The 57,671-nt window shown below is 41.7% G+C and carries 47 protein-coding genes (1 of these 47 running past the window's edge); 29 read left to right on the plus strand and 18 right to left on the minus strand.

The window, feature by feature from the left end:
• The 10 genes from BY457_RS05880 to BY457_RS05935 form a co-directional block, all read left to right on the plus strand.
• Window positions 1-1,889: the 3' portion of an efflux RND transporter permease subunit gene (locus tag BY457_RS05880; RefSeq protein WP_106152406.1), read on the plus strand. The gene continues 1,279 nt to the left of window position 1, outside the view; 1,889 of the gene's 3,168 nt are visible here — the last part of the coding sequence; the start codon falls outside the window, past its left edge; its stop codon occupies window positions 1,887-1,889.
• Window positions 1,890-2,154: 265 nt separating this feature from the next.
• Window positions 2,155-3,465, plus strand: a complete 1,311-nt coding sequence (locus BY457_RS05885) for a TolC family protein (RefSeq protein ID WP_106152407.1) — start codon at window positions 2,155-2,157, stop codon at window positions 3,463-3,465.
• Window positions 3,466-3,922: 457 nt separating this feature from the next.
• Window positions 3,923-5,905 carry a hypothetical protein gene (locus BY457_RS05890; protein ID WP_106152408.1) on the plus strand — a complete coding sequence of 661 codons (1,983 nt, stop codon included), beginning with the start codon at window positions 3,923-3,925 and terminating at the stop codon, window positions 5,903-5,905.
• Between the two features lie 56 nt (window positions 5,906-5,961).
• Complete coding sequence (locus tag BY457_RS05895) at window positions 5,962-6,558, plus strand: hypothetical protein (RefSeq protein ID WP_146130955.1); 597 nt, start codon at window positions 5,962-5,964, stop codon at window positions 6,556-6,558.
• A gap of 402 nt (window positions 6,559-6,960) precedes the next feature.
• Window positions 6,961-7,527 (plus strand): REP-associated tyrosine transposase, encoded by a 567-nt coding sequence (locus BY457_RS05905; RefSeq protein ID WP_106152411.1) that lies wholly within the window; start codon window positions 6,961-6,963, stop codon window positions 7,525-7,527.
• Between the two features lie 286 nt (window positions 7,528-7,813).
• The gene (locus BY457_RS05910) at window positions 7,814-8,083 is read left to right on the plus strand and encodes an integrase (RefSeq protein WP_258176632.1); all 270 of its coding nucleotides are present in this window, start codon (window positions 7,814-7,816) and stop codon (window positions 8,081-8,083) included.
• Between the two features lie 54 nt (window positions 8,084-8,137).
• The gene (locus BY457_RS05915) at window positions 8,138-8,377 is read left to right on the plus strand and encodes a hypothetical protein (RefSeq protein WP_258176633.1); all 240 of its coding nucleotides are present in this window, start codon (window positions 8,138-8,140) and stop codon (window positions 8,375-8,377) included.
• Window positions 8,377-8,673 carry a type II toxin-antitoxin system RelE/ParE family toxin gene (locus tag BY457_RS05920; RefSeq protein WP_106152413.1) on the plus strand — a complete coding sequence of 99 codons (297 nt, stop codon included), beginning with the start codon at window positions 8,377-8,379 and terminating at the stop codon, window positions 8,671-8,673. The genes BY457_RS05915 and BY457_RS05920 overlap by 1 nt, the downstream gene beginning before the upstream one ends.
• 1,050 nt (window positions 8,674-9,723) lie before the next feature.
• Window positions 9,724-11,187 carry a hypothetical protein gene (locus BY457_RS05930; protein ID WP_146130956.1) on the plus strand — a complete coding sequence of 488 codons (1,464 nt, stop codon included), beginning with the start codon at window positions 9,724-9,726 and terminating at the stop codon, window positions 11,185-11,187.
• 7 nt (window positions 11,188-11,194) lie between these two features.
• Window positions 11,195-11,680: a hypothetical protein gene (locus tag BY457_RS05935; RefSeq protein WP_106152416.1), complete on the plus strand. Its 486-nt coding sequence runs from the start codon at window positions 11,195-11,197 to the stop codon at window positions 11,678-11,680.
• A 15-nt stretch (window positions 11,681-11,695) separates the two neighbouring features.
• Here the strand turns inward: BY457_RS05935 and BY457_RS05940 are convergent, their stop codons facing one another.
• Window positions 11,696-12,001: a helix-turn-helix domain-containing protein gene (locus BY457_RS05940; protein WP_146130957.1), complete on the minus strand. Its 306-nt coding sequence runs from the start codon at window positions 11,999-12,001 to the stop codon at window positions 11,696-11,698.
• Window positions 12,002-12,111: 110 nt separating this feature from the next.
• On the opposite strand from BY457_RS05940, the gene BY457_RS05945 reads away from it, so the two are divergent.
• The 4 genes from BY457_RS05945 (at window position 12,112) to BY457_RS05960 (ending at window position 13,833) form a co-directional block, all read left to right on the plus strand.
• Window positions 12,112-12,678: an REP-associated tyrosine transposase gene (locus BY457_RS05945; RefSeq protein WP_106152418.1), complete on the plus strand. Its 567-nt coding sequence runs from the start codon at window positions 12,112-12,114 to the stop codon at window positions 12,676-12,678.
• Window positions 12,679-13,016: 338 nt separating this feature from the next.
• Window positions 13,017-13,190, plus strand: coding sequence for a hypothetical protein (locus tag BY457_RS05950; RefSeq protein ID WP_258176634.1), 174 nt, complete (start codon window positions 13,017-13,019; stop codon window positions 13,188-13,190).
• A 116-nt stretch (window positions 13,191-13,306) separates the two neighbouring features.
• The gene (locus BY457_RS05955) at window positions 13,307-13,558 is read left to right on the plus strand and encodes a prevent-host-death protein (RefSeq protein WP_106152419.1); all 252 of its coding nucleotides are present in this window, start codon (window positions 13,307-13,309) and stop codon (window positions 13,556-13,558) included.
• On the plus strand, window positions 13,555-13,833 hold the full coding sequence (locus BY457_RS05960) for a Txe/YoeB family addiction module toxin (protein WP_106152420.1): 279 nt from the start codon (window positions 13,555-13,557) through the stop codon (window positions 13,831-13,833). The genes BY457_RS05955 and BY457_RS05960 overlap by 4 nt, the downstream gene beginning before the upstream one ends.
• 81 nt (window positions 13,834-13,914) lie before the next feature.
• On the opposite strand, the gene BY457_RS05965 is transcribed toward BY457_RS05960, so the two are convergent.
• Window positions 13,915-14,967 (minus strand): NAD(P)/FAD-dependent oxidoreductase, encoded by a 1,053-nt coding sequence (locus BY457_RS05965; protein WP_181256399.1) that lies wholly within the window; start codon window positions 14,965-14,967, stop codon window positions 13,915-13,917.
• Between the two features lie 190 nt (window positions 14,968-15,157).
• Here BY457_RS05965 and dcp point away from each other — a divergent pair, with 190 nt between their 5' ends.
• The gene (gene dcp / locus BY457_RS05970) at window positions 15,158-17,278 is read left to right on the plus strand and encodes a peptidyl-dipeptidase Dcp (RefSeq protein ID WP_106152422.1); all 2,121 of its coding nucleotides are present in this window, start codon (window positions 15,158-15,160) and stop codon (window positions 17,276-17,278) included.
• A 210-nt stretch (window positions 17,279-17,488) separates the two neighbouring features.
• On the opposite strand, the gene BY457_RS05975 is transcribed toward dcp, so the two are convergent.
• Window positions 17,489-18,148, minus strand: coding sequence for a hypothetical protein (locus BY457_RS05975; RefSeq protein WP_106152423.1), 660 nt, complete (start codon window positions 18,146-18,148; stop codon window positions 17,489-17,491).
• Between the two features lie 257 nt (window positions 18,149-18,405).
• Here BY457_RS05975 and BY457_RS05980 point away from each other — a divergent pair, with 257 nt between their 5' ends.
• Window positions 18,406-18,891 (plus strand): magnesium-dependent phosphatase-1, encoded by a 486-nt coding sequence (locus BY457_RS05980; RefSeq protein WP_106152424.1) that lies wholly within the window; start codon window positions 18,406-18,408, stop codon window positions 18,889-18,891.
• Between the two features lie 375 nt (window positions 18,892-19,266).
• Window positions 19,267-20,259 carry an alpha/beta hydrolase gene (locus BY457_RS05985; RefSeq protein WP_106152474.1) on the plus strand — a complete coding sequence of 331 codons (993 nt, stop codon included), beginning with the start codon at window positions 19,267-19,269 and terminating at the stop codon, window positions 20,257-20,259.
• Window positions 20,260-20,773: 514 nt separating this feature from the next.
• Here BY457_RS05985 and BY457_RS05995 read toward each other — a convergent pair.
• The gene (locus BY457_RS05995; protein ID WP_106152425.1) at window positions 20,774-21,661 is read right to left on the minus strand and encodes a patatin-like phospholipase family protein; all 888 of its coding nucleotides are present in this window, start codon (window positions 21,659-21,661) and stop codon (window positions 20,774-20,776) included.
• Between the two features lie 671 nt (window positions 21,662-22,332).
• On the opposite strand from BY457_RS05995, the gene BY457_RS06000 reads away from it, so the two are divergent.
• Entirely contained in the window at window positions 22,333-23,949 is a 1,617-nt protein-coding gene (locus tag BY457_RS06000) for an ABC-F family ATP-binding cassette domain-containing protein (protein ID WP_106152426.1), read from the plus strand.
• A gap of 98 nt (window positions 23,950-24,047) precedes the next feature.
• On the opposite strand, the gene BY457_RS06005 is transcribed toward BY457_RS06000, so the two are convergent.
• On the minus strand, window positions 24,048-25,577 hold the full coding sequence (locus BY457_RS06005) for a SulP family inorganic anion transporter (RefSeq protein WP_106152427.1): 1,530 nt from the start codon (window positions 25,575-25,577) through the stop codon (window positions 24,048-24,050).
• Window positions 25,578-26,566: 989 nt separating this feature from the next.
• Between BY457_RS06005 and BY457_RS06010 the strand changes: the two genes are divergently transcribed.
• The gene (locus tag BY457_RS06010; RefSeq protein WP_106152428.1) at window positions 26,567-28,945 is read left to right on the plus strand and encodes a type IA DNA topoisomerase; all 2,379 of its coding nucleotides are present in this window, start codon (window positions 26,567-26,569) and stop codon (window positions 28,943-28,945) included.
• Window positions 28,946-29,051: 106 nt separating this feature from the next.
• Here BY457_RS06010 and BY457_RS06015 read toward each other — a convergent pair whose 3' ends face one another.
• The gene (locus BY457_RS06015; protein WP_106152429.1) at window positions 29,052-30,047 is read right to left on the minus strand and encodes a metallophosphoesterase; all 996 of its coding nucleotides are present in this window, start codon (window positions 30,045-30,047) and stop codon (window positions 29,052-29,054) included.
• Between the two features lie 207 nt (window positions 30,048-30,254).
• Between BY457_RS06015 and BY457_RS06020 the strand changes: the two genes are divergently transcribed.
• Window positions 30,255-31,232, plus strand: coding sequence for a Gfo/Idh/MocA family protein (locus BY457_RS06020; protein WP_106152430.1), 978 nt, complete (start codon window positions 30,255-30,257; stop codon window positions 31,230-31,232).
• A 251-nt stretch (window positions 31,233-31,483) separates the two neighbouring features.
• Here BY457_RS06020 and BY457_RS06025 read toward each other — a convergent pair whose 3' ends face one another.
• Window positions 31,484-32,155: a transposase gene (locus tag BY457_RS06025; protein ID WP_106152431.1), complete on the minus strand. Its 672-nt coding sequence runs from the start codon at window positions 32,153-32,155 to the stop codon at window positions 31,484-31,486.
• A gap of 284 nt (window positions 32,156-32,439) precedes the next feature.
• Here BY457_RS06025 and ffh point away from each other — a divergent pair, with 284 nt between their 5' ends.
• Complete coding sequence (ffh, locus tag BY457_RS06030) at window positions 32,440-33,771, plus strand: signal recognition particle protein (RefSeq protein ID WP_106152432.1); 1,332 nt, start codon at window positions 32,440-32,442, stop codon at window positions 33,769-33,771.
• 66 nt (window positions 33,772-33,837) lie between these two features.
• Window positions 33,838-34,713: a bifunctional 5,10-methylenetetrahydrofolate dehydrogenase/5,10-methenyltetrahydrofolate cyclohydrolase gene (locus tag BY457_RS06035; protein WP_106152475.1), complete on the plus strand. Its 876-nt coding sequence runs from the start codon at window positions 33,838-33,840 to the stop codon at window positions 34,711-34,713.
• 91 nt (window positions 34,714-34,804) lie between these two features.
• Here the strand turns inward: BY457_RS06035 and BY457_RS06040 are convergent, their stop codons facing one another.
• Entirely contained in the window at window positions 34,805-35,515 is a 711-nt protein-coding gene (locus BY457_RS06040) for a head GIN domain-containing protein (RefSeq protein ID WP_106152433.1), read from the minus strand.
• Between the two features lie 316 nt (window positions 35,516-35,831).
• Window positions 35,832-38,771: a DEAD/DEAH box helicase gene (locus tag BY457_RS06045; RefSeq protein WP_106152434.1), complete on the minus strand. Its 2,940-nt coding sequence runs from the start codon at window positions 38,769-38,771 to the stop codon at window positions 35,832-35,834.
• Between the two features lie 318 nt (window positions 38,772-39,089).
• Between BY457_RS06045 and BY457_RS06050 the strand changes: the two genes are divergently transcribed.
• The 3 genes from BY457_RS06050 (at window position 39,090) to BY457_RS06060 (ending at window position 41,639) form a co-directional block, all read left to right on the plus strand.
• The gene (locus BY457_RS06050; RefSeq protein ID WP_106152476.1) at window positions 39,090-39,704 is read left to right on the plus strand and encodes an NAD(P)H-dependent oxidoreductase; all 615 of its coding nucleotides are present in this window, start codon (window positions 39,090-39,092) and stop codon (window positions 39,702-39,704) included.
• A 364-nt stretch (window positions 39,705-40,068) separates the two neighbouring features.
• Complete coding sequence (locus BY457_RS06055; protein ID WP_106152435.1) at window positions 40,069-40,677, plus strand: IMPACT family protein; 609 nt, start codon at window positions 40,069-40,071, stop codon at window positions 40,675-40,677.
• A gap of 53 nt (window positions 40,678-40,730) precedes the next feature.
• Complete coding sequence (locus BY457_RS06060; RefSeq protein ID WP_106152436.1) at window positions 40,731-41,639, plus strand: SMP-30/gluconolactonase/LRE family protein; 909 nt, start codon at window positions 40,731-40,733, stop codon at window positions 41,637-41,639.
• Between the two features lie 233 nt (window positions 41,640-41,872).
• Here BY457_RS06060 and rplS read toward each other — a convergent pair whose 3' ends face one another.
• Window positions 41,873-42,220: a 50S ribosomal protein L19 gene (gene rplS, locus BY457_RS06065; protein WP_106152437.1), complete on the minus strand. Its 348-nt coding sequence runs from the start codon at window positions 42,218-42,220 to the stop codon at window positions 41,873-41,875.
• A gap of 404 nt (window positions 42,221-42,624) precedes the next feature.
• Here rplS and BY457_RS06070 point away from each other — a divergent pair, with 404 nt between their 5' ends.
• From BY457_RS06070 to BY457_RS06080, 3 genes are all read left to right on the plus strand, one after another.
• Window positions 42,625-43,377: a lysophospholipid acyltransferase family protein gene (locus BY457_RS06070; RefSeq protein ID WP_106152438.1), complete on the plus strand. Its 753-nt coding sequence runs from the start codon at window positions 42,625-42,627 to the stop codon at window positions 43,375-43,377.
• A 310-nt stretch (window positions 43,378-43,687) separates the two neighbouring features.
• Window positions 43,688-45,664: an OmpA family protein gene (locus BY457_RS06075; RefSeq protein ID WP_106152439.1), complete on the plus strand. Its 1,977-nt coding sequence runs from the start codon at window positions 43,688-43,690 to the stop codon at window positions 45,662-45,664.
• A gap of 16 nt (window positions 45,665-45,680) precedes the next feature.
• Window positions 45,681-48,590 carry a triple tyrosine motif-containing protein gene (locus BY457_RS06080; protein WP_106152440.1) on the plus strand — a complete coding sequence of 970 codons (2,910 nt, stop codon included), beginning with the start codon at window positions 45,681-45,683 and terminating at the stop codon, window positions 48,588-48,590.
• A 140-nt stretch (window positions 48,591-48,730) separates the two neighbouring features.
• Here BY457_RS06080 and BY457_RS06085 read toward each other — a convergent pair whose 3' ends face one another.
• Window positions 48,731-48,997, minus strand: a complete 267-nt coding sequence (locus BY457_RS06085; protein ID WP_106152441.1) for a YkgJ family cysteine cluster protein — start codon at window positions 48,995-48,997, stop codon at window positions 48,731-48,733.
• 83 nt (window positions 48,998-49,080) lie between these two features.
• Here BY457_RS06085 and sfsA point away from each other — a divergent pair, with 83 nt between their 5' ends.
• Window positions 49,081-49,773 carry a DNA/RNA nuclease SfsA gene (sfsA, locus tag BY457_RS06090; RefSeq protein WP_106152442.1) on the plus strand — a complete coding sequence of 231 codons (693 nt, stop codon included), beginning with the start codon at window positions 49,081-49,083 and terminating at the stop codon, window positions 49,771-49,773.
• Between the two features lie 195 nt (window positions 49,774-49,968).
• On the opposite strand, the gene BY457_RS06095 is transcribed toward sfsA, so the two are convergent.
• The 7 genes from BY457_RS06095 to BY457_RS06125 form a co-directional block, all read right to left on the minus strand.
• Complete coding sequence (locus tag BY457_RS06095) at window positions 49,969-51,237, minus strand: SGNH/GDSL hydrolase family protein (RefSeq protein WP_106152443.1); 1,269 nt, start codon at window positions 51,235-51,237, stop codon at window positions 49,969-49,971.
• Between the two features lie 197 nt (window positions 51,238-51,434).
• Window positions 51,435-52,316 (minus strand): carbon-nitrogen hydrolase, encoded by an 882-nt coding sequence (locus BY457_RS06100; RefSeq protein ID WP_106152444.1) that lies wholly within the window; start codon window positions 52,314-52,316, stop codon window positions 51,435-51,437.
• Between the two features lie 14 nt (window positions 52,317-52,330).
• Window positions 52,331-52,636, minus strand: coding sequence for a hypothetical protein (locus BY457_RS06105; RefSeq protein WP_106152445.1), 306 nt, complete (start codon window positions 52,634-52,636; stop codon window positions 52,331-52,333).
• 55 nt (window positions 52,637-52,691) lie between these two features.
• Complete coding sequence (locus BY457_RS06110; protein ID WP_219885140.1) at window positions 52,692-53,729, minus strand: agmatine deiminase family protein; 1,038 nt, start codon at window positions 53,727-53,729, stop codon at window positions 52,692-52,694.
• Window positions 53,730-54,082: 353 nt separating this feature from the next.
• Entirely contained in the window at window positions 54,083-54,967 is an 885-nt protein-coding gene (locus tag BY457_RS06115) for a DUF3078 domain-containing protein (protein ID WP_106152446.1), read from the minus strand.
• A gap of 200 nt (window positions 54,968-55,167) precedes the next feature.
• A complete protein-coding gene (locus tag BY457_RS06120) occupies window positions 55,168-55,995 on the minus strand; it encodes a mechanosensitive ion channel family protein (RefSeq protein WP_106152447.1) in 828 nt (275 codons plus the stop codon).
• Between the two features lie 116 nt (window positions 55,996-56,111).
• Entirely contained in the window at window positions 56,112-57,137 is a 1,026-nt protein-coding gene (locus BY457_RS06125) for a TIGR00341 family protein (protein ID WP_258176635.1), read from the minus strand.
• Window positions 57,138-57,671: the final 534 nt, after the last annotated feature.

Consider the following 57,671-nt stretch of genomic DNA (forward strand, 5'->3'; position numbering starts at 1 on the left):
TGCCAGCGGTTATCACCTCTGTATCAACGACCATTATCGCTTTTGTTCCGCTGATGCTAATTGAGGGAAATATGGAAATGATGGGCGAAATGGCTTTTGTCGTTGTTGCCAGTCTGGCCTTTTCTTTGGTTGAAGCCACGCTGGTATTGCCCGCTCATATCGGCTCACCACATATTTTGCAGCGTAAGAAAGAGGCTGTGAACTTCGGCAATCGTTTTCGTGACCGTCTGGAGCGTTACATACTGTGGATGCGGAATCGTTTATATGGACGGTCGCTTGCATTTATTCTTCGTCACCGACATGTAGCTCTTGCGGTACCCCTTGCATTACTATTGATTACTATTGGATTGTTTGGAGGTGGCATTATCTCTTCCACCTTTTTTCCCAATATTCCGCCTGATAGTTTTAATGTGAACGTCGCATTTACACCCGGTGAAGGAGAGAAGCAGACCTACGAATATCTGATGGATTTTGAAAAGGCTGTGTGGGAAGTAAATGATTCACTGATGGAGGAATACAACGATACTGCCAACTTTGTGAATTATACTTACCTGGTAATGGGTAGTTCATTTGATGGAGATGAATCGGGATCACACGCCGGTCATATTGCAGTGAACCTTAGAAATCTTGAGGGGAGTGAAATATCCGCCTTTGACATTGCCACCAGAGTAAGAGAATATATCGGAGCAGTTCCTGCCGCGGATAAATTTTCAGTTGCCGGCCGAAACCGTTGGGGAGAACCTGTTTCCATCAGCCTTATGGGGGATAATCTGGAAGAGCTGGACCAGGCCCGCGACTTTTTATTGGAAGAACTGCAGGATATTCCGGAGTTAACCGATGTTGTGGACAATGAGGCACCCGGAGCTCAGGAAGTCAGGATAAAATTGAAACCCAAAGCCTATTATCTGGGATTGGATATGTTTACCATTATGAACCAGGTAAGAAATGCCTTCTTTGGTGCACAGGCTCAGCGATTGCAACAGGGGAAAGATGAAATCAGAGTCTGGGTGCGTTATCCTCCAGGAGAAAGAGAGGAAATTGGTCAGTTGGAAGATATGAAGATAAAGACACCGCAAGGGGAATATCCGCTGACTGAGCTGGTAACCTATAATCTGGAACGTGGTCCGGTAGCAATTCAACGCTTTAATGGTAAACGTGAGATGCGCATTGACGCCGATCTGATAGATCCTTATGAACCTGTCCCGCCAATTTTGGAGCGTGTGAGCAATGAAATCATGCCCCAGATTCAGGCTAAGTATCCGGGGGTTAGTTATTTTTACCAGGGACAACAGAAGTATGCTTCCGAATCGCAAAATGAAATTGCCAAGTATTTTCTTCCGGCATTCGGAATTATTATGGTTCTGATTATGTTTCATTTTAGGTCATTCGGACAAGGGGCTATTGTGTTAGTGATGATTCCTCTGGGGTGGTTAGGCGCTGCCTGGGGACATGCAATACATGGTATTCCTTTGTCTATGCTCAGCGTGTGGGGAATGGTGGCACTTTCCGGTGTAATTGTCAACGATGCAGTGGTGTTCCTTCAAAAATACAATCAGTTGCTGGAGGAGGGGTTATCGGTGAGGAATGCTGCTTTTGAGGCAGGATTGGCCAGATTCAGACCCATTGTTCTTACAACGCTTACTACCACACTCGGGTTATATCCCATAATACTGGAAACCAGCCGGCAGGCCCAGTTCCTGATTCCCATGGCAATGGCCCTGGCTTATGGTATTTTGTTTGGAACAGCGTTTATCCTGATTTTTTTCCCCGTCGTTATTATGGCACTGAATGATCTGAGGGTTTTAATGAAGTGGCTGTTTACCGGTCGTCGTCCTTCACCCGAAGAGGTGGAGAAAGTAAACGTTTTGAAAAACCGTTCTCTTGATTAGCAGGTACAGTAGGTGCGGATTCTTTGCAAGCAAAGCAGCGAAGCTGAGGGCCTTTCCGCACCATTTAAAGAAGGCGCGGATTTTCAGGAGGTGCGAATTACTGGAAGGCAAACCAGCTAAACTGAGCTCCGATCTGCATCATTAAAAACAGGTGCAGATTAATCGTGACAAAAATAGCGAAGCTGAATTAACACAGGCTGAAATTAACGACAAACAGACAGATTCAAAAATCTGTCAAAAAGCGAACATATAAAACAGAAAAGCTGTGAAACAAACCATCACATATTTGATAATAACAGTGCTTTTTGCTTTGCCTGCAATGGCACAGGAAGATAGTAGCACCTATACACTGGATCAACTGATTTCTGAATCTCTCGAAAATAATTACGATATCAGGGTTGGTCGCACTGATCTTGAAATCTCAGAATTGAACAACACCATCGGAAACGCAGGTATGTTGCCTTCTTTGATGTGGGAGAGCAGTCTGAATAATAGTTTTAACGATCGTTATGACGCTGATAACCAGAGTGGAAGTTTGCAAAATGGAGTGCGTCTCAATTGGGTGTTGTTTAAAGGTTTTTCAGCCCACATCAGGAAAGACCGGTTGGAAACTTTGGAGCAGTTGTCGGGGGGGAACCTGGCTTTAGTGGTGGAAAATACCATTCAGGCTGTTGTGATGGCCTGGTATCGTGCCCTGATGGCCAAAGAGCAATTGGAGCTGTTGAAAGAGGTGATGCAGTTGTCTGAAGACCGACTTGGCTATATGGAAGATCGTCGGGATCTGGGAGCAGCTACCAGTTATGAGATATTACAAGCACGTACAGCCTATTTGACTGATAAATCTGCTTATCTCGAGCAGGAGGTGGCTGTTATCAGTACCATCCGTGAGCTGAAATATCTTGCAGGAATGGATGAAGGCGTATCGCTAAAGCTGGACGGAGAAATGGATTTTGATGGAGGTGAATATGCACTTGATGAGTTGCTTGCACAGTTGGACAACAGTAACCGAAGTATTCAGAATCAATTTCTGAATCTTGCACTTTTGGAAAAACAGCGGGTACTGGAGCAACGAGCCCGGTATCCATCGTTAAACGCAAATGCAGGTGCCGGACATAATGTTCATCCTGAGTCACTTAACAGTAATAGCGCAACCCCGGGGTTTTCTGATGGTTATTTCTCTTATTTTGCTAATTTCTCCCTGAGCTTTACCCTCTTTGATGGCGACCGTATCAACCGGAATATACAAATTGCCCGAATGGAAGAGGCCATTGGTCAGACCAACCTTGAAGAGATGAAGCACCGTTTGAAAAACAGGTTGCTTAATCTTTATGATACCTACCAGGTGCGAAGAGAACTGGTTGAGGTAGGAAAAGAAAATATGGAAACAGCCCGCGTTAATATGCAGTTATCCGAAGAGAAATTCCGTGCCGGAGCAATTAATTCATTTAATTACCGCGACGTTCAGCTGGGTTATCTGCAGACTTCAATAAATTACTACCGCTCTGTTCTCAATTTGGTGGATACGCATACCGATTTGGTGCGAATCACCGGAGGCATCGTAGAGGAGTATGAGTGAGCACAGGGCATGGAGCATGGAGCAAAGCGAAGCAATCTCAACCTTTTAACCAGACACTAATTCCAAACTCGAATCACAAAACCAAGAACCGAAACAAAAAACTTCCAAAAGTCCCCTTTGGGGGGATTTAGGGGGCCACATAATAGCAAAAGCCCCGCCAGGACTTTTCCTGCCGGGGCTTCTCTTCAGGCAACTTCACTTCCTTCAAAAACCCAAAGATAGAAAGCGTTTACTTGCAGTCACATTCTCCGCCGCAACTGCATTCGTGAGCACCATCCGTTTTGCAGCCGCAATTGCCACCACATTTACATTGATGCCCTTGTGCATTTCCGGCATAAGAGTAACCTTGTGAGTTGCTTGGTTCGTGTACTTGTCCCATATTTCCTATTCCTTTGATTTGATATATTGCAAAGTAAAGCACAATTTTTTGTAAAATCAAGACAAAATTGTCCGAAATGTGATAATTTTTCTTTTTCCATTGATATATAAGGTACTTACCGAAGTGGGCGCTCTAGGACTGGCAACTTATGGAAGGGAAGATTGCTATGTGAAACTGATAAAAGTTCATGATGCCACTTGTCCCAGCAATGCGCAGACAGTGGAGGAGGAGCTAAACCGGTTCTACTCATCTGCAGTGGTAAATTGGCATGTTTCGATTGGCGAAACAATTACAGAAGATGAGTTACCCAATCTCAATTATGATGATTTCCTGACCGGAAATGTGGATATGGTAAGCAGCTATACCTCCGTAATGAGGCGAATTTGCAAGTATTACAAACGTACTTATGGGAATGATAAAAACACGCTGTATCTTTTCTTTATCAATCATCCCAACCCCGACAAAGCTGGTTTTATGCCTGTGGCAGGAGATCACGGATTTATTTTTAACTTTGGAGAAGATTACCGGACAAATTATGAAATTCTGGCTCACGAGCTTGCCCACGGTGCCTTTAACCTACGCCATCCCTTTAGCCCTAAAAGTACCTATCAGCTACCCCGGGGCTCCACCGATAACCTGATGGATTACGGAGTTCCCGAACAAGGTACTGGGCTGTGGAAGTACCAATGGGACCTTATCCATAATCCGGAAAATGTGTTGTTAGCGCATGCGGAGAGTGAGGAAGAGGGGGCGTTTGAAATAATGACACATCAAAATCTTATTGCTGAGGCTATAACTAAAATTGATGGCAGTTTAGTTTTAAACGAAAGAAACTTTAAACTGCTCGTGTCGACCGGGCTTTTGGCTGATGGAGGAAGTATCCTTTGCGATATAAATAGAGAAATGAGTAATGCCGAATTAACAGAAGGCTTTTCTACCTATCTCAACTCAAAACTGGATGATTTATACAGGATATACAACAGCCCGATGAATGTTGTGAAAGAGCAATGGATGGAGTTTTGGTCTACATCTATAGAATTTCCCAATATGCGAAATGCCTTCAGGCGCAGTTGGCAATATGGTAAAGAAATGAAACAAAGCGCTGAATTAATTGCAGAATATGGAAAAGCGATTTATTCAAGTAACGTCAAGTTTGATAAGCTGGTAATTACTCCTAACAATAAATTTAAGATGGAGCTAAAGAATTTGACATTGTTGGAAGACCCTGATTTATGCTTTAACCTTTTATTTCAGATGCAAGATTATGTGACAGTTTATGACTCAATAAAATCATTGTCTTTAAATGGTCAGGGAATAGATTTAATCCCGGAATGGATGAGTACAGATGTAAATGTTTCTACGCAAAATTCATTGGGAATAAAGTATGTAAATAAGGAAACCCAAAAAGAACTCTTTGAGATTACATTTGATGTAAATGCATCACTGGTAAACTCAGTTGAATTGGTAATGTCCTTAAATGATGTTCCGGTTAATTTTCCTTTAACCTGTGAATCGGAACGTATAGAAATACATTTTGATAATAAGATTGATGGTGGAGCAGTAATTAATGAATGGGCTAAGCTTGATCAGAAGCTTGATGATATAAAAAGTCTTGAGGAAAATGGGGCTATTGATTTAGGTTTAGTATTACATAATGTAGCAGATTTTTATGCTCATTCAAATTTTATAACTGAATATATTGATTGGTGGATGGAGCAACCTGGTACTGATATTAGAACATTAAAACCAGAAGATATCCCCACTTATGTTGATGTAGTTACAGGTGCTTCCAATGAATGGAATTTAGATTGGAATGCATTTTGGAATTATTATAAAAATAAAATGTTTACCGGAACATGGGATTTAGGCTTAATGCTTAAAGATGAGTCTGAAAGAGAAAAATTGCCAACCCCATACCATGATGATATGGCTCTTGATTCTTCTGAAAGTACAGAAGGAGGAAATAAACCTGATAAATCAGCACTGTATAACTATTTCCAATACGCTAGAGGTGCTGCATATAAGCATATTTACGAAATATTAAAAGAAAAATTGAAGTGATAAAAAGGATTGTACTAATTATCGGTTGTTCAATAGTTTTATTTTCATGCACAAAAGTGAGTGTAGAACTTCCTCGTGATTCTGAATGGGTATATTATAATAATGAGGCACTTAAAAACCGCTATCCTACCCATAAACACGAATACCAAATTCAAGTAAAAGATAGTCTTATTTTTGCAAAATCACTTTATTCAAAAAAATGTGAAATTATAAATAGAAATGGAATTGTCATTGACACTATACCTTATGATTCCATTCCTTTTAACATTTACATAAAGCGAGAAGATAGCACAAAAGCATATGTCTGGGAAACATGGAAATATAAAGTTATTTATTCTGATAAGTCAAGAGTTACAGAATTAAACTATATTACAAGGCCAATTGAATCATTGAAACTTCTATCAAGACAACGTCCCAAAAGAGAGCATAGACTAGAATATACTTTAGATGGTAAGAAATATTCTATGGCTTTGCCTACCACAAGAGGGTCTTCTTCAATTTACAATGTATGTCAGTATGATGAAACCTTATTTCTGTTTTCTGCCTACTTGAAAATTGAAGACATTGAATATAGTGGAGCTCGCTATTATGTTTTTATGTTGGATTTAGAGGATTTTACCCATAAATATTTTTTAGGCATTAAACTTTGGTAGTTCAAAGAATCGACTGAATCTTGCTTTTAGCAATAAATGCATCGATAACCGAGAAAATACGTTCCTGATCTTCTTTCGAAATAACGGACTGTATTAATCAAATAGTTTTATACGACTGCTGAGTTTTATAATCACGAATAACAGAATCAATAATAGCAAATAGATGGCTCTTGATATCAGGAGCCATGTTTTGTATCTCTTGTAAGCGATTTACTGTTTTCTTGTCGAACTGTGCGTTCATGCCTTCGCCTACCAGAAAATCAAGAGAAACCCCGCTCGGCGAAGTTTGCAACTTCGTCGCTCAATCCGCTGTAGTTTTTAACTACAACAGATGATGTTGCGATTGATCTTTAACTTTAGACAGCCAATAATCTCTATCTTTAAAGGTAAAATGTTTCCAAAATGAGCACAGGTTATCAAATCAAAGATCAGGAAGGATTATACTTTCTAACATTTCAAGTCGTAGAATGGGTCGATATATTTACTCGTCCTGTATACAGGGATATTGTTATAGATAGTTTGAAGTATGCTATTGAAAACAAGGGGTTACAGGTTTTTGCATACGTGATAATGAGTAATCATGTTCATTTGATTATGCAAAGCAGTACAGGACAATTAAGTAACACTATTCGAGCCATTAAAAAATATACCTCCAAGCAGATAATTGATGCTATTCTGTCAAATGCAGAAAGTAGACGAGAATGGTTGCTCAACTGTTTTCAGTATGCAGCTCAAAAACATAAACGTAATACACAATATCAAGTGTGGACACATGAGAACCATGCTGTTTATCTTTATAGCCCTGATTTTATAGCCGAGAAAATTCAATATATTCATAATAATCCAGTAAGGGCTATGGTTGTTCAGGACCCAGAAGATTATTTGTATTCCAGTTCCAGAAATTATGCATCTTTGTCAGCAATTTTGGATATCGAGCCATTGGTGTTACCAGTTATAGTTGTTCGGTAGTTAAAAACTACCAATTAGGTTAAGCGAAGTCACAGACTTCGCTTAGCTGGGGTAGATCTCTTGAGTTTGCCTGCAAAGACTGTTTAAAACGTAGTCTGAAGACTACAGTAGGGAAACGACGAAGTCACCGCTCGACTCTTCCGCTTTGTTTGTAAAGAAAATTCGCCGAGCGGGGGGAAAATTTATGTCCCATCTACCAAACGAACCAACAAAAGGATATTAGACCTGAGATCCTTTCAAATACTGCCCCTGCACGAATATCTTTTAACAGAAAGAAAGTCTTTAAATGAAGAAATTGAAGGAAATTACCTGTTCCATCAAAAGGTTGATACGTGGAATGTCGAGAATTAAAAAGATGATAAACCGCTACGAACCAGGATTAAGAAATAAGTCACAAATACGGACTTCGGTAATCACCGGTTGGCTACAACATTACAACCTTCGGGGAGTGCAATACATGGCGGGGCACAAATACGTAAGCAGCACTGAGCGCTATAGAATGGACACTCTGGAGGATTTACAAAAAGAACTGGAGAAATATCATCCTTTAAAATAGAACTAAAACCAGGTGAAAATCGTTATATTTGTAGGAGGTAAAAATATGGAAATTATGGATTTACAAACGACTAAGATTAACTTGATGCAAAAGATAATGAATGTGTCAAAAACATCATTACTGGATAAAATAAGCAATATCCTTGATGAAGAAATGATAGTTGGCTATACAACCGATGGCAATCCACTTACAAGACAACAATATAACGAACGCTTACTTGTTGCAGAAAAGCAAATAGAATCAGGGAGTTATATTACGCAAGAAGACCTTGAAAAAGAAATAGAGAACTGGTAATGGGCAACTATAAAATTATCTGGTCATTCCAGGCAAAACAGGATTTAAAGGATATTTATGAATACTGGAAAAAGAAATCAGTACAAGGGGCAAAAAATGTAAGGTCAGATATTTTGAAAAGCCCTAAAACTATTTTTTATGCAAAGCAATACCAAGTCGATGACATAAACCCCAAGTATCGTAGAATCATTGTCCGGACATTTTATAAAGTATTATACCGTGAGCAAAAACATACTATATCCATAATGGGTGTAGTATGTACAAGCCAATCACCAGATGTATTAAAAAATAAGTAAATTAAACAGGATAAAACCCACCACACAAGCCGGTAAAGCGGTGTTCGTCATCGTCAGTCAGCAAAAAAACACGCCAAACCGTCCGGCACTTGTTTTTAAAAAGAAAGTTCTATAAGGTAAAAACAAGCGCCGGCCGCCCTCCGGGTACTCGTTCCTCGTAGTCTGTCATGTTTTTTGCCTTCCTTCCTCTTCCTCACTGCAGCTCCTTTGTCTGCTTAGGCCACTTGTTCCAAAGCTTCGTTCGTTCCTCTCTACGCCTTGGCCCAAGCCGCCACGCATCCAACCGCTGCTGTGTTTGGCTCGCCTGCTAACTCCCTCGGTTCGCCTTTGTCATGGTTATTGACCGCCCCACAAAGCCACCCCGAAAATCAACAACCACGCCAAAGCCTCAGCGTAAACGCCACTGCCGGCTTCGCTTCCTCATTCTTCGTCAGCTCTCACCGTCAGGCCTCGGTCATACTCGCAGTCGGCTCGCGCACCCAGCGTCTGCAAACCGCTCCGCTCGTATCTCTCTCCGCTTTTTGCAGCCACTATCCCAACGCTAGCTCAAGGCTGTTTTACCCCGCACAGTTCCATATTATCAGCAGGTTGTAACCAGAAAAGGAAAAAAACAGAAAACCCATATTAACAATAACACCCCATCTCATAAAAAAAACCGCCATTTAAACCACTTCGGCCAAGTTAAAGCCCCCCGGCCATACCCACGCAAGGCCAAGCCCTTCTGGTTTTGAAAAAAAATCTCCACCCGTCGTTCCTCAGGTAGTATTTTTTCCAAAAGCCTTGACCTGCCAGCGCCAGGCTTAAGAAGTTGCCTACGAGTTGTAAATGCCTGGTTCCGCTCAAATCCGGATACCACTTCACCCTTGAACTTTTTTTTCAATTGAAAAACTCTTCAAATGAAAAACTTCAATTGAAGAAAAAGTAAGTACCGGAAATTTTCTATCTTGCAGAGCATTAGATGTAACGTTCTTTGAAATAAGGCTTAAAAGGCCATGTAGTGGAGCTGATGGTTACCGGTTTTTAACGTGCTGATGATAACCTCAATGGGACTTGATTCATAATCCGGAAAATGTGTTGTTAGCGCATGCGGAGAGTGAGGAAGAGGGGGCGTATGGTTCTGCAGATTGGACATCGTTGGTAGAAGGAATAAGATGTGCTAGGTATAATGGCAAAAATTCACTCAATATAAATAACCTTGATGCCCAAATACGTCAATCAACATTAACATGGAATAATCCCCGATTGCTTGATAACGAACCTTACGGCAATACGATGCTAAAAATGGACTATGATGATATTAGTACAATAGACATCAGTAATATTACTGTACAAGGCCATAAGGTTTATATCGGGAAACCTGGAGATCAAATACATTTTGAAGTAAGGAATGGCAATAAGTATGATTCTCCGGAACTGGCAGAAAAGTTTCAACAGTATCTAGCTGTTGATGCCACCGGGTTTGAATCTAAAATAGAAGCTCTATGTTTGAAGATGGATGGCATGAGCAGTGTTGGTACCCAATTTAAGAAACTACCTTCTTGCTATTACAGCAGGTTGTCTTTAGAGCGAAGAGCAGATTATATAGAAAAGCTGGCCAGTGATTGCGAAGCGAACCTTGGACATATACTTGAATTAATCAACTCATTGCCTAAAGTTGGTAATTCTGTTCTGAAACTGTTTTCTTCTTTGAATTCAAAACCAAACATTTCTAAGGCCTTATATCAGAAAAGCGAATGGGCAAACAAAGATAGGTACACAAGCCTGGTTCGGGCGTTTACTTTGCTTTTTTATAAAAACATATTAAAGGAGAACATTAAGGGCCAGGTAACGCAGAACCATTTATTTAAATGGTATAAAGCGACAGATTTCAACGTCTACTACAATACCTCTTTAAACCCTGCCCACCAAATCGAATTCAGTGCCGATATCGAATATTTAAAAAATAATGGCAATGAAAGGGAAAAGGTGGAGTATGAAATACCCATTGGCATCCCTGCTTTTTCTGTCGTAGGTGTTGATTTTAAAACCAAAGTAGATTTTATCGGAGTAGAAGGGCAGATTTTTCCTATGCCTGCCTTTTATTTTAATTGGATGGTACATGAATATAATCGTATTGAGATGGCAAAGGCGGTCAATGTTTCCATTTATGCGTTATCGTTTTGTTTTGGTGTAGGTGAAATAGCTGCAGCACAAAAAACTTGGAAAGCTGCCGTTGCCCTTGCCGGGATAGTCCATGCGAGTGGGAAATTATATTTTCAGTTTAATGATGAAGCAGTTGCATTTTTGCAGGAAAATACAAGAGGCCAAGAATTTTTAGCAGTCTGGAATTCAATCGGTAATGTTTTAACAGCTGTTGATGTAACCGATAATGTTCTACACCTTAAATTTTCTTTGTTTGTTACCTTGACTATGGCTTGGGATAATTTGAGTGAAGAAGAAAAAATGAAATTGCAAGAATTGATGGGCGAAGAATATGATGATTTAATAACTATTATAAACACCTCTATTCGATAGATAATATATGAGCATTTTTGATAAAACCCGATATATACGAACTTTATTTATTCTATTGCCTTTGGGCTTAGCGTTTTTTTATTGGGGCATAAAAGGACTTAATAGAAGTATTGAACACCTACCTTACACAGAAGGGATAGTGGAAAAACATAAAAAGAGGTTAATGTATTTTGAATCTTGTGAATGTGATGTAGAGACCTTCTTAATCTATGTTAAAGGGATTAAGTCCCCTTTTGTTACGAGTATTAAGAAATATAGAGAGATTCTTGATTCTGTTGTGATTGTAGGAGACAGCATTGAAATATGGACAGAAGATTTTAAAAATGAAAATCAAATTGAGCAAGTTAAATTAAACGGGCAATTAATAATCCCTTACGACAAAACTACGGATTTATATATAGGGTTAAGTGTAATAGGTGTTGGGTTAATAATACTCTGCATATTTTACATTATCAAATCCCCTGAGGATTTGTTTGGTAAAAAGAAAGCTTAAAGTGGTCGCATTATTTTACTTTACATCATGCAGGACGTTCGAGAGAGCGTCCTTTAATTTTTTCTTGCCGATGAAGGCATCCAAGATATTAAAAATGGTTTTCTTTTCTTCCTCGTTCAGCGCTTCAATGAGTTTAATTTTTTCCATAAGTGAAGCATCGTAAGAATTTACATCCGTTAAATTATCGTCCGTTTCAAATAGCTCGGAAAGTTTAACCCCAAGTGCTTTGGAAATTTTTTCCAACGTGCTCAATGAAGGCTCGGTCTTACCAGTTTCAATGCGGCTATACATGGCAGCACTCCCGCTCGGCGAAGTTTGCAACTTCGTCGCTCAATCCGCTGTAGTTTTTAACTACAACAGATGATGTTGCGATTGATCTTTAACTTTAGACAGCCAATAATCTCTATCTTTAAAGGTAAAATGTTTCCAAAATGAGCACAGGTTATCAAATCAAAGATCAGGAAGGATTATGCTTTCTAACATTTCAAGTCGTAGAATGGGCCGATATATTTACTCGTCCTGTATACAGGGATATTGTTATAGATAGTTTGAAGTATGCTATTGAAAACAAGGGGTTACAGGTTTTTGCATACGTGATAATGATTAATCATGTTCATTTGATTATGCAAAGCAGTACAGGACAATTAAGTAACACTATTCGAGACATTAAAAAATATACCTCCAAGCGGATAATTGATGCTATTCTGTCAAATGCAGAAAGTAGACGAGAATGGTTGCTCAACTGTTTTCAGTATGCAGCTCAAAAACATAAACGTAATACACAATATCAAGTGTGGACACATGAGAACCATGCTGTTTATCTTTATAGCCCTGATTTTATAGCCGAGAAAATTCAATATATTCATAATAATCCAGTAAGGGCTATGGTTGTTCAGGACCCAGAAGATTATTTGTATTCCAGTTCCAGAAATTATGCATCTTTGTCAGCAATTTTGGATATCGAGCCATTGGTGTTACCAGTTATAGTTGTTCGGTAGTTAAAAACTACCAATTAGGTTAAGCGAAGTCACAGACTTCGCTTAGCTGGGGTAGATCTCTTGAGTTTGCCTGCAAAGACTGTTTAAAACGTAGTCTGAAGACTACAGTAGGGAAACGACGAAGTCACCGCTCGACTCTTCCGCTTTGTTTGTAAAGAAAATTCGCCGAGCGGGGGGAAAATTTATGTCCCATCTACCAAACGAACCAACAAAAGGATATTAGACCTGAGATCCTTTCAAATACTGCCCCTGCACGAATATCTTTTAACAGAAAGAAAGTCTTTAAATGAAGAAATTGAAGGAAATTACCTGTTCCATCAAAAGGGTTGATACGTGGAATGTCGAGAATTAAAAAGATGATAAACCGCTACGAACCAGGATTAAGAAATAAGTCACAAATACGGACTTCGGTAATCACCGGTTGGCTACAACATTACAACCTTCGGGAAGTGCAATACATGGTGGGGCACAATTGCGTTAGCAGTATCGAAGGCACAGAACTGATAATTTAGAAGATTTGCCGAAGGAATTGGAGAAATATCATCCACTTAAATAAAACAAAATGAAGTAAGTGAACGTAAACTTTAGTAACTTTGTACCATGTTGGTACACGCTAAAATTTAAAGATATGTTAGTAATCAGTAGTAGAGAATTTAGGCAAAATCAGAGGTTTTACTTTGAGAAGGCTGATAAAGGAGAACAAATCATTGTTCAACGAGGAAAAGATAAATCGTATGCTTTAACTCCTATAAATGAGGACGATGTTTACTTTAATGCTGAAATGGTCAAAAAAATAAAACTCAGTGCAGAGCAAGCAAGAAATGGCGAAGTGAAAACAATTACAAGTTCTGAAGAAATAAACGACTTGCTTGGCTTATGAGTTATGTTCTAAAATTTACTAAAATAGCTTTAGCAGACATCGAAAAACACAAGAAAGCTGGTGATAAAGCAGTATTGAAAAAGATAGCTAAACTACTTGAAGAACTTAAAGAAAATCCTACTGATGGAACCGGACGGGTTGAACTAATGAAATACGGTCTCTCCGGGAAGTTCTCTCGTAGAATAAATCATAAGCACCGACTTGTTTACTCTATAAACGAAGACATCGTAACTGTTCATGTTCTAGGCCTTTGGGGACATTACGGTGATAAGTAACAATTATCCCCACCGCAGAAGCCGGTAAAGCGGTGTTCGTCCTCGTCAGTCAGCAAAAAAAACTCACCAAAACTGTAACTCCTAATCCCCCTTGTAATATCTTTCCACATCAACTTCCGGGTGAATCTGAAAGTTGTTGTGCTCCATTTTTTGTATCAGTTGATTGGCTGACCAGGGAGCAAGGAGCAAGCCTTTAGAGCCAAGACCGTTCAATATTCCAATGGTTGGCTGGTTTTTAAGAAATCCAATAACCTGGCGCCTGTCATGTGTGGTGGGACGAATTCCGGCTTCCTGATGAATGATTGAATAGGGGAAATGACTAATTTTCTCAAGTTTCTGTATGATTTCATTTCTAGCCTGGGGTGTGATTTTCGTATCGGTGTATTCCCATGCATAAGTTGAACCTACTTTATATTTCTGGTTATGTATGGGCAAAATAAAGAGATTCTTGGTGATGATTTTTTTGTGGTTGTAAACCTGGCTGTTAAGGGTTAGTATTTCACCTTTTGTGTGTCTGTATTTTACCCGGTTAAATGGTTGCTGGTTGTTGTTAAAACTCCCCTGGCACAGTATTACTTTTTGGTATGTTTGGTTATTGAAGCGAACCTTGTTATCATCTGTCTTTAAATCTTTGCTGATATCAATGTTTTCCTGAATGAGCAATCCATTTGTTTCCAGATATTGCCTGAAACACGTAATTAAAGTCTGTATATCATACCAGCCGCCTTTATGAACCGTTCCATATCCACTGGGAGTTTCAATATATGGCGAAATGGGGTTGTGAGATATCCGGGGGGTAATATACTTCTCTAATCCGTTTTCGGTGTATTTTCTGGTCCAAAAGAGTTCTTCGCCGGCGCCTAAAATTCTTTGTATCGGTGTTGGATAGAAGAGTTTTTGACCTAGTAATTTTTCTAATTCATGAGTTGTTTGTAAAAACTCGGGATACAAATCATCAATCAACCAGGATTTTGTCATTCGTCTGAAAACAATCGGATTAACCATTCCTCCGGCTTTAAGTGAAGCCTTTTGCGGATTGTTGTCATCGATAACCGTAATGGAGTACCCTTTTTGAAGAAGTTTAAAAGCCAATATTGTTCCGGCCAGTCCTTGCCCTATAATTAGTGTTTTCAATTTTTTTAAAGAGTAAACATTTAAAGGGGTAAATGGTTTTGATATTGAAAGGAAGTTCCATTGTCATCTTCATGCAACTCAAAAAAAAATCCTACTTTCGCTGTGATGTTCTTGTGCGGCATTTCATTCTTTGGGATGGTATTGTTTCGCATGAAATGAAGAGATATCCTAAAATCTAATCAAAAAACAAATGAACCGAAATTTTATCACAGCAATTGCCCTGGCAACGATTATGTCGGCCTGTGGCAATGGCAAAAGTGCTCATCAGGAAGATGAGGCTTTGAAAAATAATCCGTTAATGAAAGAGAGTACACTGCCCTATGGGGCGCCCGATTTTGGAGCAATTAAAGACAGTGATTTTAAACCGGCTCTGGAAGCCGGAATTAATGAAAAACTGGCAGAAATTGAAGCCATTGCCAATAGCGATGAGGAGCCAACGTTTGAAAATACTTTGGTGGCACTGGAGAAGAGCGGGCAGATGCTGAACCGTGTTTACGGGGTATTTGGTATGCTGACAGGGGCCAACACCAACCCCGAACTACAGGCAGTGGAAGAGGAGATGGCTCCTAAAATGGCCGGTCTGAATAATGCCATTTATCTGAATGACAAACTTTTTGAACGCGTTAAGGCGGTTTACAATCAGCTGGGTGAGCTGAATCTTGATGCTGAATCGCGCCGGCTGGTGGAGGTTTATTACGAGAAATTCGAACTGGCAGGGGCCAATTTGTCTTCTGATGCCAAGGAGAAGATGCGTAAGCTCAATGAGGAGGAAGCTTTGCTCAGCGCTCAGTATGCCAACCGATTGTTGGCGGCCGCTAAGAAAGGTGCGCTAAAAGTGGAAGACAGGGCTATGCTGGATGGCTTGTCAGATAGTGAGATTGATGCTCTGAAACAGGAGGAGGATGGCAAAACGGTTTATGTTCTGCCGTTGCACAATACCACTCAACATCCGATGCTGGCTTCGCTTCACAACCGTGAGACCCGCCGACAGCTTTTTGAGCATTCTCTTTTGCGCGCACAGCGTGGCGATGAGAACGACACTCGTGACATTATTAAGCGGATTGCCCTGATTCGTGCCGAACAGCCCCAGCTGATGGGATTCGAAAACTATGCTGAGTGGAATCTCAAAGACCAGATGGCGAAAACACCCGAGGCGGCCAATAATTTTATGGCTGAACTGGTTCCTGCCACTGTGGCAAAGGCCGAAAAAGAGGCCGAAGAAATTCAGAAGGTAATTGAGCAAAAGGGGGGCGATTTTGAGCTGAAGCCATGGGATTGGAATTACTATTCTGAAATGGTGCGGAAAGCGAAATACGACCTCGATGAGAGTGAAATTAAGCCCTATTTCGAAATGAACAGCGTGTTGGAAAACGGGGTGTTTTATACTGCTTCGAAGTTGTATGGTATTCGCTTTGAGGAGCGTCACGACATTCCTGTTTACAGCGACGATATGCGGGTGTTCGAGTTGTTCAACGAAGATGGCAGCGCCATCGGACTTTTTTATACCGATTTCTATAAACGCGACAATAAGTCGGGTGGTGCCTGGATGAGTGAAATTGTGGGGCAGTCAAAATTGCTTGGCCATAAGCCGGTGATATACAATGTCTGCAACTTTAAAAAGCCTGCTGAAGGTGAACCTGCACTTATCAGTTATGATGATGTGACCACCATGTTTCATGAGTTTGGACATGCCCTGCACGGTTTGCTGGCCGATCAGACTTATCCCAGTCTTGCGGGAACTAACGTGGCTCGTGACTTTGTTGAGTTACCATCTCAAATCAATGAACACTGGGCTTTGTATCCCGAAGTATTCAACAATTACGCGGTGCATTACGAAACCGGTGAGCCTATGCCAAAGGAGTTGGTTGATAAGGTGGTGAAAGCCTCTAAATTTAATCAGGGATATGCCCTTGCCGAGGTGTTGGCAGCTGCCGGACTGGATATGCAATGGCACATCATCTCTCCCGACCACAAAATTGAAGATGTGGATGCTTTTGAGAAGCAGGCACTGGATAACATCAACCTCAATTTGGAGCAGATTCCGCCTCGTTATCGTTCTAGCTATTTTCTGCACCTTTGGGGACATGGTTACGCTGCCAGTTACTATGCTTATTTGTGGGCCGAAATGCTCGACAACGATGCTTATGCATGGTTTGAGGAAAATGGTGGTTTGACCCGCGAAAACGGTCAGCGTTTCAGAGAGTTGATTCTCTCGCGCGGAAATACGGAAGACTTTAATAAGATGTTTCTGGAGTTCCGGGGAAGCGAACCTGATATTAAGCCCATGTTGAAGCACCGGGGACTGTTGTAAGGAACTTAGTTTGTTCGTTGAGAGGCAGAAGGCAGAAGCAGAGATCCCAAATTGGTTCTGATTCTTTTACAACAATCCTAAAGTATCTGAGAAAAGTGAATCTTATCGGATATTATTGATATAAAAAACCGGAGTGAATTGAGAATCACTTCGGTTTTTTTTTGACTTATTTTCTTCTCTTATGGTTTTTGTAAATTATGTTTGTGAATATTAATTATCAATTCCCAGCATAAATTTTACTCCAATAATAATTCCACCGGGAGCCATGAAATTGATAAAACGCTTCGAGTTATTTGTGAGCAAATGGCCTGATTTAACCCGGTAAACATTATCTTCCAGTGGGATAGAGAACCCTCCGCTAAATACAAACTTTGATCTGGTACCAACTTTTAGATTATATGAATATAGTAAATTGATGGTGCTGTAAGCAAAAAGGTCCAGCGTAACCTCTTTATCATTTTCTTCAATAGGCTGGTATCCGTATCCTCCGTATTCACCATATCCACTAATATACCCTGAAGTTTCCAATGTTGTTTCCAATTCTTCCATACCTGAAGAATAAGAAATACCCATACTAATTGAAGAACCAAAGCCACCTTCTTTAAGGTACCAGGAAAGGCCGCCGGTAGCTCGCAGTCCCCAGGTGCTCAGACCTCCTGTTCCGTAAACTGAAAAGTTATTACTGACTGCCTGTTCCAGTCCAACACCAATGCCGTAATCGTTTATTCCAAAACCAGCTCCCAAAAAGGTTTCCGGAAGTTTTGATTTTGTGGTTGAGTTTTCCTGAGCCGATACGTTCTGAAAAGAAAAAAGAGTAAGATAAAGGATGGTTAGGACTGTGGTGCAGGGAAATAAAAATTTTGAGTTCATGGGTAAAGGGTTCAAATTAGGAATAGAATATTTTTATGTAAAAATACTAAGTGCCCTTTAATTGACCAAAAAGCAGGATTGTTCGTCTTTCCAAATTTAGTTTAAGGATTTTTAAAAAGCCCAAAATTCTCGGTGCTTCTCTGTGATGAGTTTTGTGTAAAAAAAAAATCTTGCGTAGCAAGGCTTGATTCTGTTTTACTAAATTTTATGTCTTTTAGAAACCATTTTATTTTTACCTTTTTTTCTAATTTTGGAGAATGCAAAAACTATTTGTCTTTGATTTAGACTTCACCCTCTGGAATGCAGGGGGAACCTGGTGCGACCATACCAATCCACCATTCCGAAGGGTTAATAATCATGTGGAAGACTCGTATGGAAGTCGCATAGTTTTGTATCCCGATGTTCCAGAAATTTTGAACCGGCTATATGCAGATAAATATACTATGGCACTCGCCTCTAGAACTGGTGAGCCATCGTGGGCTGTGCAACTTTTAAAATTATTCAAAATTGACCATTTCTTTGCATACAAGGAGATTTATCCCGGCAGCAAAATCACTCATTTTCGTAATCTTCAGAAACATACAGGCATTCCGTTTTCTGAGATGGTGTTTTTCGATGACGAGATGAGAAACATTCATGATGTTGGTTCGCTTGGAGTGAGGGCCGTTTTTGTTCAGAAGGGGGTGTCCGTTCAAATAATTGAGTCTTACTTAGGGCCTGCTGAAAAACAATTAAAACCCTAATTATATATTAATTATAGTTGATAACATCATTCAAAGTGCAAGGTTTTTCAAGTAAATTTTTCAAAAGTCTACACTTGCGGTGATTAATAGTCAAAATGTTATTGTTCAAATGAATGTATTTAGGCTGAACAACTTGTACTATATGAAAGGCGCGCTGGCCTGTCCGTTTTCCGGGCCGGCGGATTGCGGGAAGCCAAAATGGGCGACTTTCAAGGCCTTGCGCAATGGCCGGAAATTTTGGTTTTCGAGGGCAGATAGGTTTAAACGGACTAGACTTTTTTCGTTTTTTGGGGCAATGCCAAAAAGAACAATAAAAATAAATTTAAAATAGGGCTGCTGACTTTTTCAGAAGCCCCTATTAAAGTAAATGGTCTTATGAAGATTTCATTAAAAAAAACGTACTGGTGGTTTTTGATTCCTATTCTTTTTGTGATATGGTATATGGGACCGCAACCCGAAACTCCCAATTACCATACGGATGTGCCCGAAACACCTTCGTCTTCAATGGTGGCTGATACTCTTTTAAAAACCCATGAGGCGAACTACCTTGTTAAACCGGAAAATGAAGCAAGGATTATCTGGGCAGATGATAGCCTTAAAAGTGCCACGAAATATGTTGTTGTCTATTTGCACGGATTTGGTGCAAGTCAGAGAGAGGGTGCACCGGTGCATCGGCGTATTGCCCGGAAGTATGGATGCAATCTTCTGTTAACCCGACTTGCTGATCACGGCCTTTCAAATGATGTAAATTTGGATCAATTTTCTGTGCAGAGATTATGGGACAGCACTCTGGAAAGCCTTTCTATTGCCAGAGCACTGGGAGATAAAATTATCCTGATGGGAACCTCCACAGGAGGTACACTTGCTTTAAAGATGGCTTCGCTTTTCGATGATGTGGAAGCAATAATTCTACTGTCGCCCAATGTGCGGGTGCGCGATAACAATGCCTGGATTGTCAATAACCGGTGGGGACTGCCGCTGGCTAAGGTAATTACCGGAAGCGACAAAATGGTTTCTGATGAAAAGGAGGACTGGTATCCGAAATACTGGTATCCCGAATATGGTCTGGAGGCGGTGGCCGAATTGCAGGAACTGATTGAGACGACCATGGTTCCAGACGTTTTCAGGCAGGTGACACAGCCGGTTTTGCTTCTCTATTACTACCAGGATGAGGTTCATCAGGATTCCGTTGTGAGTGTTCAAGCCATGTTGGATATGTACCGGCAGCTTGGCACAACCGATAGCCTGAAGCAAAAAATAGCTTTTCCTGATGCAGGAAACCATGTAATAGGGTGTGATTTGCGGTCAGGAGATGTGGAAGGGGTTTACCGGGCGGTGGTTGCTTTCCTTGAAGAAAACATTAATTAGAAGTGTTTGTCCATAAAGTACCATTTACTGCGTTACGCTTGCCCGAAAAGTACTCATCCCGATTGTGCTTTTTGTTGGTTTTTTGTTCAAAAAACCTTACAAAAGCTACTTCGGGACTCCGTATTTTCGAACTTCGCAAGCCCCGAAGAAAAATCGGGGCAGGCATTGTAACTGGCACTTTCTTGACAAACACATGACCAGAACCAAATTTTGCTTTGTTTATAGACAGAAACTAATTAGTTTCTGTTCATTGCACTAACCAAAAAAAAGTTTGGGGAATAATGTATTAATGACAGGGGGAATGCTCCAAATTAATGTCTCTTGAAGAGGTAATTATCGAATCAGGTCCGGCGGATTCCAATCCGCCGTTTTGTCTCCTATGGCGGATTGGCGCTCAGCTTTGCTGCTTTGCTTGCCAAAGAATCCGCCATACCTGGTTTCATTGCGAGGGCTATGGCCGAATAAATCTCAAATCAAATAAACGCTACTTCAAACCAGAGCCTTAAACTTTTCGTCATGCCTTTTTTCGCGGCATAGTGTTTTCACTTCCCGCATTAATCCATTGTTTCAGACGGGGCAGGTTTTGTTTAGCTGCATTTACGCCATCTTCAAATATCTTTCTGGTTTTTACCGGATTGTTTTCAATTCGTTTGATTTCAATAGGTTTTTCAGGACGGATTACAAACACAGTTCCATCTTCTTCTAATTGTTTAAGTTGCCGAAGGGAGTCGTTATATTTCTCAGCCCTTTGGCAAAGCATCTCAGCTACTTTTGGGTACTTTCGATAATACCACTTAAACAACCATCGATTTTTTAGTGGTTGTTTCTGATAGTTCTCAGGTTGAGTGAGTATAACCACAGCTCTGTTTTGTCCGTTTTTTAATGCGTGCCGGAATGGAATAGAATCGGCCAGCCCTCCATCTAAAAGATGTTTGTCCTTATATTTTACCACAGGAGCAATGAGAGGAAGGGAGCAACTTGCTGAGAGGATGGTTTTAAACTCTTGTTTGTCTGCTTCGTTTAATAGGAAAAACTCTGCTTCGCCTGTCTGGCAATTACTGGCTCCTACGTAAAAATGGCTTTTAGAATTCTGAAGAGTTTTATAATCAAAGGGGATGATTTTTTGAGGAATTTCTTCCAAAATAAAATCCCATGAAAAAAGTGATTTCTCCCGCAAAAGATTGTGGTAACTCAAATACCTTTTGTCGCTTATTAGCTCATTAACTTCCAGATTTCTTCCCGGTTGTTGTGATAGGTAAGAGGCTGCGTAGGTGGCTCCTGCCGAAACTCCGTAAACTGCATCGAAGTATAGGTCATTTTCCATAAAAACCTCCAGAATACCTGCAGTAAATATCCCGCGAAATCCTCCGCCTTCTAATACCAATGCTGTGTTTTTTATCATTTTAGGGTTATATTTCTGTCAATAGTTCGTTAAAAAAAATCTAAACGCAAAGACGCAATGGCGCAAAGTTTTTATTATCAGGGAGTTGTGATAATTATTGTGCATTGTTCAAGTTGCTCACTAACAGGTATTTAATCCCGAAGCTTCGGGATAACGAAGTGTTGTCTGTTAGACCGGTAAATAAAGACTCCGGTTGTCCAAAATTAATCCATTTTACTAAAATTAAAGAATAATGAAGTGCTTGTTTTTCTTGTCTGGTTCAGGCTATGCCAGGTTAGGGGAATTGCTTTTTTTAATATATACTTTGTTAGATGATTGCCAGATAGGTTGGTAATGAATTGCTTAGAGGTGGGATGGTTTTAATGCCAGTCTCTTACTTCTATAGTTCTAAAGATCTATTGTTTATTTAACAAAGGTTAAACTCCCTAACGGCTTTTTATGCTTACCTTTGCACCCCGAAATCAGGGGGACCGATTACTTTTTTCTTTTTTAAATATGCTGCAATCAACCAGCCGGAAAAAATATCGAAACCTTTGTTTGAGGAGATAAAGTGTGTAATTACCATTTTGGGGCATTGGTATCTATGTTCCGATTTTTTTCAGAATGTATAAATAAGCGATAAAACCTTTTAAGCCTTATTTGGCTTAGTTTTTATCTAATAATTTTTTTCAATGATTACAGTTTCCAATCTCGCCATTCAGTTTGGCAAAAAGTTTCTTTTTCAGGACGTTAATGTGAAGTTTACGCCGGGCAACTGCTATGGTGTAATCGGTGCCAACGGAGCCGGAAAATCTACCCTGATGCGTCTTATCAGTGGTGAAATAGATTCAACTCGCGGTCATGTTGAACTTGGACCGGGAGAACGTTTGTCCGTATTGCGTCAGGATCACCATGCATTTGATGAAAATCAGGTGTTGGAAACGGTGCTGATGGGGCATGAAAAGTTGTGGGAGATCAGCAAAGAGAAAGATGCCATTTATGCCAAACCTGATTTTTCTGAGGAAGATGGGATGCGGGCTTCGGAGTTGGAGGCTCAATTTGCCGAAATGGATGGCTGGAATGCTGAAAGTGATGCAGCAATGCTGCTGAGCGGACTGGGGGTTCAAGAGGATCTCCACTATAAGAAAATGAACGAACTGAGTGGTAAGGAGAAAGTGAAAGTGTTGCTGGCACAGGCATTGTTTGGCAAGCCCGACAACCTGTTGCTCGATGAGCCCACCAACGATCTTGACCTGGAAACGGTGCGCTGGCTCGAGAATTACCTGGCCAATTTTGATAATACCCTGTTGGTTGTATCGCACGACCGTCACTTTTTGGACTCGGTATGTACCCATATTGTGGATATTGATTACGGAAAAGTGCAGCTCTTTGCCGGTAACTACACTTTCTGGTATCAAAGCAGTCAGTTGGCCTTGCGTCAACAAGCCACTCAAAATAAAAAGGCTGAAGAGAAGAAAAAAGAGCTTCAGGAGTTTATTCAGCGATTCAGTGCCAATGTGGCAAAGTCGAAACAGGCAACCAGCCGGCGCAAAATGCTCGAGAAACTCAATGTGGATGAGATCCAGCCTTCCACACGCCGCTATCCTGGGATTATCTTTACTCCCGAGCGGGAAACCGGTAACAGTATTCTTACAGTATCAGGACTTAGCAAAAAAGCGGAAGACGGGACTCCTTTGCTCAACGATTTGAATTTTACGGTGGAGAAAGATGATAAGATTGTTTTTCTGTCGCGTAGTTCACAGGTTACTACTGCTCTGTTTGAGATTTTGAATGAGCGAATGAAGCCTGATGCAGGCTCTTTTAAATGGGGCGTGACCATTACAACGGCCTACCTGCCCATGGAGAACAGCGAGTTTTTTCAGGGGGATTATTCTCTGGTGGATTGGTTGGCGTTGTATTCGGATGATACCAAAGAAGATTTTCTGAGAGGTTACCTGGGGAAGATGCTTTTCTCCGGTGAAGACATTCATAAAAAGGTAAATGTATTGTCGGGAGGGGAGAAGATGCGTTGTATGATCTCCCGGATGATGTTGCGCAACGCCAATGTGATGATGCTCGACAATCCCACCAACCATCTGGATTTGGAAACCATTCAGGCATTTAACAATACCCTCATCAATTTTAAAGGAAATATTCTGATGAGTTCGCATGACCACGAATTCATTCATTCAGTATGTAACCGGATTATTGAAATTACGCCAAACGGAACCATCGACAAAATGATGGATTACGATGATTATGTCACCGACGAAAATATTGCTGCCCTGCGTGAAGAGATGTATCGCTAGGAGGTGCGATTTTCAAATCGCACCATGCTGACAAAAGGGGCTGTCCAATACTATTTGGACAGCCCCTTTTGTTTCGTAGAGAATTTAATCCATTCTTTCTATACTTTATTCACCATCACCTTATAGGTTGGGTCTTCCATGACATTTACATCAATAATGGCCTCGGCATTTTGCAGCAGTTTGCGGCAGTCGGGGCTTAGGTGTTTCAGGTGGACTTTCTTACCTACCTTGAGGTATCGTTCTGTAATTTTGTTGAGTGCTTCAATGGCTGACATATCAACAACGCGGCTCTCTGCGAAGTCGATGATTACTTCGTCCGGGTCATTTTGAACATCAAATTTGTCATTAAATGCAGTCACGGAGCCAAAGAACAGTGGTCCATATATCTCGTAATGTTTGATGCCTTTTTCATCGAAACGTTTACGGGCCCTGATTCGCTTGGCGTTGTCCCATGCAAATACAAGGGCAGAGATGATGACTCCGATGATTACAGCCAGCGCCAGATTGTGCAAAAATACGGTGACAAGGGTTACCGTCACCATAACAAAGAGGTCTGATTTGGGCATTTTTCCGAACGTTCGAAGACTTGCCCATTCAAAGGTTCCGATGGATACCATAATCATCAGTCCGGTTAGTGCTGCCATGGGAACTTTCTCAATCAAACCCGATCCGAACATCACAAATACCAGCAACATTACCGCAGCTACAATGCCTGACAGGCGGGCTCTTGCTCCGTTGGAGGTGTTGATCAGACTCTGGCCAATCATGGCACATCCACCCATACCGGAAAAAACTCCTGAAAGCATGTTTGCCGCTCCCTGAGCTACGGCTTCTTTGTTGCCACTTCCACGTGTTTCGGTGATTTCATCTACAATATCGAGGGTCAGCAGACTCTCAATCAGGCCAACACCGGCCACAATGGTGGCATAAGGAAATATGATCTCCAGGGTTTCGAGACTAAACGGGATGTCAGGAATATGAAAAGGAGGAAATCCGCCTTTTATGGACGCCAGATCTCCCACCGTTTTTGTATCGATGTCGAGGAATGCAACTACTCCAAAAACTGCGAGAATCGCCACCAAAGAGGCGGGTACCGCTTTCGTTATTTTTGGAAGTCCCCAGATGATCAGCATGGTAAGCAGAACCAGCCCAAGTAGTATGTATAAAGGCTCGCCGGTTAACCAGTCTCCTGCAGGATCTTTAAATTGCACCAGCTGAGACATGAAAATAATGATGGCCAGCCCGTTGACAAACCCAAATATAACAGGGTGGGGAACCAGACGGATGAGCTTTCCCAGTTTTAGAAAGCCTGCTGCCATTTGCAAAAGACCGGCGAGAACCACCGTTGCGAAAACATATTCTACTCCGTGACTCTGGGCCAGGGCAACAATTACAACGGCTACGGCTCCGGTGGCTCCGGATATCATTCCGGGACGACCACCAAAAATGGAGGTTACCAATCCCATCACAAAGGCAGCATAAAGGCCTGTCAATGGTGATAATCCTGCAATAAGCGCAAAGGCAACGGCTTCGGGTACCAATGCCAGGGCTACCGTTATTCCGGATAGAATCTCAGTTTTGTAATTAATTTTCTGCTGGAAATTGAAAAAATCGAAAAGTTGCTTCATTCGAAAGGTGTCGATGATTAGCCTGGTTTATTCATGAGTTTTCGTTATGAGATGTTCCAATACCAATAAATTCAGGCAACCGCAGATAAAATTGATAAAGGAAATAGTGAACTATTTTCAAATCAATTTTATCGAGGACGCCAGAATTTTGAAGGTGGTTGTCCATCGCAATAGTTAATTTATGAGTAATCCAGGTTAGATAAAAATGTTCTTTTTTTGAGCCTGCAAAAATAGTTCTAATTTAACCAGACACCAAGATTGACAGGGTGTTGAACCTCTTGTCTTTTATTAAAGTTGGTTAATAATTATTTCCTGGAAGCTTATTTCTTACCAATTTTTTGCTTCTAAATCGGAGTAAATCCTCTTAATTGTGTCGAAACCTGCCAATTTACTCAATTATCAGGAGTGTTAGATGTGTTAAGAAATGTCTTTTAGTGTGATTAAAGGAGTTCTCTCGGAAACGAGACTTTTTACTTTTAAGGGCCGAAGGTCTTTAAGCAATAGAGGGGGGCAACCCTTCAGGGAAATTGTTATAAGTCCCTCTTTAGGATTTCACCCTGTTTACATCTTATAGGTCTTAGTATAGGGTACGTAAAGTGTAATTCCTTGATTAAATAAAAAATCGCGATGCAATTAATTTAGCCTGGTTTATTCGTAAGTTTTCGTTGTGAGATGTTGAAATGCCAATAAATTAGGGCAACCGCAGATAAAATTGATGAAGGAAATAGTAAATTATTTTCAAGTCACTTTTATCGAGGACGCCTGAATTTAGCAGGCAGTTGAACATCGTAACAGATAATTTATGAATAAACTAGGTTAGAGAGCAAATTAAGATTTGAGCTTTTCCTTTGTTATTTGATTCCGGTTGACAAGGTGAGAAGGTTACATGTTTTTGTTGGCACTTCCATGCAATAGGCAGAGGCTGTCCCTGCTTCTGCTTCCCTCAATTTTTATTATCTTCGCGCTACATCACCACAATCATCCGCTTTATGAAGGTCTGTATTGCCGAGAAACCCAGTGTTGCCAGAGAAATTGCACGTGTGTTGGGAGCCAAAAACCAACGCGACGGCTATTATGAAGGAAATAATTTTCAGGTAACCTGGACTTTCGGGCATCTGTGTACACTTAAAGAACCGCATGATTACACGCCCGATTGGAAACGCTGGCGGATGCATTCCCTGCCCATGGTTCCTTCCAAATTTGGGATTAAGCTACTGAGCAATCAGGGAGTGGTGAAGCAGTTTCGCACCATCAGTCAGTTGGTGGAGAAAGCCGATGAGGTAATAAACTGCGGTGATGCCGGCCAGGAGGGAGAGGTGATTCAACGATGGGTATTGCAGAAAGCAGCTTGTAAATGTCCGGTAAAACGCTTGTGGGTATCTTCTCTGACTGAGGATGCCCTGAAGGATGGTTTTGCCAAACTACGTGATGCGAAAGAGTTTGACAGACTTTATGCCGCCGGTAGCATGCGGGCCATTGGCGACTGGCTGCTTGGAATTAATGCAACTCGGCTCTATACCCTTAAATATGGTCAGCAGGGACAGGTGCTCTCTATCGGACGTGTTCAAACCCCTACGCTGGCGTTGATTGTTGATCGTCACAAGGAGATTGAGAATTTTGTACCACAAACATATTGGGAACTTAAAACGACCTATAAAGAGGTGGTTTTCTCAGCTACCAGCGGAAAATTCTTTAAAAAAGAGGAAGCGTTGGAAGCCATGGAGATTATTAAGGATAAAGAGTTTGAAATAACCGATTTTAATCGGAAAAAGGGAAAAGAAGCGCCTCCGCGTTTGTTTGACCTGACTGCTTTGCAGGTTGAATGTAACAAGCGGTTTGGTTTTTCGGCTGATGAAACCCTTAAATTGATTCAGGCTCTTTACGAAAAGAAAGCCACCACCTATCCGCGTGTGGATACCACTTACCTGAGTGATGATATTTATCCTAAAGTTGCATCAACACTCAAGGGGTTGAAACCATACGAATCATTGACCGCCCCGCTTCTTGATAAAAAAATCAGGAAGTCCAAAAAGGTGTTCGACAACAGTAAGGTCACTGATCACCATGCCATCATTCCCACCGGTCAGATTCCCCAGAACCTCAGTCGCAACGAAAAAATGGTTTTTGATACCGTCGCTCGTCGCTTTATTGCTGCTTTCTGGCCCGATGCCACCATCTCTACCACTACGGTGGAGGGTAAAGTGGAGAAGGTGAAGTTTAAAACATCCGGTAAGCAGATTGTGGATCCCGGATGGCGCGAGGTGTATAAAAAGGATTCGGCAGGTAAGAAACCGGGCGACGACAATGTGCTTCCGGATTTTGAGAAAGGGGAGATGGGGCCGCACACACCGGATCTTCAGGAAAAGGAAACGCAGCCTCCTAAGCCTTATACGGAGGCCACTTTGCTTAGGGCTATGGAAACAGCCGGTAAGCAGGTGGATGATGAAGAGTTACGTGACCTGATGAAGGAAAACGGCATTGGACGGCCATCTACCCGGGCAGCCATCATTGAAACTCTTTTTAAAAGACGATATATTACCAAAAATCGTAAGAGTCTGTCCCCTACAGTTACCGGTATTCAACTTATCGACAGTGTGAAAAATGATATGCTTAAGTCTGTGGAATTAACCGGTTTATGGGAGAAAAAACTCCGTGACATAGAGCGTGGTAACTATGATGTAAAAGCTTTTATGGAGGAGATGAAAGAGATGGTTGCCGGCGTGGTGCAGGTGGTGAAGAACGATCGTTCGGCACGAAAAATTGAAGTGACTGAGGAGCAGAAAAAGGCAGCTGCTGCCAAAGAACAGGCTCAAAAACAGGAATCCAAAAGTGAAGCTGCTGATGATAGTAAGTTGTCTTGTCCCCGGTGCGGTGAAGGAAAAATGGTAAAGGGGAAGAATGCATGGGGATGTACCAGATACCGGGAGGGGTGTAAAACAATTATTCCATTTGAGTATCTTAACAAGGTGCTGACAGATAAACAGGTGGAGGCTTTGCTGATCAAGGGAAAAACTCCCTTGATAAAAGGGTTCGAAGTGGAGGGGGAAAAGGTGGATGGGAAATTATTACTGGATGATAACTACCAACTCCGTCTGGAGAAAGATGAAACACCGGTATGGAAATGCCCCAAATGTGGTCACGGGATAATAATAAAAGGAAAAAATGCCTGGGGCTGTAACCGTTACCATGAGGGATGCCGGGTGCTTATTCCGTTTGTTTTTATGGATAAGAAATTGACCGATAAGCAGGCTGGTGACCTTGTATTGAATGGCAAAACAAATGTGCTGAAAGGATTTAAAACTCCCGATGGGACAGAGAAAAAAGGGCGTATTACCTGGAATGATAGTTATCAACTGGTTTTGGAATGACCAGGTTTGGCGGATTTCAATCCGCCGTTTTTTCTTTAACTGCGGATCGGCGCTCAGTTTTGCTGCTTTGTTTGCCAAAGATTCCGCCGAACCTGATTAATAAAATTTATCCTTTCTTTTCCTGAAAAACAAAATTTGTAATTTTCAGCTGCTCCCCGTTTTTCCATCTGTATGCTGCCAATAGTCCGCCATTGGCTACACAATTGTCCACGCAACAGACATTGGGTGATGGAAGCATTCGATCGGAGGGCATACAATAATGTCCCACAAAAACAGGTACCTCTTTTTCGGTATAAACCTTAAACGGAAAAAGTATTTCCGGAGGTACGGTATAGGTGGGCAGCGTAAACTTGTTGCCGTAGCTGATTTCCTTAAATGTTTTGCCCGTCGGATCCTGCCACCAGCGAATACGGAAATTGGTGCGCCTTATATTTCGATCGTCTTTTATTATGAGGTCGTGTGGCAGGTTGATCTCAATACCCCGGGTGGTTTGCCTCACTGCTTCGGCAAACGGGGAGTCATGGTCAAATATCTTTTGTAAAAGTTTTTTGGTGAGTTTCTTGTTTTGGAGTTTTTCGTTAATTATGCTCTTGTTATGGTCGGACCAGTAGGCATGAGTTACTTTAAATGTTCCGAAATCAAGAAAAAAAGGCAGGCGTCGTATCCATTTCAGATCATCTTTTAATAATTCTTTCTCATAGAGATATTCCTGCTTAATGCGGTCCATTATTTTTTTGTTGGAACCGGTAGCCGGTTTAAAAGTTTTACCCTCATCATTCTTTGTAAAGTGACCTATGACATTGAGTTCATGGTTCCCGATTACTGCATATCCGGTTTGGTTTTCTACCATTTTTCTGATGATGGAGATGGTGCGTCGGGTTTCTGGTCCGCGGCAGGTGAAATCACCCACAAAAACAGCTTTGCGTTTGTCGTGGATATAAACTCCGTTTATTTCTTTGTAGTCCAGTTGCTTCAGCAGAGCTGTTAATTCCTCTGCATACCCGTGGACATCACCTATTATGTCAAAACCTTCCGGTTTAGGTAATTCTTCACCGGAGACTTTGGTGCCATCGATTGTCTTTGAGATCAACTTTGTTATCATAGAGCAAATATAAAATGTTCTGTTGTTTTGGAAAATATTAGATGAATAAGTTTATTCTGCTTTATTGATTTAGTCGATCTTTGATTCATGAGTTGTCGCCTTTCCCGGATATTTCTTCTTCTTTGTTTTGAACAAAGCCCGGTCTTCATCTCTTTAAAACAATAGAAAAATAAAATGTGTTACAGTTGTGTTAGTCTGGTCTGAAATATGAAGAAAAAAATAAACTGGGGAATCATCGGGTGTGGTAATGTAACCGAATATAAAAGTGGTCCTGCATTTAATAAAGTGGAGGGATCAAATCTGGTAGCAGTGATGCGCCGTGATGCAGAGTTAGCTAAAGACTATGCACATCGCCATAATGTGCCTAAGTGGTATAGCAATGCGGATGATTTGATTAATGATAAAGATGTTAATGCCATCTATATAGCTACTCCGCCTTCCAGTCATGCCATGTATGCCATTAAGGCGATGAAAGCCGGCAAACCGGTGTATGTGGAAAAACCCATGGCAGCCACTTATGAGCAATGCCGGGAGATGAATGCCGTAAGTAAAGAGACGGGAGTTCCTTTGTTTGTGGCTTATTATCGTCGTACGCTTCCGGGGTTTCGAAAAGTGAAGACATTAGTTGAAGATGGTACCATTGGCCGCCCCTTGCTGGTAAATATTATGTTGGTACGGCCGGCTTCTCCTGCCGAAAGCGATAAGGATAGCCCCATCTGGAGGGTGCAACCCGATGTTGCCGGAGGAGGTATTTTCTACGATCTGGCTTCTCATCAACTTGATTTTCTTGATTTTTTGTTTGGTCCGGTGAAAAATGTCTCCGGATTAGCACGGAATTTCGGTCATCTGTATAAAGCTGAAGATACTGTGGTGGCTCAAATGGAGTTCGAAAACGGAGTGCTTGGTTCAGGAACCTGGAGTTTTGTGAGTGATCATTCATCTAAGCGCGATGTCATCGAAATTATCGGAACCAAAGGGCGCATTGAGTTCTCAACTTTTGGGCATGAACCGGTTTTGCTCTTTAAAGAACGGGATTTTCTTGAATTTCCATACATTAATCCCGAGAATATCCAATACAATTTGATTCAGAATGTGGTAGATGCTATTCGTGGAGATACAGAATGCGTTAGTACCGGTATCACGGCCGCACGCACCAATCTTGTGATGGAGAAAATTGTGTATTAGGAGTGGTGGATTCTTTGGAAAGCAAAGAAGCAAGGCTGAGCGCCGATCCGCCGTTTCAGGTTCAGCGGAATCTTTAGGTTTGGCGGATTCCAATCCGCCATTTAAGGTTTGGCGTACTCCAATCTCCCGTTTCAGGTTTGGCGGATTCCAATCCGCCATTTCTGCATGGCGAACAGCACACCGCCAACAGGAGCGTGACTTTAACGAGAAGGCGGACAGGAGTCCGCCAAACCTGTTACTGTATCGGGAACTTATTCCGTCCAATCAATATAATCTTTATGACACCAGTCGCCAGGCCAATTTGCCCAATGTTTACAAAGGCCAGCTTTTACGGGGTTATTCAGCGTGTAAACAATTGCATTTTTTAGATGATTTTGATCTCGGATAGTGGTATCAAAACTTTCTTTTTGCCACAATCGTCCATTCCTGTTTTCGCGGAGGTTGATTCTGGATGCGGTGTATTTCTTTACAGAACTTAATACGTCCTGAAGATATACCGTTTGATTAGTCATGTCAGTTGTGTTAACCCCAATAACCCAATGTATGTGATTTGGCATAATTGAAAAGGCAAAATTTGAGATTTTATTTTTCTCCCAATAGAATAGAGATTCTTTGATTAGGTCTGTATAAACTTTCTTGGATAAATCCACTTCAGATTTTCTTTGTGCATCCAAAAATTCATGAAAGGTTTTCAGTTTTTTTCTGCGTATTTGGTTGTATTGTTTCTTCAGGTAATCTATTTTAGATACTTCGCCCTCTTTTTTACGAGCCTGTTCAATCTTTGTTTTTGCTGATTCAAGTTGTAAAGAATATTTTTCGAATGCATGAGCAGGAATGGCATTTTTTAAACTCCACGTTATGAAAAAATCTTGTCCGGGAGTATGAAAATGAGGAAGTCGATGGCGGTATTGTTCTTTTTTCATGATGGGAAAGGATTTTTCGTATATGAAAATAGTGATTTTAACAAAAGAAGTCAACTCTTGCGTGTAGGATTCAGGTGCGGCGAATTCCAATCCGCGGTTTCAGGTTCAGCGGACTCTTTAGGTTTGGCGGATTCCAATCCGCCATTTAAGGTTTGGCGTACTCCAATCTCCCGTTTAAGGGTTGGCGGATTCCAATCCGCCATTTCTGCCTTTCTTTAGATTTTATTATTCCATAATCCCATATATTTTTCTATTTTTGCAGCAAAATTAAAACCTGAAGAAGGATGTTTGAGAATCTATCGGATAGACTGGAACGGTCGTTTAAGATATTGAAAGGTCAGGGTACGATCACGGAAATTAATGTGGCCGAGACCCTTAAAGATATTCGTCGTGCGTTGCTGGATGCCGACGTCAACTTCAAAACTGCTAAGTCTTTTACCGAAACGGTTAAGGACAAAGCCATGGGACAAAATGTGCTGAATGCTGTGAAGCCACAGCAGATGATGGTAAAGATTGTTCATGATGAGCTGGCAGATTTGATGGGCGGAAGCTCCACCGATATCGAACTTAAAGGAAATCCTGCCGTTATTCTGATTTCCGGTTTGCAGGGATCGGGAAAGACAACTTTTACCGGAAAACTGGCCAATCTCATCAAAACCAAGCGAGGCAAGCAGCCTTTGTTGGTGGCCGGTGACGTTTACCGTCCTGCTGCGATCAACCAGCTTCAGGTGCTGGGAGAACAGATTGGAGTTCCGGTTTATACCGAAGAGGGAAATACCGATCCGGTGAAACTGGCCAAAGATGGTATCAAAGAGGCCAAGTCTAAAGGCCACGATGTAGTCATCATCGATACCGCCGGTCGTCTGGCTATTGATGAGGAGATGATGAACGAAATCTCTGCCATCAAAAAAGCTGTGAATCCACACGAGACGTTATTCGTTGTGGACTCCATGACCGGTCAGGATGCCGTAAATACCGCTAAAGAATTTAACGATCGTCTGGACTTTGACGGGGTGGTGCTGACCAAGCTCGATGGTGATACCCGTGGTGGTGCTGCCATTTCTATCCGGAGTGTAGTCGATAAGCCCATTAAGTTTGTTGGTATGGGTGAGAAGATGGATGCACTGGATGTGTTCCACCCCTCACGTATGGCCGACCGGATTCTGGGTATGGGTGATATTGTTTCGTTGGTTGAAAAAGCTCAGGAACAGTATGATGCCGAAGAGGCTCAGAAACTGCAGAAAAAAATTGCTAAAAATCAATTCAATTTCGACGATTTTCTGAGTCAGATTAAGCAGATCAAGAAGATGGGTAATCTGAAGGATCTGGCTGCCATGATTCCCGGAATGGGAAAGATGCTGAAGAATGTGGATATTGACGATGATGCCTTCAAAGGTGTGGAAGCCATCATTTCATCGATGACGCCTGAAGAGCGTCAGCAGCCCACACTGATTAACGGAAGTCGTCGTAAAAGGATTGCTACCGGTAGCGGAACATCCATTCAGGAAGTCAACCGGCTGATGAAGCAGTTTGAAGATACACGCAAAGCGATGCGCATGATGACACAGGGGAAAAACCTTTCCCGGATGATGAGTAACCTCCCCATGGGAAAATAAAATATTGAAAAAGAGAAGCCGTGCTTGTTGCGACTTCTCTTTTTTGTTTTAAATCAATCCAAAGCTATGCAATTACTCGACGGAAAAGCAACAGCCCGCAGCATCAAAGATGAGATTGCTGATGAGGTACAACTGATGAAAAAAGGAGGCCTTCGGGAGCCTCACCTGGTAGCCGTTTTGGTTGGACACGATGGAGGCAGCGAAAGCTATGTGGCCTATAAAATTAAGGACTGCGAAGAGGTCGGTTTTAAATCGTCACTGATTCGTTATGAAGATGATGTGACCGAAGAGGAATTGTTGAAGTGTGTGGATAAGCTGAATAATGATCCTGATGTGGATGGCTTTATTGTCCAGTTGCCATTGCCAAAACATATTTCTGAAGAAAAGGTAACGCTGGCTATTGATCCTGCTAAAGATGTGGATGGCTTTCATCCACAGAATGTAGGACAAATGACTATGGGGCTGCCGGCTTTTGTATCCGCTACTCCCCAGGGAATTATGGAACTTATTAAGCGATACAATATCGAAACTTCAGGAAAGCATGTGGTTGTTTTGGGGCGTAGCAATATTGTAGGTCGTCCTATGAGTATATTGCTTTCACTGAAGAGTAATCCCGGCAATGCTACGGTTACTGTATGTCACAGTCGCACCAGGAATCTGAAAGAGATTTGTCTGCAGGCAGATATTCTGATTGCCGCTTTGGGAAGTCCTCATTTTGTGACCGCTGAAATGGTGAAAGAGGGCGCAGTAGTGATTGATGTTGGTACCACTCGTCTGCCTTCCGATAAAACCAAATCCGGCTTTAAACTTACGGGAGATGTGGTGTTTGATGAAGTTGCTCCCAAGGCCGCTTATATCACTCCTGTTCCCGGAGGCGTAGGCCCGATGACACGGGCTTCTTTACTGATTAATACCCTGAAGGCTGCAAAAAGCAGAATGTAACTTTGAATTAAGAATCCTCCTTTATATTTGACAAAAACCGGATGTTCTGTAGAAGGACATCCGGTTTTTTACATTTCGTTAATTATAGCAATTATATCTTTACGACCTTTCCGCCAAAGGTCTCTTTCGTGTTCATTTTCTCTGGTTCTCCAAGGTATTCAATTGTGCCTCCTGTTCCTGCCTTGGCATCAAGAAGTTTTGTGGCTTTAACGGTAACAATACCTCCGGTGTTGGCGGTGACATAGGCTTTATCTACTTCAAAATTTTGTCCCTGAAGTTTTCCTCCTGTGGTGGCTTTTGCTTCCAGGCTTTTGGCATATCCTTCCAGGGTTATTCGTGCTGCCGAAACATCAGCCTCTACTGAGGTGACGTCCAGATTCAGGTCAATCACGCTATCCAGTCCTGCATTAAGAATAAGAACTTTCCCCTGCAGTACTTCCTGATTGTCAACCGAAGAACCTGATCCCAGGGTGATTTCACGGATATCCTGATAGGTCAGATAAACTTGTACCGATACATCCTGGTAGATGCGGGTTCTCATTTTAATGGTAAGTTCATTTTGGTCGTTTTCGATGATAACATCTGACAAGGGAGCGTTTACAATATTAATTTCGGCCGATGGTTCATCGCCTTTTATCAGTGTCACATTAATGCCTTTACTCACTTTAAGTTTGCTAAAATTCCTGATGGCACGGGTCTCTTTCTCGATTTGTGCTTCATCCACAGTTCTGGTTTCTTCTTCCTGTGCAAAAGCGCCAAAAGAAGTAACGATAATCATTAGAATAATTAATAATGGCTTCATGTTCAAAAATATTTATGTTTGAGTGTTGATATTAAAATTAAAATATTCCCATGGTATATTTCTCAGTAAATCCATAAAAACAAAAACAGTGCCGAATTAATATTAATTGGTGCTTTATAGACAGATTCTAACTATAGTCTGTCCATAAACTAGCAAAATTTGTTTTTTGTCCTGTTTCTGGTCAGCAAGTGCCAATTTCCAGGCTTGCGAAGCCGTCAAAAGCGGAGTTTACTAATCGTAAATGAGTATTTTGGCGGCAAGCGTAGCAGCCTGCCCCGATCCTTCGGGGACGCAAGTGGTACTTTATGGACAGAATCTAATTAAACAACTCTTTTATTTCATCAGCACTCATCTGACTCAGCGGGTTCGTTGTATTAACGAATGCTGCTGCCAGTTTGTTTTTCTTTTCCTGCAAAAGAGCGATTTTTTCTTCTATGGTTTCGGTCGAAATGAAGCGATACACAAAAACGTTTCGTGTTTGTCCTATTCGGTGAGCACGATTGATGGCTTGTGCCTCCGCAGCAGGATTCCACCATGGATTCAGCATGAATACATAGTCGGCTTTGGTGAGATTGAGGCCTACTCCTCCTGCTTTCAGTGAAATCAGGAATACTTTTACATTATCGTCCTTATTGAACCGGTCGATGACCTTGTCTCTTTTCTGGGTGGAGCCTGTTAATTTGGCGTATTCAATTTTTCGATTTTTTAATTCGGCTTCCAGTAGCTCCAGATCTTTTACAAAAGAGCTGAAAATCAACACGTGGTGGTGTTCTGAGATGATGTTTTCCAGCGATTCTATGATCTGATCAAATTTACCCGAACTGCCTTGATAATCAGGATCTGTCATTGCCGGATGGTTGGCCAGCTGGCGGAGACGCGTAAGGGCCTGAAGGGCCATGATCGCCTGTTCGTTTTGTCGCATGCTGTCGAATGATTGCAACAGATTGTTGCGAATTCCACTTTTTTCACGGTCGTATATCTTCTTTTGTTCCGATGACATGTCGCAATAAACTACCTGTTCCATGATAGGCGGCAGGTCCTTGGCGACCATTTCTTTGGTTCGTCTGAGCAGGTATGGATTGATGATTTTTTGAAGATGGGCCTCTTTTTCTTCATCTCCGTTTTTAGTAATAGGGGTTTCGTAATATTTCTTGAAAAAACCAAGCGATTTAAGAATCCCGTGATTTACAATATTCATCTGAGCCCATAGATCGGTCAGACTATTTTCGATAGGGGTACCGGTCAGAGCCAGGTAATGGCTTGCCTTTATTTGACTAACAGCCTCATAGCCTTTAGATGAGGGGTTTTTTATATTTTGGCTTTCGTCAAGTATCAGGTATTTCCAGGGCATCTGTGTAAAATATTCCACATCGTTGCGCAGAATTCCATAGGTGGTGATGACCACATGGTAATGACGCAGGATTTTCCACAGCTCTTTCGATCTGGCACGATTGCTACCTGTGTAAATGTATGTCTTCAGCGATGGGGCAAATTTTTTAATTTCATTGTCCCAGTTGTGCACCAGAGAAGTGGGCATAACAATGAGCGATGGTGGAAGTCCTGATTGGTTAAAACCATCGATGTGTGAGTCGAATAGGGACATTTGTCCAGCCGGATCTGGAATGGATTGGTTTTTATTGGATTGATAAGTGTTGAGTAGGAGTGTGATGGTTTGTAAGGTTTTACCTAGTCCCATATCATCAGCCAAAATGCCCCCGAAGTTGTTCTTTTTCAGAAACTCCATCCACTGAAAACCTTCAATCTGGTAGGGTCGGAGTTGAGCTTTTAGTCCGTCCGGCAGCGGCATGGTTTCATATTCCGAAATCTGTGGCAGTTCGGGGGTCGCAATTCCTGCAATTTTTTCATTCTTCAGCTCTTCAAGAAGGTGATAGTACGTTTTTGGAAGCTTGAGGTTCTCCTTGTCGGTCTGCCCAAAATTGAATAAATCGGTATATCTTGTGAACCATTCCCGTGGGATTATGAAAATGGTTCCATCCGGAAGTTTGAAGTGTTGATCATTGTTAAGAATATTTTTGCGGAACTTTACAAAAGGAATCCTAAAGGGAGGAATTTCCACAACACTTTTAAGATCAAACCAATCCGGATCTTCAGTTCCTGATTCAAAAGTCAGTTTTGCAGGTGCAATGTTAAACGCCTTTTCGTCAAATTGGAGAACTGGTTTAATATTATTCTGATCTAATAACTCTTTGTGGTCCCTGACCCACTCAATCAGGTTTTCAGGTCCTGCGGGCGTATTGTTTTGCTTATCCGCCGGGTGCATAAACGAAAAATCTTCGGAAACAATGAGTCCGTTTTTCTCCAGGAGGGCAAATACATTTTGTTCTGTTTCAAAGTCGCGGGGAAAACGTCTGAAGATGTATCGCCCGTTTTCTTTCAGCAAATCCACGAAAACACTGGTTTTACGATTTGGGCTGACTGTTCGGTGTCCATAGGTGAATCTGAACCTTAGTACAGATTGCAGAGCCAGGTTTTTTTCCAGGTGGAGCTCGGTTGAGGGGCGATCTTCTATGTTTTGGATATCAAACCCTGAACCTTGTACATCGAAAAGCTCTACCACGTTACTTATGAATTTCTCCATGTACGTGTCAATAACGCGCGCTCCTTTTAGGTGAATGTACTCTTTTTCCCTGAATGGTTTAAGTTTACCACTGTCAAAGTTTGAGAAAAAGAAGATGCGTTGGCCGCTTTTCAGGACTGCCGGGTCGTTGCAGATGATTTCCACCTCTTTGTTGTGAAAAGTAAAGTTTTCTCCCCCCTGTTTAAACCGTAAGCCATAATGCATTTCATCCCCTTCAATATCTACCCGGAAAACTGGTTTACAAGGGGTGGAGGGAATTTTAAGCTTGTCGGTGGAGTAGAGGTTGCTGTACCCCGATTGCTTAAAGTAGGCCTCGGTTTTTGATTGGGAGAGCATGAGCACCAACTGGTACATTTTCTCTTCAATATGAGGACGGATGCGTTCGCTTAAAAGCTTCGGTGGAATGTTGTTTTTAAAATTCCGAAGACTGTCCTCACGGCTGAACTTTTTGAAAAGCTCCTTGTCGGAGATGGTATTCAGCAGTGCTACAATTTCTTTTTCATCATCATTGTATGCGGAACCGTTTTTCTGAATATGTTCAGGAGTCACATGTTCAAGCAATTCAATGGGACTGTTTTCATGAAATTTTGCATGATAGGCTGTGGCAGCCAATCCTATATTTAGTCGGTTTGTAAAGACTACAATGAATGAATCCATTATCTAAAAAGTGCTTCTCAGGTTTTCAAAACCAACAAAAATAGCAAAAGATATGGGATGTTTGAGGCATAATCTGAATTTATCACAGATTATTGGGTGCCAATACTTCCGTTTCTGTTAAGTTGCGTACGTAATAAAGCAATCTCTTTTCTCACAAAAAGTTTTCCGTACACTAATGTTTTTGAGATTTGAAGCAGGTAAAGCGGAAATGATGAAAAAAACAAAATAAACTAAAATATTATTTAGAATTATTCTAATTAAAAAGAAACAATTACTTTTGTACCGTGTTAAGTTAGATAGAAAAAGAAAGATATGCGTATGCAACATTTAATAATCAGTGCACATCCCAATGAGGGCAGTTTCAGTAATGCCCTGGTGGATGCATTAAAAAGAGATAGTGAACACAACGATGTTAAAGTTGTGGTAAGAAATTTATATGATCTGGACTTTAATCCCGTTTTGAGCTCTGAAGATCTGGCTAAAATAAAAAATGGAGAGACTCCTTCAGATATTGCAGAAGAACAGAGGATTATGGCCGAGTCTGATATCATATCACTGGTTTACCCATTGTGGTGGGGAAGTTTTCCGGCAATTCTTAAGGGTTACTTCGACCGCGTGCTTACCCATGGGTTTGCTTTTAAAGTAGATCAGGATGGTGCCCGGGGGCTTTTAACAGGGAAGAAGGCATTTTTGCATACTTCCATGGGGAACTCTGTAGAGGAGTACGAAAATAAAGGAATTCTGAAGGCCTTTCGTCAAATACACGGACAGGAAGTCTTTGGTTTTGTGGGTGTAGAAGTCGCTGGCCACATGTTTTACCCCAGGATTTCTGACTCATCGCCCGAAATGAAAAATAAATACATTGAAGAAGCTCTTGGTTTTTACAAAACCGTAATGCTTGATGAAGAGGTGGCGGATATTGTAACAAAATAACTCGGGATTTTTTGAATAATCAGTTTGCCCCGGTTGAGAGTGAAAACTCCGGCCGGGGTTTTTTATTGAGCTTATTTTGCCAATGATGCTGTCTTTTGTTTATTTTTGAAATGCCAAATTAGATAAAAGGAACCAAAAAGTTACAAGTTTAAGGGGCAGAAGAATAGCAATCAGCATTTACAAATGTGTTACTACTTTTCAAGGAATTTTTGCCTGATAAATGAAAATCTAATTTATACAATTAGTGCTTTGTAAGAGAGGCTGTTAAACTTTGATTTAGATTAGAGCAAATTGCAAGAGATACTTTGAGTATGGGATTCGACTCCGTGTGGCTTTAATAACCCGAATTTTTATCAACACAAAGATGCAAAAAGACAGTTACCAAACCATAAAACACCCGATCGAAGGGCTTTACAAAGAGAAGGGAAGCAAATTTCTGGCTTATGCCTGGCCTGTGCAGAATGAAGAAGAAATAACCAGACATATAGAGGATCTGAAAAAGAGGTATCACGATGCGCGGCATCATTGTTATGCATGGGAGTTAGGGGTGGATGGGATGAATTTCAGAATGAACGATGACGGGGAGCCCTCGGGAACTGCCGGCAAACCTATACTGGGACAGATACATTCTCATGAACTCACCAATATTCTGGTGGTGGTAGTTCGCTATTTTGGTGGCGTTAAGCTGGGGACGGGGGGACTCATTCAGGCATATAAATCGGCCACTGCTGATGCACTTGAGAAAGCCGGGAAAGTTGAGTTTACCATCGATAAATCATTTACCATTCGGTTTGCTTATGATCTGATGAATCCGGTTATGCGAGTGGTGGATGAGGAAAGGCTGAAGGTGGAAGAGCAAATTTTTGAGGCAGATTGCAGATTGACGCTTTCAGTAAGAGAATCTAAATATGAAGCCTTGGTTGATCGGTTTCAACAAACTTATGGAATTGACTTGTTGAAGACTGAAGATTAATTGTCTGGTAACTTTTGTAACTCTTTTCAATCTAATTGTTTAAAAATAAAATTATGAAGCCAACCTCCTTTTTATTGATTGTATGTTTATTTATTGGAGTGCTGAGTGCAGCAACCGGTCAGGAGAATCTCTATGAAAGCTATGATGTGACAGGTGATTCCGTCTTCTTGTCCTGGGCAGAAGGACCTGCTGTGGGACCGGATGGGGTTCTTTATGCAGTCAACTATAAAGAAAATGGAACCATAGGGTATGTCGAACCGGATGGAACGCACGGTTTGTTGGTGCGATTGCCACAGGGAAGTATAGGAAATGGCATTCGGCTTTCGGACCATGACCGGCTATTGGTGGCAGATTATACCGGGCATAACATTCTTGAGGTTTCTGTTTCGCGTAGGGAGGTAAAAGTGTTTGCACAGAATGATGGAATGAATCAACCCAACGATCTGGCTGTTACTGCCGATGGGATAATTTATGCCAGTGACCCTGACTGGGAAAAGGATTCAGGACAATTGTGGATGGTAAACCGGGAAGGGAAATTCTTTTTGCTTGAACCGGAGATGGGGACAACCAATGGAATCGAGGTTTCCCCTGATGACAAGCACTTGTATGTGAATGAATCCGCTCAAAGAAATATCTGGAGATATGAAATCCTTGACGATGGTACCTTGACCAATAAACGTTTGTTTGCTTCATTTGAGGATTATGGAATGGACGGCATGCGGTGCGATCAGCAGGGTAATTTGTATGTAACGAGATTTGGAAAAGGAACGGTGGCCATTTTATCCCCGGATGGTACTTTGCTTAAAGAGGTTGTTTTGAAAGGGGACAAGCCAACCAATGTGGCATTTGGTGGAGAAGACGGATGTACTGTTTACGTTACCGTGGCAGACCGGGGTGCTATTGAAGCTTTTCGGACGGAGATCCCGGGACGGGCATTTAATATCCTTAGTAGAAATTTATGACAGACTCTGGTGTTCGTCTATAAACCAAACAAAATTTGTTTCTTGTTATGTGTCTGTTCAGAAAGTGTTAATTGCAAGGCTTGCGAAGCTGTCAAAAGCGCAGTTTACTCATGTAAATGAGTATTTTGGCAGCAAGCGTAATGCAGCAAGTGGTACTTTATGGACAGATACTAAAAAAAACGCTGTCTGAAAACCAGACAGCGTTTTTAATTTTTGAATTCCTGTAACCGGAATTAAACTCTTTTCTCTTTGATACGGGCTTTCTTACCGGTAAGCTCACGCAAGTAGTAAATTCTCTTACGACGAACTTTACCTTTTCTATTCACGTCAATTTTGTCGATAAACGGTGAGTTCATCGGGAAAATACGCTCAATACCCACGTTGTTGGAGATTTTACGAACGGTAAAACGCTTGTTTACGCCGTGTCCTTTAATCTGGATCACTGTTCCGCGGAAAACCTGAACACGTTCTTTGTTTCCTTCTTTGATCTTGTAGTGAACCGAGACGGTGTCTCCTGCACTGAATTCGGGCAATTCAGTTTCTGTTTTGAATGCCTCTTCAGCAACTTTCATCAAATCCATTGTATTGTCTTTTGAAGATTTAACTTACCGTGCAATATTACCTGACTCCTCTATGTTCAGTAAGAGATTACACGAATGGCTGCAAAAGTAGTGTTTTTGTTTTAATTATGGAATTTTTTGTTGTTCTTATTTTTAAAGAGTTTGGTATTGATCATTGCTGTCCTCTTAATAATGATTATCAAGCTATTCTGTTTTAACTCACCAGTGTCCGGAAAAACTATTGTTTTGAAAGAAGATTGCTTCGTTTTGGTCTCAATAAACTGCGAAGGCCTTTCATTACGAACGTAGTGAAACAAACTCAATAATAAAACCGGGCACCAATGGTTTTAAATATTGAATTTGCCCAAAATGCGGCCAATTATGTTATTTTTGTGAAACATTGATTGTTCTGATTCTATAGTGAAATGTCAAATAAAAAACCGTTTACATTCTGGCTTTGGGCTTACCAGTTATACAAGTGGCCTGTCTATTTGCCACTGATGATTGTTAACTCTGTAATAAATGCAACTTTTGCAGCGTTATTTTCAATAGTTGTGTCTCCGCGTGCCGGTAGTTTTTGGGGGATGATGTGGGCTAAAATCACTTGTTGGCTTACGCCTGTAATCACCAAAGTCCACGGGCGCAGTAATGTAGTTCCCAATCAATCTTATGTGATTGTGGCAAATCATCAGACAGGCTTTGATATCTTTTTGCTTTATGCTCATCTGGGAATTGATTTTAAATGGATGATGAAAAAGGAACTACGCAGAATCCCGTTTATCGGATATGCCAGCGAGAAAGTCGGTCATATATTTATTGACCGCTCCTCCCCAAGAGCTGCGATTTTATCTCTGGAGGAGGCGAAAAGAAAACTTACCGGTGGTTCTTCCGTATTGATATTTCCCGAAGGAACCAGAAGTAAAAGTGGACAGATGCGCCCTTTTAAACGTGGGGCCTTCAAGCTGGCTCTGGAACTGGAGCTTCCAGTGCTTCCGGTTACCATTGTGAATTCCTGGCAAATTAAGCGACGAGGTTTTCTTAATATTGTTCCGGGTAGGGCAGCCCTTGTTTTTCACCCACCTGTCAAAACATGCGATTATGTGGGCAGGCCTTTGGATCTGATGAATATCACAAGAGATATTATTGAAAGTGGTAATAAAGTTGGTTATACAAGATAAAATTGGATGGATGAAAAAAGTCCCGAATTCAGGGGCCGAGTTCCATCAGACCAATAATTTAGATAATAATTAAACGAATGAAACGAGCATGGCAATGATTGCCTCAAAAGAACATGTATAAATTCTTGCATGCAAGTTCCATCCGACCTTAATTAATAAATTTTATACTGATGAAACAAGGATGATATTTTTTAAGCATAAATATCACAATAGAATATGTTTAAAAAATATTATGCGAGAGCGAAGCGGTTCCATTCGTTCTCAAATTTTTAATTAGTTTTTTATCAGACAATTACAAAATTTTAAACGAATGAAAAAATCTCTGTTTTTATATGGCCTTATACTGATAATGATGGCAAATATTACTTCGGCACAGAGTCTTTACAGTATTGACAATAAGCGAACGATTAAATTCTATGAGGAGGGGCGCAACGCTTATGCTTCCGGAAATATTGAAGAAGCTGAGGAGATGTTGTTTAAGGCCTTGGATCGGGAACCCGGATTTATAGAGGCGATGCTTTTGTTGGGGGATTTGTATCATTCTCAGGAAGACTGGAATAAAGAGTTGAAAATATTGACCCGTGCCTTGAATACCGATTCAACATTTTTTATTCCTACTTATTACAATGCGGGAATGGCGGCATATAATGCAGGCAATTATGATATTGCTTTACAAAATTTTGGGAAGTACCTGAAGTTGAGTGATAATGAAAATGCCTTAAAAAGGGCCCGGAAGATGATTGAAAGGGTCACTTTTGTAAAAGAAACGGTTGAAAATCCTTATGATATTGAACTTGTAAGTGCCGGTGAGGGTGTGAACAGTGAACTACATGAGTACTGGCCCAGCATTACCGCGGATGAACAGACCATGGTCATCACCGTTCTCCGTCCACGTGATCCTCTACTTTTTAAGGAGAAGGGGGATGAATTGCCTCGTAACTCTGTATTCTTTCAGGAGGATTTTTATATGTCGCATGCCGATTCCGCAGGCCAATGGCAAGATAGACACTTGCTGATGGGGCAACTGAATACTGACAGCAATGAGGGAGCTCAGACTCTTTCTGCGGATGGAAACTGGATGTTCTTCACCGGATGTGGGCGAAGTGACTCCAAGGGAAGCTGTGACATCTATTTTTCTGCCAAAACAAACTACGGATGGACGGCCCCGGTTAATGTTGGTGCTCCTGTAAATACTCCTTTATGGGAAAGTCAACCGCAATTTTCGGCCGATGGGCGTACCCTTTTCTTTATTAGCAGCAGGGGGGGTGGAGAAGGTGGTAAAGACATCTGGAAAGCAACACTTGCAGGAATCACTGATGACGGGGTACCTTTTTTCGGAGATTTGGAGAATCTCGGCGAGCAGGTTAATACGTCTGGCGATGAGAACTCACCTTTTCTGCACCATGACGGAAAAACCTTGTATTTTTCATCCAATGGACATATGGGAATGGGGGGTATGGACTTGTTTATGAGCAGGAAGGATAGTTTCGGTAACTGGACAGAACCGATCAACCTTGGATACCCGATTAATACGGAAAAGGATGAAATAGGTCTTGTTGTTACAGCTAAAGGCAACAAGGCTTATTTTTCGACTGATGGTCAGCAGGACACAAGGGGCGCAAAAGATATCTACAGTTTTACTTTGCCTGATGATTTCCGTCCCGAACCGGCACTTTACGTGAAAGGAAAAGTGTTTGATGCGGAAACGGGAGAAGTTCTTGCAGCCGATTTTGATTTAAAGAGCCTTGAGAACGGAGAGACCATTATTACCTCCAAAGGAAGTAGTTTTACCGGAGAATTTCTGGTATCCCTGCCATCAGGAGGTGAATATGCGTTTAAAGCTGATCATCCGGGTTATTTGTTTTATTCGGGAAATTTCAACCTTTCCGGAAATCATCCGGTGGACAGACCCTATTATCTGGATATTGGCCTGAAGCCCATTGAGGCAGGAGCAACTGTTCGGTTGGAGAATGTCTTTTTTGAGACGGATTCTTATCAATTGGATCCCAGATCTAAGGTTGAGCTTCAGGAGGTGGTCGAATTTATGAAAGAAAACCCCAATATCCGCATTATGCTTGAAGGACATACCGATAATGTGGGAAGCGAAGAGTACAATCTTGATCTGTCTGAAAACAGGGCCCGGTCGGTCTTTAATTATCTGGCTGCAAATGGAGTTGATGAGGCTCGTATGGAGTATAAGGGATACGGATTTTCCAGACCAATAGATACCAACGAAACCGAAGAAGGAAGAGCCCAAAACAGAAGAACTGAAATGCGGATTCTTTAATTTTAGCCATTGCTTTATGAAAAATCGAATTTCTCTTTTTTTTCTGCTGATTTCCATTTCTTCACTGCTGGCTGCCAATCCTGTTGAGTACGGGATTTCTGAAATAGAATATTTTAATCGGCGACAATATGGAGGAGCCACCCAGAGCTGGAAAATTTCTCAGGCGGATAATGGCTTACTCTATTTTGCCAACAATGACGGGATTATAGAGTATGACGGATCGCAATGGAGGTTGCTCGAGAGACATGAAAATCTAAACAACAATCCTGTTCGCTCTGTCTTTGTGTTGGAGGATAAAATATTTTTGGGGGCTACCGATGAATTTGGGTATTACAGTAATGACTCGGTGGGTGGGTTCCAATATTCTTCTCTTACCGATGCGTATAATGTAGATAAACTCGGAGATTTTTGGAATATTTTTCACCTGAATAATCAGATTATATTTCAGTCTCACAATGCACTCTGTTTATATACCCCGGGCGAATCGGTGGAGGTGGTAATGGCGGAGTCCCGCATATCCGAAGCCTTTTTGGTTAATGATGCCATTTTGTTGCATGATGATAAAGAGGGATTGATGGAATTGAGAAACGGGGCATTGTACAAGGTTCCCGGAGGTGAGATTTTTGCAGGGAAGATTATTGGGGGAATCATGGCCCTTTCCAGAGATGAGGCGGTCATTGGAACCATGGATGACGGACTTTATCTGTGGGATGTAAATGGTATCGGAAAATGGAACGTTCCTGCTGATGATATTTTGAAACAAAGCAATATATTTTGTGCCGGTAAAGTTGGTGATGATCTCGCTTTTGGAACCATTCAGGCCGGTGTTGTTATTACTGATAATCAGGGCGATGTTAAGATGATTGCCGGTAAGGATAAGGGGTTGAATAATAATACTGTCCTGGACCTTTTTGTGGATCGTCAGAAAAATATTTGGGCAGCATTGGACAATGGAATTGCCCGTATTAATTACAACTCAGCAGTCAGTTTTATTGAAGGATATTTTGATCTTGGTACCGGATATTGTATGGATAAAAAAGGGAATCGTTTTTTTCTGGGTACCAATCAGGCATTATATACCATTAAGGAGAATCAGTTTTCAAGCCCGGTAAAGTCTCGTGATGATTTTCACAGGGTAAAAGGAACAAACGGTCAGGTTTGGTCCGTTTATACGGATGAGGAAACCGGAGAAGTTCTGGTGGGACATAATCTTGGAATCTTCAGAGTGGAGGGGGAGAGTGCCGGACTTATCACCCCGGGCTCTGTAAACGGAGCATGGATCTTCAGGAAAATACCCGGACGGAAGGACCTTTTGATGGTTGGCTATTATGGTGGTATCCTTCTATTGAAACGGGAAGATGGCGGAAAATGGGAGTTTGATCAGCGTATTGATGGCTTCCCGGAGTCCTCCAGATTCATGGAGTGGGATGATGCCGGAAATCTTTGGGTGGTGCACGGGCTCAAGGGGTTTTATCGGTTGCAATTTAATGACTCTTACACCCGGGTGACTGAGGTTAAAACGATTTCTGATTTTACCGGGATCGATGATTATGAGGGGTTTAGTATGTCTGTGATTGATGGAAGAATTGTTATGGCTTCTTCGCATGGACTTTATACGATGGATCCGGATAATAAGGACACTTTTGTCAGAGATGAACTGGAAAAGTTCTTTTATGGAAGGAATTATCCTGTTCGTTTGCAACAGGATAGATATGGAAATATCTGGTTTTTTGTGAATAGCGGGGTTGGAGTGCTTCGTTATCAGGAGGATGGAACTTACCGGAAAATTGACAATCCGATGGTTCCCTTAAACCATAAATTTGTCAATGGTTTTGAATCTGTGTATGTACTCAATGAAGAGGTTGCTTTTTTTGGAATCGAGGATGGTTTTGGACAATATTCAGCCAATAATGATGTCAATTATTACCAGCCGTTTGAGGTGCATATCCGGGGCTTTAAAAGTCTGACCAATCCGGACCAGCTCTTTTATTCAAACAGTTTGTCTCCCAAACAGAAGAAAATTCCTTTTTTTCCATATCAAAACAATGCTTTCGAAGTTTTTTTCTCTGCCACCTGGTTTGGAAGTGGCGACGTGGAGTATTCCACCATTTTGGAAGGGTTTGAGACGGGGTGGAGTCCATGGGGAACAATGCGCAACAGACAGTTTACCCGTCTTCCCGAAGGGGATTATACCTTTAAGGTAAGGGCTCGTAATGTACATGGCGTTCAAAGCAAAGAAGCTGTGTTTCATTTCTCCATTCAACCGCCCTGGTATCGAAACACCATCGCCAAGATTATTTATGTTGTTTTGGCAATTATTCTGGCGTTTCTGATTTTCTGGAGTACAGGACGAATTGCGGAGAAGAGTAAGGAGCGGGAGAAGATTCGCCAACAGGAAAAATATAAAGAAAAAGAGGCGGAACTCCGTCGCGAAGCGCTGGAGAAGGAAAAAGAAATGATACGTTTGCGCAATGAAAAGTTGCGTAATGACATGAAACACAAGGAGAAAGAGCTTGCGAGCTCCACCATGCACATCCTGCACAAAAATGACTTTCTGATAAAAATAAAGGATGAACTGCAGAATGCCAGAAAGACTGACAGTCAAAGTATTTTAGATAAAAAAATCAATTCGGTAATTCGTCAAATCGATAAGGATATTGATAATGATGCACACTGGGAGATTTTTGAAAAGCATCTGGAGCAGGTTCATGAAGATTTTCTCAACAGGTTAAATTCCCTGCATGATGACTTGTCAGCCAGGGAGATGCGTCTTGCTGCCTATTTGCGGATGAATATGACCTCCAAAGAGATTGCTTCGTTGATGAACATTACTTCCCGTGCTGTGGAAAATAACCGATACAAACTCAGAAAAAAACTGGGTCTTGAACAAGGGGATAATCTGGTGGATTATATTTTGAAGATATAAGCTGATTTTAATATCGATCAACCTCCTGCAATACTCTAACCTTATTGATAAAGTTATCTTAATGTGTCAGTAATTGAGTAAGGTTAATTTTTTAAAGGAACCGTTTTGGTATTTGGATGTCAGCCATAAGATGTGGCGCCTCATTTTATCAGGCCGTTGACATCAATGCCTTGTAAATCAGCAAGAATGGTCGTTGCTTCATTTCGGTTGTTTCCGCAAACAAGTTTTTCTGCCTTAAAACCGGCACACACGGCCGGGCGTTCGGGAGAGTGAAATATGCCGCAACTGTAGTCATCTTGCAGATGAATGCAGCGAACACCGGCAGGTTTTCCGTTCGGCATACCCGGAATGGGTGAAGATATTGATGGTACAATGCAGCAGGCACCGCAATTGGGACGACATTCCATGAGTGAGTTCTGTTTTATCAGTCAAAATCTTTGTGCAAAGAATTGAATAATTGTATAGAATTTCAACTTAAATTAAAGTTTTAATGTTTTTTAAAGAAAAATTGGTTCATGGAACGCTGATTAAGCGATACAAACGATTTCTGACAGATGTGAAGCTGGATGACGGCACGGTTGTGGTAGCCCATTGTACCAATAGCGGATCCATGAAAAGTTGTCTCGAAGAAGGTGCAGAGGTATTTCTTTCTCCGGTGAATGATCCAAAGCGTAAAACTAAGTTTACCTGGGAAATGATCAAAATTAATGATCGCTGGGTGGGAATTCATACCGGACGTCCCAACCAGTTGGCTGTGGAGGCTATTCGTAATGGTGATATTCCGGGGTTGACCGGTTACATAGAGGTAAGACCTGAGGTTAAGATTCAGGATAGTCGATTGGATGTGATGGCTAAAAATGATCAGGAAACCTGTTTTATTGAGGTTAAAAATGTGACGCTTAAAGAGGGAAAATATGCCTTGTTTCCTGATGCAGTTACCACCCGGGGCCGAAAGCACCTGGAGACCCTGATTAGACTTAAAGAAGAGGGGTACAGGGCTGTGATGCTTTACATTGTCCAACGAATGGATGTGGAAGTTTTTGCTCCTGCTGTTGAAATTGATCCCGGATATTCAGAGTCTTTGAAGAGGGCGGTTGAAAGTGGCGTTGAGGTTTTCCCTGTTCAGGCCGAAGTCTCCCCAGAAGGAATTGTGCTGGGGAAGGTGCTTCCGTTTGAGATTTGATTGGGGAAGTGAGGTATGAGTAAAGAGCAAAGGATGTTGATTAAACTGGAAACTGCCATCCTCCGCCTTATATCAAGCATCGGAGGGGAGGCAGTTTGGTAGTTTAATAGACAAAAGATATTATCAGAAGCACCAGTGGTGCGACACTTTGTTCATCAGACCAAAAAAACATTGATTTGAGGAAAAGTTGTAACTTTACTGAAACAGCTTCAAATCAATAGATTCTCCCATTGTGACATACCCCTTCTCATTGGGATGCAGGAAGTCACCATCATGTAAATCAGCCTTAATGGTGAGCGTATCTTCGGGATTACGCATGGTTTGGTCGAAATCAATCACTGCATCGAAGCGGCCACTGTTGCGAATCCAATCATTTACAGTGTTTCTGGCCATTTGACGGTAATCTTCGTGGTAAAAGGATTTGTCAAATGGCAGTATGGTGGCACCATAGACCAAAATTCCGTGTTCATGAGCCTTCTCAATCATCTGGTCATAAGCACTTATTAGATTTTCTGCTACTTTGGCTGCGGCAGCACTGTCGGGTGTTTGTCCGATGTCGTTGATTCCCTCCAGAATGATTAACCATTTTACACCGTTCTGATTAAGAACATCCCTTTCAAACCGGTCGATGGCTGAGGGGCCCAGACACTGCTTCAGAACGCAGTTGCCGCCAATGCCCTGGTTGAGCACTGCTACATTTTCTGTTTGCGGGTTCTCCACCAATCTCTCTGAAAGAATGTCCGGCCAGCGATTTTGCTTATTGGTTCCGGATCCGCGGCCATCGGTAATTGAATTTCCTAAAATGGCAATGGCAGCAGCTTTTTTAGGGGCTGTAACCTCAATGTTGTTGATGGTGTACCAGTGATCGGTTTTTACAGCCTCCTCAAAGTTCTGATCCTCTGAATGATTACCGCTTAAAATATAGGAGGTTGTGCGCGACCCCGGATGACCCGTTACATCCGCAGATGTTTCACCATAAGATATGGTAATGGTCAGATCCATTCTTGATTTTAGCGGAAACGCCACAGGGTCAGAAATTACGGCCTCGCCGGCATTCATGGTAACTTCCTGCTGATTGTTAAATGTCAGTGTTTTTATGGTACTTTCATCAATGGTGCTGCCTCCTTCTGCTTTAGCAATAGTGACTGTTTTCATGGTCACGGGGCTGGTGCTGAATTCATTGGAGAACCGCATTCTCAGTTTATCACCGCCGATGGATACCCGCACTATTTGTCGAATGGTATTGTTGCTGAGACCGGGTTCTGGAGGCATATTGTGGGGTTCCACAAGTTGAGGTGCTGTGGTCCATGTTCCCACCCATTTTTCATTTGCATTTTCCTCGGCGCAACTTCCGAATAGAATCGCAATTAACAGTAAACCCATCAGGCTGAACCTGGGAAAAGTACTCCGAAGTGAACCGCTCTTTTTTGATGATTTTAGAGCTTTAATCTTCTCAAAATTCATGATAAATGTGTATTGATATTAGAAATATGTTCAGATTTTAAAGTTGAGAAAAATTTAAGCTCCGGAACACTTCAAAAAAGCTTAAAAGGTGGAAATTTTTTGTTTTATCCAATTTCAGAATGGGTTTAACCTCTTTCTTTAGGAGTCTTTGTGAGAATTAGTTAAACACCACTCTGGAAAATGACTCTTTTAGGGATTTATTCGTCCAGAAAACGTTTTGTTAACCCTGCGTAGGCATCAATTCGACGATCCCTGAAAAAGGGCCATATCCGGCGAACGCTTTCGGATCGTTTCAGGTCGATTTCCACGATCAGGTTGCTTTCCAGATTCGTTGGGGCTTCAACCAGTTTTTCTCCCTGGGGTCCCGCAACAAAACTGTTTCCCCAGAATTGTATCCCTCCGGTTACTTTTGAGGGATCCGGTTCATAACCCACACGGTTTACAGATACAACGGGAAGGCCGTTGGCGACGGCATGTCCCCTCTGTGATATGGTCCAGGCATCTTTTTGACGCTTTTGTTCTTCAGGGGTATCAGTGGATTCCCAACCAATAGCGGTGGGATAGATGAGCAGGTCAGCTCCCCGCATGGCCATCAGTCGTGCGGCTTCCGGGTACCATTGATCCCAGCAGACCAGCACGCCTAACCGGCCTACACTGGTATCGATAGGCTCAAAACCCATATCTCCGGGGGTGAAATAAAACTTTTCGTAATAGGCCGGATCGTCGGGGATGTGCATTTTTCGGTATTTGCCGGCAATGGTGCCATCCTTTTCCAGCACTACGGCGGTGTTATGATAAAGTCCGGGGGTACGTTTTTCAAACAATGAAGTAACGATCACCACACCAAGTTCTTTGGCCAGTTGCCCAAACCGCCGTGTGCTTGGCCCCGGGATTGTTTCTGCCAGGTCGAAAACATCTGTTTCTTCAGTCTGACAAAAATAGAGACTGTTGTGTAGCTCCTGCAAAACAATGAGTTGGGCTCCTTTTGCTGCCACATCCCGGATGTTATTCTCCAGTCGTTGCACATTTTCAGCATTGTTCCCGCTGTTGCTTTGTTGTATGAGTCCTGTGGTAACCATGTTTTCTAATATTTTCAAAAATCAAATTTGCGTTTCTCAAAGGGTATGGATCTGACTTGCTCAATATTTTTTAATATTTTCCTGCAGATAGATTCCAGTTTTTCTTTTTCCGGCGGATTGCCCCAAAACAGATCATCTATCTCCCAATCGTCTGCTTTCATTATCTCTCGGGTCATTTTTTCGGCTTTTTTGAGGTATTCAGCCTCATTTTTGCAATCACCGGATAAAACACCATAATGTAACGTCAAATCATGGGTTAATCTCTCGGCCTGGATTAAAATGCCATCGTAGGCTTCTCGCGATAAGTCATCTGTATCCATTTGATGTATCTTTTAAGCAGTTTACCTATAGCATTCAACTCTCAACCCTCACCTCTCAACTCTTTTCCCCCAGCGTCCCTTCCGGCAGTTGCATGGTAACGCAATGTAATGATCCATGCTGTTTGATCAAAGCCAGGCAATCAATCCCTATAACTTTTCTGTCACGGAAAACATTTTCCAGAATTGCTTTTGCCTCCTGGTCTTTGGGACTTTTGTAAAAAGGTAACAACACAGCCTCATTAATGATTAAAAAGTTGGCATAAGTAGCCGGTAACCTGTGTCCGTCTTCATATACTGCATCTGCCATAGGGAGGGGGACCAGGTTATAGCTTTTACCATTTCCGGTTCGAAATTCATGCAATTGTTGTTCCATCTTTTTTAGTGCGGAATAATGTTCGTCTTCAGTATCTTCACACTTAACATAAGCAATCGTGTCAGGATTGCAAAATCGTGCCAGAGTGTCCACATGGCTGTCGGTATCGTCCCCGGTAAGAAATCCATGATCAATCCAAAGTACTCTTTCTGCTCCCAGTGAGTTTTTAAACTTCTCTTCGATGTGTTTTTTGGATAGTGCTCCGTTTCGGTTTGCTGATGTCAGACATTCCGTGGTGGTAAGGATGGTTCCTTGTCCGTCCGATTCAATACTACCGCCCTCCAAAACAAAATGAAGGTGGTTTTCGCGCGTTGCAGAGGAACCAAAGATATGTTTCTCAAAGAGTCTGGAAGTAATCAGGTTGTCTTCATTGGCTGCGAATTTCAGTCCCCAGCCATCGAATTTATAATCCAGGCCAATCCAGCGGGTTGCTTCTTTTACGAATATTGGCCCGAAATCTCGGGCCCAGGTGTCATTAGTAGGACAATTTACTGTTTTAATCTTTTCAGGGTAAGTGAATTGATCTATGGGGAAATTGTTTTCGTCATTTACCAGCACCACTGCTTTTTCGTAGGTGGTGACTGCTTCTATGATGTTGACAAAGCATTCTCTGACTTCATCAAGCATTTGAGCCCAGTCAGTTCCTGAGTGTGGCCAGGCCAGTATAACCCCATTCTGAGGGGCCCATTCTCCGGGTAACATTCGTTTCGTTTGCATCATCTGTTTTGCCAAAAAAGTCCGGTAAAAAATGGATTTACCGGACTTCAAATTTGGGAAAAAATATCAAATCTTTTTACTGTTGACTCAATAGTTTCTGTCCATAAACTAAACGTTTTTCACGTGTTTGAACTAGAAATTCAAATTCAAGGCGTGCGAAAAATCTAAACCGCAGAATACTAATGTATTTGAGGATTTATATTTTGAGCAACAACGCAGAAGTTGGACTTTATAGACAAACACTAAATACTCTGTTTATGTGCGGGACTTTACTGATGGTGAGAAGAATATTTGTCCATTTTGAGTTTTGCAATTCCCTCAACTCTCAGCTCTCACCCCTCAGCCCTCCCTCATTCCTAGAACTTGTAATTAACTCCAAATCCAAACAACTGTTTAAACTGAATGCGTGGTCCGTGTTCCACTCCTTCGGTATCCACATATTTGATGTCGTGGTCATAAAGCAGGGTGGTTCCAAGGCTTGCAGACAGAAAACTGTTGACTTTAAAATCAAATTTGGTTTCCCATTCCACATCAATTCTTTCAGGGTGATTTCCGAGGTTGGAAAATAGATCCAGCCGGGTCTTGAAGTCCACGTTCTCAATTAGGTTCTCTTTTTTGTATATGCTTTTGACCGAGGCACCAAACTCAGACCTGAGGTTTTCTCCGGGATCTACACCATAGGCTCCCTGCTCGGAAAGCTGTTCGTCATGCACGAGGGTCATTTTACTGGTCAGGGGAGAGAGGTACAAAGAAAAATTATCATTGGGTTTGTAATCCATACCCAACGATAGCAGCAAATAGGCCGGTGACATAAACTTCGAGGTCATGATTGTGTTCTCCGGCGGATCTTTATAGCCCAAGTCCATTTGTGTTTTAAAATCGGCTAAAACGGTATAAAACCAGTGCTCCGCAGCCTGAAGCCCGTATTTGGAGACAATCTGAATGCGGTCTTCTGTTTTTACCAGGTTTTCATCGCCCTGCTGAGTCAGACCATAACCTATGTCCAGTGTGTTTTCCCACGCATTTTTGTCTTTTTTGTAATTTAAAAATGCATTGAACAGAAAGGTTCCCGAAACAGAATTTTTACCTCCTCCTGACCAGTTGCTTAGTGATACCTGGGAGAAGTTAAATGCGCCATTTCCTCCTGCAGTCCAGTGTTTCACGGTATCTGCCTCCTGCTGTCCGAAGATCAGGGACGGAAAAAGAATGAAAAAGATTAGAATTCTGGCTCTTGTTGTCATTGATGTATTGTTTTTTTTGATAGTAGAGGCACAGTGTTAAGTGCCTCTACAGATACATTTTTTTATTAATTAAATTGAATTAGTGCACGTCAATAAAGTCGGGGAAAATGGTAATTGGGGCTGTGTAGGTTCAGAAAGTTGCGTAACAACCTGTTTCGATCCTACGGGGAAGCGAACGTGACTTTATAATCAGACTCGAATTATTTTGCCTGAAACAGGTGTACATCTCTTTGCGGGAAAGGAATAGAAACTCCCTGACGGTCGAACTCTTTTTTAACGGTTTCCTGCATTTCAAAGAAGATATCCCAGTAATCACCTGCATTTGCCCACACCCGGGTAACCAAATCTACTGAGCTTTCGCCAAGATTTATGACACCCACAAATGGGGCAGGATCTTTCAGAATACGCTCATCCTTTTCTATGATACCCATAATTACCTGTTTTGCTTTGTCGATGTCGTCGTTGTAGCCGATTCCAAAAGTGAAATCAACCCGGCGGACAGGTTCCGTAGAGTAGTTTACGGTACTTCCGTTTGAAACGGGACCATTGGGAAGGATGATGGTTTTTTTATCGGGGGTATTCAGAATGGTATGAAATATTTGAATCTCTTTTACAGTTCCTGAATGTCCTTCGGAAGTGATATAATCCCCTACTTTAAACGGCCTGAAAATTAGAATCATGACTCCTCCCGCAAAGTTTTGGAGAGTGCCGCTCAATGCCATACCAATGGCCAGACCGGCAGCAGCAAGAATTGCCACAAATGAGGTCATCTCCACTCCGAGCATGCTTACAACACTAATTACAAGCATGATTTTTAGTACAATGCCGGTCAGACTTATTAGAAAGGACTGTAAACTGGCATCGAAACCTTTGGCTTCAAACATTTTTTTCATGCCTTTTACAATCTTACCAATTACCCAAAGACCAATAAGCAGAGTAAGAATGGCAAGGACTAACTGGCCGCCATATTTTAGAGCAAGGTCGAGGATTTGTTCAGGATTGCTGAACCATTCTTTAAATTGTTCCATTTTTTTGAGTTTAGTGATTAATGCAATTTTAAATTCCAATAAAATTACTGCTTTTGTTTCCCAATTTCAATATTTTAAAGGCTTAGGTTGAAATTATGTTCAAATTAGACCTGATTTTATAAAAAATCAAAATTCAAATGGCTGTAATAGAGGGCAAAAATCAATATTAATAATAAAAAGATCCAAACTGAAATGGCTGCTCTGGATGTGTTTCTTGCCTGTCCCTTCTTGTCCCAACTTGCCGGTTTGATACCCTGAACAACAAATGTAAGAACCCCTGAAAGATTTATACATATAATATTTATGAACAATAGAAACAGGGCTCCTGTGGCCGCATCCCAGTAACCGGCACCAATGAGCATTCCCAATACTACAAGAGGAGGCAGCAGGGCTACTGCGACCATTACTCCAACCAGGGCTGATGCCACTCCGGTAGTGAATGCCAAGGCCCCGGCAATGCCGGAGGCAAGTGAAAGACCGATATCCCCCAGATTTGGTTCGGTGCGGGTGGCAATTTGGGGAGCGGAGGGATCTATTTCCAGCAGGATGCCCAACGAAATGGCAAATAGCAGAGAAATGCCGATGCCGGCAAATGTAACTTTGAGTGCATTTTTTGCCAGATGAAAATCTGCCAGAGTTGTTGCCAATGACAATGCGACATTTGGTCCAAGTAAAGGGGCAATAACCATAGAGCCTATGATGATGGCTTCACTGTTGCGCAAAAGTCCTGTTGCAGCTACGATGGTCGAAGAAAGCATCAGTATAATAAATACCCATGACAAACGGGTGGAGTCCACCAGATCGTGATACAGTTCTTCGCGACTGATACGGCCTTTGCCCTTCTTTTTGGCATTTTCTTTTGCTGTCCCTCTTTCCCGTTCCAGATCCGGGGCATCGGGGCGGGGGATGGTAGCTTCTACCGGATACAACACGATACGAAAGGTACCTGTATTCGAAAAATGATGCTCCAGCTTGGTAATCAGATGCTCACTATCATCTACCGCCAGTAGAATGGACAGTTTGTAACGCTTTTCATCAATTGTCTGATCCCAGCTTTCGATGCGTGATTCTCCCCTGATGAGGCTATGGAGCTTATCTTTTTCATCTGCAGGGACTACCACCTGCATTAATCTTAATGCCATATTGTTTTTTATTCAATTTTAAGGATTTTAACCCGACTTATCAACATAAAACGGGCATGATATCTTTTGATACGATCATACCATATACTGCGAGTCTCGAATGTCCGGGACCGGGACTATTCTAAATTGTTAATTTGCTTTTCAGTAATAAGTTTGGTTAAAAGCCTAATTAGCCCTGTCTATAAATTAATTAGTGCCTGTCTATAAACTAAGCAAATTCTGTTTTTAGAAGTGTGTCTGTTCAGAAAGTGCCAGTTACATGGCTTGCGAAGTCCGAAAATACGGAGTCCCGAAGTAGCTTTTGTAAGGTTTTTTTGAACAAAAAACCAACAAAAAGCACAATCGGGATGAGTACTCTTCGGACAAGCGTAACGTAGTAAATGGTACTTTATGGACAGACTCTAATTAAAAAGGAAAACTGATCTTTTTGTTCTATGGCAAAGGTGGTGAAAAGTGTTGCTCAGGAGGAAAAATTCTCTTCAATATTTTAACAGTAATTTAGAATTTACAAAAAATAGGAAATTGCAAATTGTG

The organism is Marinilabilia salmonicolor, assembly GCF_003003035.1.
Classification (GTDB): Bacteria; Bacteroidota; Bacteroidia; order Bacteroidales; family Marinilabiliaceae; genus Marinilabilia; species Marinilabilia salmonicolor_A.

Bases quoted from the DNA above. Each gene is read 5' to 3' on its own strand.
- BY457_RS06115 (WP_106152446.1), bottom strand. From the start codon at position 54,967: ATGACAACAAGAGCCAGAATTCTAATCTTTTTCATTCTTTTTCCGTCC.
- BY457_RS05985 (WP_106152474.1), top strand. From the start codon at position 19,267: ATGAAGATTTCATTAAAAAAAACGTACTGGTGGTTTTTGATTCCTATT.
- BY457_RS05935 (WP_106152416.1), top strand. From the start codon at position 11,195: ATGAGCATTTTTGATAAAACCCGATATATACGAACTTTATTTATTCTA.
- BY457_RS06060 (WP_106152436.1), top strand. From the start codon at position 40,731: ATGAAGCCAACCTCCTTTTTATTGATTGTATGTTTATTTATTGGAGTG.
- BY457_RS06045 (WP_106152434.1), bottom strand. From the start codon at position 38,771: ATGGATTCATTCATTGTAGTCTTTACAAACCGACTAAATATAGGATTG.
- rplS (WP_106152437.1), bottom strand. From the start codon at position 42,220: ATGGATTTGATGAAAGTTGCTGAAGAGGCATTCAAAACAGAAACTGAA.
- BY457_RS06025 (WP_106152431.1), bottom strand. From the start codon at position 32,155: ATGAAAAAAGAACAATACCGCCATCGACTTCCTCATTTTCATACTCCC.
- BY457_RS06020 (WP_106152430.1), top strand. From the start codon at position 30,255: ATGAAGAAAAAAATAAACTGGGGAATCATCGGGTGTGGTAATGTAACC.
- BY457_RS06000 (WP_106152426.1), top strand. From the start codon at position 22,333: ATGATTACAGTTTCCAATCTCGCCATTCAGTTTGGCAAAAAGTTTCTT.
- BY457_RS06015 (WP_106152429.1), bottom strand. From the start codon at position 30,047: ATGATAACAAAGTTGATCTCAAAGACAATCGATGGCACCAAAGTCTCC.
- BY457_RS06095 (WP_106152443.1), bottom strand. From the start codon at position 51,237: ATGAATTTTGAGAAGATTAAAGCTCTAAAATCATCAAAAAAGAGCGGT.
- BY457_RS06085 (WP_106152441.1), bottom strand. From the start codon at position 48,997: ATGGAATGTCGTCCCAATTGCGGTGCCTGCTGCATTGTACCATCAATA.
- BY457_RS05960 (WP_106152420.1), top strand. From the start codon at position 13,555: ATGAGTTATGTTCTAAAATTTACTAAAATAGCTTTAGCAGACATCGAA.
- BY457_RS06050 (WP_106152476.1), top strand. From the start codon at position 39,090: ATGCAACATTTAATAATCAGTGCACATCCCAATGAGGGCAGTTTCAGT.
- BY457_RS06110 (WP_219885140.1), bottom strand. From the start codon at position 53,729: ATGATGCAAACGAAACGAATGTTACCCGGAGAATGGGCCCCTCAGAAT.
- BY457_RS06005 (WP_106152427.1), bottom strand. From the start codon at position 25,577: ATGAAGCAACTTTTCGATTTTTTCAATTTCCAGCAGAAAATTAATTAC.
- BY457_RS05995 (WP_106152425.1), bottom strand. From the start codon at position 21,661: ATGATAAAAAACACAGCATTGGTATTAGAAGGCGGAGGATTTCGCGGG.
- BY457_RS05980 (WP_106152424.1), top strand. From the start codon at position 18,406: ATGCAAAAACTATTTGTCTTTGATTTAGACTTCACCCTCTGGAATGCA.
- BY457_RS06125 (WP_258176635.1), bottom strand. From the start codon at position 57,137: ATGGCATTAAGATTAATGCAGGTGGTAGTCCCTGCAGATGAAAAAGAT.
- BY457_RS05910 (WP_258176632.1), top strand. From the start codon at position 7,814: ATGAAGAAATTGAAGGAAATTACCTGTTCCATCAAAAGGTTGATACGT.
- BY457_RS06040 (WP_106152433.1), bottom strand. From the start codon at position 35,515: ATGAAGCCATTATTAATTATTCTAATGATTATCGTTACTTCTTTTGGC.
- BY457_RS06105 (WP_106152445.1), bottom strand. From the start codon at position 52,636: ATGGATACAGATGACTTATCGCGAGAAGCCTACGATGGCATTTTAATC.
- BY457_RS06070 (WP_106152438.1), top strand. From the start codon at position 42,625: ATGTCAAATAAAAAACCGTTTACATTCTGGCTTTGGGCTTACCAGTTA.
- BY457_RS06100 (WP_106152444.1), bottom strand. From the start codon at position 52,316: ATGGTTACCACAGGACTCATACAACAAAGCAACAGCGGGAACAATGCT.
- BY457_RS06075 (WP_106152439.1), top strand. From the start codon at position 43,688: ATGAAAAAATCTCTGTTTTTATATGGCCTTATACTGATAATGATGGCA.
- BY457_RS06080 (WP_106152440.1), top strand. From the start codon at position 45,681: ATGAAAAATCGAATTTCTCTTTTTTTTCTGCTGATTTCCATTTCTTCA.
- BY457_RS06035 (WP_106152475.1), top strand. From the start codon at position 33,838: ATGCAATTACTCGACGGAAAAGCAACAGCCCGCAGCATCAAAGATGAG.
- BY457_RS05955 (WP_106152419.1), top strand. From the start codon at position 13,307: ATGTTAGTAATCAGTAGTAGAGAATTTAGGCAAAATCAGAGGTTTTAC.
- BY457_RS05905 (WP_106152411.1), top strand. From the start codon at position 6,961: ATGAGCACAGGTTATCAAATCAAAGATCAGGAAGGATTATACTTTCTA.
- dcp (WP_106152422.1), top strand. From the start codon at position 15,158: ATGAACCGAAATTTTATCACAGCAATTGCCCTGGCAACGATTATGTCG.
- BY457_RS05915 (WP_258176633.1), top strand. From the start codon at position 8,138: ATGGATTTACAAACGACTAAGATTAACTTGATGCAAAAGATAATGAAT.
- BY457_RS06120 (WP_106152447.1), bottom strand. From the start codon at position 55,995: ATGGAACAATTTAAAGAATGGTTCAGCAATCCTGAACAAATCCTCGAC.
- BY457_RS06055 (WP_106152435.1), top strand. From the start codon at position 40,069: ATGCAAAAAGACAGTTACCAAACCATAAAACACCCGATCGAAGGGCTT.
- BY457_RS05950 (WP_258176634.1), top strand. From the start codon at position 13,017: ATGTCGAGAATTAAAAAGATGATAAACCGCTACGAACCAGGATTAAGA.
- sfsA (WP_106152442.1), top strand. From the start codon at position 49,081: ATGTTTTTTAAAGAAAAATTGGTTCATGGAACGCTGATTAAGCGATAC.
- BY457_RS05945 (WP_106152418.1), top strand. From the start codon at position 12,112: ATGAGCACAGGTTATCAAATCAAAGATCAGGAAGGATTATGCTTTCTA.
- BY457_RS05975 (WP_106152423.1), bottom strand. From the start codon at position 18,148: ATGAACTCAAAATTTTTATTTCCCTGCACCACAGTCCTAACCATCCTT.
- BY457_RS05920 (WP_106152413.1), top strand. From the start codon at position 8,377: ATGGGCAACTATAAAATTATCTGGTCATTCCAGGCAAAACAGGATTTA.
- ffh (WP_106152432.1), top strand. From the start codon at position 32,440: ATGTTTGAGAATCTATCGGATAGACTGGAACGGTCGTTTAAGATATTG.
- BY457_RS06010 (WP_106152428.1), top strand. From the start codon at position 26,567: ATGAAGGTCTGTATTGCCGAGAAACCCAGTGTTGCCAGAGAAATTGCA.